The sequence below is a fragment of the Streptomyces sp. NPDC031100 genome (assembly GCF_055570785.1).
Map to the genome: position 1 here is coordinate 167,681 of NZ_JBVIGN010000010.1, position 55,985 is coordinate 223,665.

Below are 55,985 nucleotides of genomic sequence, written 5' to 3' on the forward strand. Positions count from 1 at the left end.
GGCCCGGCGGGCCTCCACGGACGCCTTCCTGGAGAGCGAGGTCCCGGCGGAGACCGGTGAGTCCGGTGACGGCGGGGCGGAGGCGCGCACGCCGACGGGGCGGCGCCGCAGGCGTGCCGCGGCTGCCGTCGAGGCGGCGGCGCCGGAAGCGAACGAGGGCGCGGAGGGCGCGGCCGGCGGGACCGGCGGGACCGGACGGCGGCGCGGACGCCCCGCCGAGACCGAAGCCGGTACCGACGCCGGTGCCGATGCGGGCGTGGCCGAGGGTGCGGTGGTGACCGCGGCCGAGCATGCCGCGGGGACCGCTGCCGCGGGCAACGGGCTCGGCGCCGCGGTGCCGCCGCAGGGCGTGCCCGCGCCTACGGGCCGCCGTGCCCGGCGTGACTCCGGCGCGCCGCAGGCCGCCCTGCCGCCCGCGCTGCCCTCGGGCGGCACGGAGTCGGTCCAGCCTGTTCCGGCCCAGGCCGGTACGGGCCGGCCCGTACCGGCCGAGGGCGAGCAGCCGACCGGGCGGCGCCGGCGTGCACTGGCCGCCGCCGCGGAGCGGGCTGCGGCTCAGGAGGCGGGGGCCCGTACGGTCTTCGCCCTGCCCCCGGCCGAGGCCGACCGCTCACCTGACTCCGCCGACTCAGCCGACGCGGCGACGGGTGTGGGCGTGGCCGCGGCCGTGGCGACGGGTGCGGGTGCGCAGGTCCCCGGTCAGGTGCGGGTGCCCGGTCAGGTGCCCGGGTCCGGCGAGGGGGTTCCCGGCGACACCGGCCGACACGATGCCGTACCGCTCGACCAGGCCGAGGACCACACCCCGCCGCAGCCGCACCCCACCAGCGCACCGACCGGTCGCCGGCGGCGGGCCGTGGCCCAGCCGGGGGAGGCGGCGGAGGCGGCCCAGGCGGCCGCTGCTCCTGGTGCTCCCGGTGCACCCGGTGCACCCAGTGCGTCCGGTACGCCCGCCCAGGCCGTGCCGGCGCTTCCGGCACAGGCGGCTCCGGTGCAGGGTGCCCCCGGGCAGCCCGTCCCCGCGCAAGCCCCCCAGGTCGCCGCGGGTCAGCCGACACCGGCCCAGGGCGTTCCGACCCAGGGGACGGCTGCCGTACCGACAGCGGCGGGTCCTGCGGGCCTGCCGAGCGTCGCCGCTCCGGCCGGTGTCGCGGCTCAGGCCGCCCCCGGTCAGCCTGCTGTCGTGCCCAACGCCGCCGTGCCCGCGCAGGGCACCCCCGGTCAGGGCGTACCGGTACCGCCGGGACAGCCGATTCCGGCACAGGTGGCCCCCGGACAGCCCGTACCCGCGCAGGCCCCCCAGGTCCAGCAGCCGCCCGCGATGCCGGTCCCGGCCGCACAGGCCACCCCGGCCGTCGGCACGCCCGCCGCGCCGCAGCCCGCCCAGCCGCTCCCCGTGGAGGGGGCCTCGGGCCAGGTGCCGGCGGGGCAGGCCGCGCCGACCCCGGCGAACGGCACCCCCGCGGCCGGCGTCCCGCAGCAGTGGCCCGGCACCGACGACACCTCCGGCGTGGGCATCGCCGCTGCCCAGGCCACCCCGGCCCCCGGCACCCAGCTCACCCCGGAGCACACCGGTGCCCAGCCGCCGCGGGCGGCTCAGCCCCTGCCCGCCGAGGCCTCGGGGCCCGCGGTCGACCCGAACTCCACGCAGGGCCGGGCGATCAGCGTGCGCACGCTCGGGCAGGGCGTGCCGTTCTCGCGGCAGGCCGCGCAGGTGCAGCAGCCGACGGCGACCCCGCCCCCGCACGGGCCGGGCGCGTCCGGCCGCCGGCGCAAGCTGGGCACCCCGGCCGAGCGCCCCGAACCGCAGCAGGAGCAGGCGGCCCTGCCGCATCCGCCGGCCGAACAGCCGCCCGCGCAGCCCTCGCTGGCGGGCCAGTCCCGGCTCGCCCCGGTCACCGAGGGTGCCGGACGGTCGTACGCCATAGGCGCCCCGGACGCGAACGCGGCCGAGGGGCCCGAACCGCTGGACGGTCCCGGCGGGGCCGTGGAGGTCGCGGACACCCCGCGGCCGGTGCCGCTGGACGACGAGCTGCCCCCGGAGCCGCTGGACAACCCGCGCCGGCTGCTGGTGTGGCCCGCGCCGGACGTGACGACCCAGCAGGCGCTGAGCGACCGCGGCTACCGGCCGGTCATCGTGCACTCCCGCGAGGAGGTCGACGCGCAGATCGCAGCCTTCCCCGCCGCGCTGTTCGTGGACCCGCTGACCGGGCCGATCACACGGACGGCGCTGCAGTCGCTGCGCCAGGCCGCCGTGGCCGCGGAGGTGCCGGTGCTGGTCACGGCCGGGCTCGGACAGGCGACGCGGGAGGCGGCGTACGGCGCCGATCCCGCCGTACTGCTGAAGGCGCTGGCGCCGCGCGACAGCGAGCAGCATCCGCCGCGGGTGCTGCTCATCGAGGAGCACGCGGAGATCGCGCTGGCGCTGACCGCGACGCTGGAGCGGCGCGGGATGCAGGTGGCGCGGGCCGCGAGCGACAACGACGCGGTGACGCTGGCGGGCCAGCTGCGGCCGAACCTCGTGGTGATGGACCTGATGCAGGTGCACCGGCGACAGGCCGGGTTCACCGGGATCATCGACTGGCTGCGCGCGAACGGGCAGCTCAACCGCACCCCGCTCGTCGTCTACACCGCCGCCGTCGACCAGGCCGACCTGCCGCGGCTGGCCTCGGGCGAGACGGTTCTGTTCCTCGCGGAGCGGTCCACCAGCACCGAGGTGCAGAGCCGGATCGTGGACCTGCTCGCGCGGATCGGGACCAACTAGCCGGCTCTTCGGGCGCCGAGATCAGCGTGCGACCAGCCGCCGGGCCGCCTCTCTGATCGAGCCGCGCAGGCGGTCCCGGTCGGTGTCCTCGGCGCCCACCACGATGCGGCGCATCTGGGGGACGACGGCGGCCCAGTTGGCCAGGGCGATGAGGAGGAAAAGCAGGTCGCGGGCCGGGATCGCGTCGGTGATCACGCCCCGCTCCTGGCCGTCCCGCAGCGCGTCGATCTTCTTGCGGTAGTGCTCCCGGCGCTCGCCCTCGTCGGGCAGTTCGGCGCTCGCGCCGTACTCCAGGCCCTCCCAGAACAGCAGGCGGAGGACCTCGGGATGGGTGGCGTGATAGTCGATCACGCGGTCGACCCAGCCCTCGATGTCATCGGGATCGACGGGGACGGCGACGGCCAGATCGAGCATCGCCTTCTCCAGGACCCGGGCGAACAGCTCCGCCTTGTTGCCGAAATAGGCGTAGATCAGCTGCTTGTTGGCCTTGGCCGCGCTCGCGATGCGGTCGATGCGGGCGCCCGCGATGCCGTGCCGGGCGAACTCGGCGACCGCCGCGTCGAAGATGCGGGCCTTGGTGGCTTCGGGGTCCCTGACTGCTGCCATGCGGTCAGCGTACCGGCCAAGTAACCAACCATTTGGTTGACAGGGAATTCCGCGGAGATGCACGCTGTTGAGGCATCCAACCAACCAGTTAGTTGTGAGAGTTGGCTTCAAGGCCCTGGCTTCAAGGCTCTAAGGAGTGCCTCCGCTCATGCCGTCACCGACCACCGCCCGCCAGACCTCCGGGGTCCGGGTCCCCGACCGGGAACGGCCCGCCGCCTCCGGGCGGCTCTTCCTCCTGCTCATAGCCGTCTGCACCGCCGTCACGGCCGCCAACATCTACCTCGCGGCCCCGCTGCTCCCCCTGATCGCCCACGACTTCGGCACCGCCCCCTCGGCCGTCACCTGGATCGCCTCGGTCGCACAGCTCGGCTACGCGGCCGGCCTGCTCTTCTTCGCCCCGCTCGGCGACCGCGTCAACCGCCGCCCGCTCGTCGCGCTGCTCTCGCTGGCCACGGCGGCCGCACTGGGGCTCGGTGCGGCCGCGCCCGGGACCGCCGCCCTCGCGGCCGCCGTCTTCGCCGCCGCCGCGGCGACCGTGATCCCCCAGCTGCTCGTCCCGCTGGTCGCCGAGCGCGCCCCCGCCCACCGCCGCGCCCGCCATGTCGCAGCCGTCATCGCCGGTCTGTTCACCGGCATCGTCGGAGCCCGGGTGGCCGGCGGACTCGCCGGAGGAGCCTTCGGCTGGCGCTGGGTGTTCGCCGGGTCCGGCGCGCTGACCCTCGTCCTCGGTCTCGCCACGGCGCTGGCCCTGCCGTCGGAGCGGCGCACTCGCGAGGGGGCGCTGTTCTCGGGCCTCGCCGCCCTGCCCGGACTCGTCCGCCGCTCGCCCGACCTGTGGCGGGCCTGCCTGCGGCAGGCCGGAATGTTCGGCGCCTGGAGCGCCCTGTGGACCTCGCTCGCCCTGCTGCTGACCGGCCCGGCCTACGGCCTGTCCACCGCGACCGCCGGTCTGTTCGGCCTCTTCGGCCTCACGGCCACCGCGGTGGCCCCGCTCGCGGGCGGCCTGGTCGACCGTTTCGGCGCCGCGAAGGTCGTACGCTCCGCCTACCTGCTCGCCGCCGCGTCCGTGCCGCTGTTCTGGCTCGGCGGGCACGTGCTGGTCGCGCTGTTCGCGGCCGCCGTCGCCATCCACGCCGCCCTGGTCGCCTCCCACGTCGCCAACCAGACGCTGGCCCTGACGACCACCTCCGCCCCGGCCACCGCCAACACCGCCTACGTCGTCGCGGGCTTCACCGGCGGCGCCCTCGCCTCGATCCTGGCGGGCCTCGCCTTCAGCAACTGGGGCTGGGGCGGGGTCAGCGCGGTGGCGGGGGTGTGGCTGGTGCTGGGGTGGGCGACCACGGCGGTACGGCGCTGAAGCGACCACGGTGGCGCGGCGCTGAAGCGACCGCGGCGGTACGGCGGTTCGGCGCCGGGACCGCCGTGCTTCCGGTACCGGCGCGCGGCCGCCCACCCCTCGGCGCTTCAGATGCTGGTGACGTCCAGCTCCCCCTCCGCGTACCGCCTGCGCAGCACCTTCTTGTCGAACTTGCCAACGCTCGTCTTCGGCACCGACTCGAGGACCGTCCAGCGCTCGGGGAGCTGCCACCTGGCGATCTTGCGCTCCTCGGCGAGGAAGGTGCGCAGGGTCGCGAAGTCGGTGCTCACGCCCTCCCGGAGGACGACCGTGGCCAGCGGGCGCTCGCCCCACTTCTCGTCGGGTACGGCGACCACGGCGGCCTCGGCGACATCCGGGTGGGCCATCAGCGCGTTCTCCAGCTCGACCGAGGAGATCCACTCGCCGCCGGACTTGATGACGTCCTTGGCACGGTCGGTGAGGGTGAGGAAGCCCTCGGGGGAGATGGTGCCGACGTCGCCGGTCTTCAGCCAGCCGTCCTCGCTGAACTTGTCGGCGGGGCGCAGCGGTTCGGCGTCGGGGCCGTTGTAGTAGGCGCCCGCGATCCACGGGCCGCGCACCTCCAGCTCGCCCGCCGACGCGCCGTCCCAGGGCAGGCGCTCGCCACCGGGGCCGGTGAGGCGGGCCTCGACGGCGGCCGGGAAGCGGCCCTGGGTGAGGCGGTAGGCGAACTCCTCGTCCGTGCCGACCGCGTGGGCCGGCGGGCGGGCCACCGTGCCGAGCGGGGAGGTCTCCGTCATGCCCCAGGCGTGACAGACCCGCATGCCGAGCCGGTCGAAGGCCTCCATCAGCGAGGGCGGACAGGCCGAGCCGCCGATGGTGACCTGGGTGAGGGCGGACACGTCCCGGGGGCGGGCGGTGAGTTCGGCGAGCAGGCCCTGCCAGATGGTGGGGACGGCGGCCGCGTGCGTCGGCTTCTCCCGCTCGATCATCTCGGCGAGCGGGGCGGGCTGCAGGAAGCGGTCGGGCATCAGCAGGTTGACGCCGGTCATGAAGGTGGCGTGCGGCAGGCCCCAGGCGTTGACGTGGAACTGGGGGACCACGACCAGCGAGGTGTCCTGGTCGGTCAGGCCCATCGACTGGGCCATGTTGACCTGCATGGAGTGCAGGTAGATCGAACGGTGGCTGTACACCACGCCCTTGGGGTCCCCGGTGGTGCCGGAGGTGTAGCACATCGCGGCGGCCTGGCGTTCGTCCAGCTCGGGCCAGTCGTAGGTGGTGGGCTTGCCCGCGATCAGGTCCTCGTACTCGTGGACCTGGGCGGTGGCACCGGCGAGCAGGGCGCGGTCGCCCGGGCCGGTGACGACGACGTGCTCGACCGTCTTCAGGTGCGGCAGCAGCGGGGCCAGCAGCGGCAGCAGTGAACCGTTGACGATGATCACGCGGTCGGCGGCGTGGTTGACGATCCACACCAGTTGCTCGGCCGGGAGGCGGAGGTTGAGGGTGTGCAGGACCGCGCCCATGGAGGGGATGGCGAAGTAGGCCTCGACGTGCTCGGCGTTGTTCCAGGCGAGCGTCGCGCACCGCTCGTCGTTCCCGACCCCGAGGTCGTCGCGCAGGGCGTGCGCCAGCTGGGCCGCGCGGGCGCCGATCTCGGCGTAGGTACGGCGCTGCGGCTCGCCCTCGCCGGTCCAGGTGGTCACCCGCGATGAGCCATGGACCGTGGACCCGTGGGTCAGGATCCTCGAGATCAGCAGCGGTACGTCCTGCATGGTGCTCAGCACGGCGGTCCTCCCGGGGCGGCGTTGCCTGCGCGGTAGTAAGGGCTGCGCCGATTCTGCTCACATACCGCGCGGTATGTCACTAGGGAGGGGCGAAACCGGGCCCTAACGCACCAGCCCCAGCTCCGGATCCTCGCGCAGCTTGCCCAGGGCCCGCGACACCGCCGACTTCACCGTGCCCACCGAGACCCCGAGCACCTCGGCCGTCTGGGCCTCGCTGAGGTCCTCGTAGTACCGCAGGACGACCATCGCCCGCTGCCGCGCGGGCAGTCTGGCGATCGCGCGCCACATGGCGTCGTGCAGCGCCTGCCGCTCGGCCGGGTCCTCCTCGCCGGGCACCGGGTCCGGCTCGGGCAGCTCGTCGCACGAGAACTCGTCCACTCTGCGCTTGCGCCACTGCGAGGTCCGCGTGTTCAGCAGGGCCCGGCGCACATAGCCGTCGAGCGCCCGGTGGTCCTCGATCCGCTCCCAGGCCACATACGTCTTGGTGAGCGCGGTCTGCAGGAGGTCCTCGGCGTCGCTCGGGTTCGCCGTCAGTGAGCGCGCGGTGCGCAGCAGGACCGGCTGGCGGGCCCTCACGTACGACGAGAACGACGGGTACGAGTACGACGGGTACGGGTCGGTCTGCCGCGCTGGTGCGGCGGCGGCCGAGGCGCTGGTGCAGACGGGTGTGGTCATGGCTCCACGCTAGGAGCGGACCCTGCACCGGCGGATCGGCCCCAGGTCCCGAAGCCGGGTCCCCCTCAGGTTGTAGGGGTGGGGTTGCCTCCACCTCCTGAAGGTGGACTACGGAGTGAGCGCATCTGCGGGTTCGCCCCCGAGGACTCAGCCGTCCGCCGCCAGGACCAGCCCCGACGTCGGCACCCCCGTGCCCGCCGTCACCAGGGTCCGGGCCGCCCCCGGTATCTGGTTCACCGCCGTGCCCCGCAGCTGGCGCACCGCTTCCGCCACCCCGTTCATCCCGTGCAGGTACGCCTCCCCGAGCTGGCCCCCGTGGGTGTTCAGCGGCAGCCGCTCCTCGGCCACGAAGTCCGCCGCCTCCCCCTTCCCGCAGAACCCGAACTCCTCCAGCTGCATCAGCACGAACGGTGTGAAGTGGTCGTACAGGATCCCCACGTCCATGTCGGCCGGGCCCAGCCCCGACGTCCGCCACAGCTGGCGGGCCACCACGCCCATCTCCGGCAGGCCCGTCAGATCGTCCCGGTAGAAGCTGGTCATCTGCTCCTGCGCCCGGCCGGCGCCCTGCGCGGCCGCCACGATCACGGCGGGCGGCTGCGGCAGGTCCCGGGCCCGCTCCAGGGACGTCACCACCAGGGCCTGCCCGCCGTCGGTCTCCTGGCAGCAGTCCAGCAGCCGGAGCGGCTCCACGATCCAACGGGAGCCGGCGTGGTCGTCGAGGGTGATGGGACGGCCGTGGAAGTAGGCCGCAGGGTTCGTCGCCGCCCACTTCCGGTCCGCCACGGCCACGTGCCCGAACGCCTCCGGGGTCAGCCCGTAGGTGTGCAGATACCGCTGGGCCGCCATCGCCACCCAGGAGGCCGGGGTGAGCAGCCCGAACGGCAGCGCCCAGCCGAGCGCCACACCCTCCGCCGACGGCTCCCGCTGCTGCACACCCGCGCCGAATCTGCGGCCCGACCGCTCGTTGAAGGCCCGGTAGCAGACCACCACCTCCGCCACGCCCGTCGCCACCGCGAGCGCCGCCTGCTGGACGGTCGCGCAGGCCGCCCCGCCGCCGTAGTGGACGCGGGAGAAGAAGGACAGCTCGCCCATCCCGCAGGCCTGGGCCACCGTGATCTCCGGGCTGGTGTCCATCGTGAACGTCACCAGACCGTCCACGTCGGCAGGGACGAGCCCCGCGTCGTCCAGCGCGGCCCCCACCGCCTCCACCGCCAGCCGCAGCTCACTGCGCCCGGAGTCCTTGGAGAACTCGGTGGCCCCGATACCGACGATCGCCGCCCGGCCGCCGAGGGAGTCCCGGGTGCGCACGCTCATGACGCGGCCTCCCGACCGGGAAGGGTGACGGTCACCGTGCCGGTCACATGCCTGCCTATGGCGTTGGCCCCGACCACGCGCACCGTCGCCGTGTCGCCGTCGACCTCCTCGATCCTGCCGGTCAGCACCATCGTGTCCCCCGGATAGTTGGGCGCCCCCAGCCGGATGGCGACCTTGCGGAGCACCGCCGCCGGACCGAAGTGGTCCGTGATGTACCTGCCCACCAGCCCGTTCGTGGTCAGGATGTTCATGAAGACATCGGGTGAGCCCTTCTGCCGGGCCAGCTCCGCGTCGTGGTGCACGTCCTGGTAGTCCCGGGAGGCGATCGCCCCGGCCACGATCAGCGTGCGTGTGATCGGGATCTCCAGCGGCGGCAGCTCGGCGCCCGCCACCAGCCTCCCGGCGCGGTTCTCATTCCCCATGCGCGATCAACTCCCCCAGTTCCTGAAGCACTTCGGCCCCGCCGCCCAGATAGGCGTCCAGCTGCCGCCCCCACAGGAAGTGCCGGTGCACCGGATGGTCGAGGTCGGCTCCCGCCCCGCCGTGCAGATGCTGGCCCGTGTGGACGACCCGTTGCCCGGCCTCGGAGGCCCACCAGGCGGCGGTCAGTGCATGCGTGGCGTACGGCAGCCCCGCGTCCCGCCGCCAGGCGGCCTCGTACGCCGTCACCCGTATCGCCTCGGTGTCCATGTGGGCGTCGGCAGCCCGGAGTTGGACGGCCTGCCGGGTGGCCAGCGGGCGCCCGAACTGCTCCCTGGTGTTCGTGTGCGCAACCGCCCGCGCCAGCGATCCGGCGCACACCCCGGCCTGGAGCCCGGCGAAGGCGGTGCGGGCGCCGGCGAGGACATCGGCGTAGGCGCCGGTGCCCGGGCCGCCGAGGGGCTCCGCCGGGGCGCGGTCGAGGGTGAGACGGGCCGCGGACCAGGGGGCCGTCAGCTCCACCGGAGTGCTGCCGGTGCCCTCGCCGAGCGGGGCCAGCCAGAGCCGGCGGTCGGTGTCGGCGACCAGGACGTGGGTGGCGTCCCGGAGCCAGGGCACGACGGGGACGGACCCGGTCAGCTCGCCGCGTGCCGAGGCCCGTACACCCCCCTGCGCCGGAAACGCCCCGGCGACCACCACCGAGCCGTCCTCGATCCCCGGCAGCAGGCGCTCCCGCTGCTCCGGGGTGCCGTGGGAGCCGACCGCCTGGAGGCCGTACACGCAGGTCGCCGCATAGGGCACCTGGGCCGTCGTACGCCCCTGTTCCTCCAGGAGCAGCACGAGTCCGAGCAGGCCCAGCTCCGTCACGGCGCCGACCAGGCCCGCCGTGCACAGGGCCTTGAACAGCTCGGGGTCGCTGCCGCTGCCGGCGGCCTTCAGCCGCTCGTGGGTGGCGAGGTCGCCGAAGATCCGCGCGGCCAGGTCACGGGCCTCCGCCTGGGCCTCGGTGGGCGTGAAGTCCATGTCACCCCTCGCCCTCGACGACCCGGAACACCGGCAGGACCAGTGCGCCCTCCTCGTCCTCGTAGGACCGGAACTCCACCCGGACGGGCAGGCCGATGCGGACCTTGTCGTACGGCACCCCCACCACGTTGCTCACCATCCGTACTCCCTCGGCGAGTTCGATCAGGCCGACCGCGTAGGGACCCGCCGCGTCAGCGGCGTGATCGGATTCCGTGAAGGCGGGGAAGGGCGGGTGGTGCATCACCACGTACGAGTAGACCGTGCCCGCACCGCTCGCCTCGGCCGTGTCCCAGTCCAGGCAGCCGCAGGCGTTGCAGCCGGGCAGCCAGGGGTGGCGCAGGGTGCCGCAGCCCGTGCAGCGCTGGATCAGCAGCCGGTGCTCGGCCACGCCCTCCCAGAAGCCCGCGTTGTCCCGGTTGACCACCGGGCGGGGGCGCCGGGGGCGTTTGGCCGGGGGTGTGCGGCGGGCCGGGGCGTACTTGAGGATGCGGAAGCGGTGCGTGCCCGCCGGCTCGCCGTCCACCCGTACATCCATGCGGGTCGTGACGAAGTACCCCGTGCCCAGCTTCGTCGTCTTGCGGTCGGAGACCGACTCGATCACCGCGTCGAACGTGACCTCGTCCCCCGGGCGCAGGGGCCGTAGATACTCCTGCTCGCAGTCGGTGGCCACCACGGACGTACAGCCCGACTCGTCCAGCAGGCCGAGGAGTTCGTCGTAGGCGTCCGTGCGGCCCTCGTGGCCGGAGAGGCCGCCCATCGTCCACGCCTGAAGCATGGTGGGCGGGGCCACGGCGTCCGGCCCCTCGTACGCCGGGTTGGTGTCGCCCATCGCCTCGCACCAGTGCCGGATCATCGGTGCGTTCACCGGGTCCCTGCCCACCCCGGCGACGGCGGCGGGCCGCCCCTCGTACTCCTTGAGCCGCATCCCCACCTCGTCCACCTGCTCGCTCACCTCCGCCCCCTCGTCATCCCGAGCCGCATCGTCGCGACGATCTCCCGCTGCACCTCGCTCACCCCGCCCCCGAACGTGTTGATCTGCGCCGCCCTGTTCAGCCGCTCCAGCTCGCCGCCCTCGAACGCTCCCGGCGATCCCGAGCGGACCAGTCCCGCCCCGCCGACGATCTCCTGACACATGCGATACGTCGCGACAGTCGATTCCGTTCCCGCGAACTTCACCCCGCTCGCCTCGCCGGGGGCCAGCCGGCCCGCCCCCACGTCCCCCACCAAACGCCAGTTGAGCAGGCGCGTTGCCGCCAGCCGGGCATGCACTTCGGCCAGTCGAAAACACACCCACGACTCGTCAATCCGGCGCCTGCCGGTCACCTGATCGGGGGTGCGGGCGGCGGCGAGCGCCGCCGCGTAGAAGTCCTCGGCCTGCATGCCGATGGCGGCGAGGGCGACCCGCTCGTGGTTGAGCTGGCTGGTGATCAGCGACCAGCCCTCGTTCTCGGCGCCGACCAGGTTCTCGGCGGGGACGCGGACACCGTCGTAGTACGTGGCCGTCGTCGTCTGCCCGCCCACGGTCTCGATCGGCGTCCAGGAGAAGCCGGGAGCGTCGGTGGGGACCAGGAGGAGGGAGATGCCCCGGTGCGGGGGCGCGTCCGGGTCGGTGCGGCAGGCGAGCCAGATCCAGTCGGCGTGCTGGGCGCCCGAGGTGAAGATCTTCTGCCCGTCGATCCGCCAGCCGTCGCCCTCGCGCACGGCCCGGGTCCGCAGCGAGGCGAGGTCGGTGCCGGCGCCGGGCTCGGTGTAGCCGATCGCGAAGACCAGCTCGCCGGCGAGGATCCGAGGCAGGAAGTGGGCCTTCTGGCGCTCGCTGCCGTACTTCATCAGCGTGGGGCCGACCGTGTTGAGCGTGACCATGGAGACCGGGGCACCGGCCCGGTACGCCTCGTCGAAGAACACGAACTGCTCGTCCGCACCCCGCCCCTGACCGCCGTACTCGACCGGCCAGCCGAGTCCCAGCCGGCCGTCCGCACCGATCCGGCGCAACAGGGCACGCCCGTCGACGGGTTCGCCGGACTCGGGCAGCACGGTCCGGAAGTAGGCACGGAGTTCGGCACGCAGTCGCTGCTGGCGCTCGGTGGGGGCGAGGTGCACGGCGGGGGCCTCCCGACCTCGTACGAATGACGATTTCTGACTGTCCGTCAGATACTGTCGGGTGTCAAGGTCGGCACGGAACGCGAAAACACCTGCGCGGCGGCACCGAAGTACCGCCGCGCAGACGCGTTACGACCCCTAAGCACACCCCATGAGGACCCTCAGCGAGAGGGGCCTCGGCCGAGACTCACCACAGCTCGGTGAAGTTGACGGCGACGTTCTTGTTGCCCTGTTCGACGGCCGTGAACGCCGAGCCGTTGACCTGGGCGGTGTTGTTCTGGTTCGAGGCGCCGGCGCCGGTCGCGTTCTGCTGGGTGGTGGACGAGTTTCCCTTGTTGTCGTGACCGACACCGCTGCCGATGATGCTCGCCACGCCGGCGTTCGATCCGTTGTCCGCGATGGCGCCGTTGTCCGCGCCGGCGACACCGGTGAAGAGGGCGGCTGCGAGCGGAAGAGCTGAGACGGCGGCGAGAACGCGGGCGGTACGGATGCTTGCCATGCTGTTCCTCCAGAACCAAGCACTGCGGCCCTGAGGCCGGAAGTACGTGAACTACGGCTTGCACCAAGGCAGTTGGCCGACCGCCTCGGCTGTCGTGAACGACGTCGCGCAACCAGAGTTGCCCACCGAATCCCCCACGAACCACCCTGGAAGCCGTGTTTCGCACGCAAGCGTGATGACAAGTCGATAAACCCTCATCGTCATCTTTGGTCATCTCATGGCACAAGTGAGCACAAAACAGAACTTCACCCCTCAAGCACCACAAGAGCTGAATCGTTCCGGCGCTTTTCCGGCCAACCTCCCCGCCCCCGGCGCGTCGCCGCGGACCCCCCTTTCCTTTTTCGAACGCACGTACGAACATGGAGGCATGGCCACCACCGACCGGCAGGCCACGACGCTGGCCCTCGCACACGCCCTGTCAGCCGCCGAACGCGGACTGGCCGTCATCCCCCTGTCCCGGACGAAACTCCCGGCCCTGCGCTCCCCCCACCGCGACGACCCCGCCCCCGCCCCCTGCCACGGCGAGTGCGGCCGCTTCGGCCATGGCGTGTACGACGCCTCGACCGACCCGGTCCGCATCCGCGAGCTGTTCGCCGCCGCGCCCTGGGCCACCGGCTACGGCATCGCCTGCGGGCTTCCCCCGTACCACCTGATCGGCGTCGACCTGGACACCAAGTCCGGCACCGACTCCTCCGCCGCCCTGCGCGAACTGGCCCTGCGGCACCTGTTCACGATCCCCGAGACGGTCGTCGTCCTCACCCCGAGCGGCGGCCGCCACCTGTGGCTGACCGGCCCGGCGGACGTGGTCGTCCCCAACTCGGCCGGCCGGCTGGCCCCCGGCATCGACATCCGGGGCGCCGGCGGCTACCTGGTGGGCCCCGGCTCCCGCACCGACCACGGCGTGTACGCCACCGCGCCCGGCACGGCCCGGCTGGCCCCCGCCGCCTGTCCGCCGGCCCTGCTACGGCTGCTGCTGCCCCCGCCGCGCACCACGCACCCGGCGCCGCCGCCCGCCGGCGACCACGGCCGCGGCCTGGTCCAGTTCGTGATGACCGCACACGAGGGCCAGCGCAACACCCGCCTGTTCTGGGCGGCCTGCCGCGCCTACGAGAACGGCATCGGACCCGCCCTGCTCCTCCCCCTGATCGAGGCAGCCCTCAACACCGGCCTGTCCGAACGCGAGGCCCGCGCCACGATCGCGTCGGCGGCCCGGATGACGGGGCACCGACCGTGAGAGGTGAGCACCGGAAGACCACCGAATGGGGGGTGACTACGGCGTGTAGACCTGCTCGAGTCGGTCGATGGAACCGTCGCCGCCGACCTCGTACTTGAACACCAGGCCGGAGTCGGGGTGCGCCTTGACCCAGTCGATCAACTCCTGCACGCCGATGCGCTTGTTCGTGCTGCTGGCGATGATGGGGTTGGTGGCGGTGACGTACGCGGCCTGGTCCATGGCCCAGCGGCTGTCCTCGCCGCTGACGACGAACGGCTTGCCGTCGCCGTCCTTACCGGGGCATCCCCAGGCGCCGTGCTGGAAGACGAGGTTCACCTTGCCGGTGCTGCCGTCGAGTTCCTCGATGCGGTAGAGGGCGAGCTCGTCGGGGTCGTAGTGGTCCGGGTCCGGTGCCTTGGTGACACAGTCGGCGGCCGGTGCCGGCGTCTTGGCCGGTGCGGGGACCTTGGCGGGGGGCGTCGACGCAGCGCCCCCCGCGCCGGCCGTGCCCCCACCCTTGCCCTTGCCTGTGCCCGTGTCTGTGCCCTTGCTCTTGCCCTTGTCCGTGCCGCCCGGCTTGCCCGGCGCCGAAGCGGCCGTGGCGCCGGCGCTCGGAGCGCCGTCGCCCCCCGTGGCGGTGTCGTCTCCCTGGCACCCCGTGAGCACGGCGGCCAGCGCGACGGCTGCGCACGCGACAACGACGGGTCTGAGGCGATTGGCATTCATCTGGGACGTCCCCCCTGGTCATGAGCGGCCCGACCGGCCGCATCCGGATCCGGACCGTAGCGCCCTCCCGGCGCCACCGCACCACCGGGACGGCCTGTGTCACGGACTCGGGACAATGCCGTCACGGCGCACGGATCATATGACGTGCACAGGCCAGAACCGGAACGTCTCTCCCCTGGGAACGGCAACGGCCCCGGACCGTACGCCGGTCCGGGGCCGTTCAACTACGCGGTGGGTGTGGGATTTGAACCCACGGTGACTCGCGCCACGACGGTTTTCAAGACCTTTCGGCGGCCGGCTGGGGTTCCGGCTCCCCCGCAGGTCAGACGGGTACGAGCACCCCGGCGGAGCCGTCGTCATCGTCGTCGTGCCCGCTGCGTGCCCCTCGCTCGTGATCGTGCCCGCTGAGCCAGGAGTCCGCCGCCTCCGCCACCTGGTCGTCGCGACCGGCGACCGGCCGGGCGTAGTGCCGGGTGGTGACACTCGCGTTCGAGTGGCCGAGCCGATGCGCGGCGGTCATCACGCCGTACCGGTCGGCGACCCACGTGCCGTGCGAGGCGCGGAGATCGTGCGGGGTGACGTCGGTCAGCCCGGCCGCTGCCACGGCGGGGCCGAAGTACGCCGTGCGCGCTACCCGGGCCCTGATGGCGTGCTGCGTGCCGCTGATCGGACTTTCGCCACCTCGACGGACGCGTCGGCTCATTGAGGAACGCCGCACCACCTTCGTCAAGGTCGGCCGGCACGTCCCTGCGGGTGCCCTCGGCGTACAGCAGGGCTGCTGAGAACCATTAATCGACCCTCAGTCAGACGGGGAAATGAGCGCTTGCTTTAAGTCAGAAGTTGCGCGAGATATGAGAGAGGAACTCGTCAGTTTCCATTTCGTGGGTTGATGCACCAACCCTCACAAAGAACCTGTTTTTGTACGAAATGGGCTTGCCGAGTGATCGAGGTTTCATAATCCAAAGGACTTTTCCGTCACAGACGAGCGGGCTAAAGCTGTGCACAAGGTCGGCCGAGAAATCAGAGTCCACGGGGGCGGACTTAATCTTTGCCTGCCATTTGAGCCACCAGGAGTCGATGTCGTGACCCAAGTGAGCGATCTGCTCTTCGGTACCCACTACGTGCTGCCCGTGAATTTCGACCGGAGTCACGCCGAAGAGTTCTGTCGAGCGATGTGCCGCCGATGGTTTGTCTGCGACCCCAATCAGAATGAGACCAGTTGCGTCGCGGCTCCAGTTTGCCATGCCGACTGCCGTCTGCATCACTTCGTCAAAAAGATCCGCATTCTCGGTGGGCGGGTTAGAGAGTACGCAGAATCCTTGCTTAAGCTCGACGAGGGGATCCTCGTTAACTGGGCCCTGCAGGTAACTTTCGATCAGCAGGCGCGCATTGAGCTGCTTGGAAATGCTTTTGGGTTCGGGCTTGAAGAAAGCCTTCTTGATGCGACGCTTCACTTGCGGATAGAGCTTGGCTTTCTCATCCTTGCCCCATGCGCTCCCGCCCGTTGGAATGGCAATGTCACGCCCCCAGAAGTTATCCAATACGTTGCGAACAGCCTCCATTGAGAGGGGCTGCATCTCATCGAGAAAGATGAGTTCGTAGAGGATAGAAAAGACTGCCTGAAACTGCCGTCGCGTGCCCTTCTCGTAGGTCTCCAGGTGGACCATGTGGCGGCCGAGCGGGCCGTGGTCACGCATGGCTTCATCCAGCATCTCGATAACTGCCACGATGCGTTGCTGCAGGTTTTCGACACCAACAGCTATGATGGCCGCGTTAACTTCATCCGGGGAAGCTGACTTGATTTTCCGTGGCAAGCCGTATGCCACGTCTCGATTCTGCCACCCGCTCGTAGGCCAGGGAGTAAGGACGGCATCGAGAACCAAGTCCAAAACCATTTCCTCGTCACCGGATGAACGAATGTCGTCTGCGCCAATAATGTTGTGTCGCGTCCAGAAGATGCGATCGAGATCTAGGCCGTATTCGAGATCTTTCCGCGAGATGGAGAGCTTTTCCATCTCGCTGAGGGTCAGAGTCTCGGCGAATGTTCCGTCGCCCCGGATGGTGGCGCTAGTGCGTCGCACTACGTCTGACAGCGGCCCCATTACACCTGCCTGCCGAATCTCGTGCAGACTCAAGCGTCTTCCGCCGCTATTGATTCGGCGGAACACCTCGTCGATCGACGAGGTTGCCGCGTCGCGATAAGTCGAGACGGGGATTTGATAGTTGGCGATCTCCAAGGATGTCTCGCGCGACATTACGGGTTCTTTTTGACTAAGCTCTCCCGAGTGGAGCTTGGCCAAGGTGTCGCCCGTTGTGGCCAAATCGAAGTATTCACCTTTATATGGATACTTGTTCTCCATGAAGGAGAAAAATGCCTCGAGGCGCTGGAGTCCATCGATTAGCTCAAGGATTTCCACCCCTCCCTTCCTTCTCTGAGCGAGGAGGATTAGTGGGATCGGTAGCTTGTTAACGGCGGAGTCGATGAGCTTTTCCTTTTCGTCGCGCGTCCAGACGAGCTTTCGCTGATAACGACGGTCGACAAGGAGTTTATTCCTGTAGTACTGATTGTAGAGCTGGTGGAGGTTCTGCCCTTGGACGGATAGCTCTGAACTCTGCATGCGTATCACCGTAGTCGACGTGATTGGGGTTGGTCCCGTGCATCACAGAACTGGGCTAGGTGAAATTGCGGCGGTGCGTGCCTGCGTACTGCCTGCTGACCCCGATCAAGCCCGCACTGGTGGATGCGGCCGTCAGCGCAGGTGAGGGGCACACCAGCTGAAGGCAGAGTCCCCACTCCAGTTGCTTCGGGACGAAAGGGTCGTTGCCTCATGTCTCGCTCCCGTGGTTCCGCCGTCGTAGCTTGCTCTAGCGGACGCCATAGAGAAGCGTGGCTGAGGCCAGCGGGGTTTAGCGAGACACACGCGCGCCTGATCGGTCGACAGCCCCCGCCATCGTGGCTGACTGCCCGTTGGCTGGGGTTCAGGCGTGGGTTCGCCGAACGCCGGTGCAGGCGATCAGCCTGCTGCCGCCTTCGGTGAGGAACAACATGAACGTCCAGGAGTCATCGGCAGCCCTGATCTGCCCCAGGCGAACCGGCCGCTGATGCCGGCCGAGCAGTTCCACGATGCGTGCCAGTTTCATGGTCTCGATGCCCCGGCGGCGCGTGTGCCGCAGTCGACGTCCATAGACAAGGGCGTGAGACTCAGCAGACGTAGTCCCGTCACAGACCACGTGGGAACCGCCGCAGCGGAGCGCGGTCAGAGCGGCCACGGACGCCTCGTCGTTGCCCACCAGGAGTCGTTCGAGTTATTCCCGCTCCATGCTGTCCCCCCCCAACCGGGATCCTGCTCTGTACAGCAGCCGGATACAGCAACCACAGCAACCGGCCCCACCCCCGTAGCGTCCCCCTGAGGCTGAAACGCGACCTGTATGACCGTCAATGCTCGATCTCTACAGAGCTACGGATCAGAAGGGCTGGGGGATCCCGTGGGCTTTGAGTGCTTCGGTGTAGCGCTGGAGCTTCGCCCCCAGGTCGGTGTGGAGGAGGCTCGCCACATGCCGGGCCTCCTCCAGGTCGCGAGTGGCACACAGCTCGACGAGCTCGGCCACGTCCCCCTGGAGGAGGTTGAGGGTGTCCCCTTGGATCAGGACACCATGAACCTTGCGGCCCGGGAGGCGCATCACGGCGTCGTTCCCGCCGTCGGTGAACAGCTCGGCCTCTACTCGTTCCATCGGAGCCCCCGTCTCAGTTTCCGTCTCATTCAGCTCGGTTCGCGGGCAGTTCAGAACAGGCCCAGAGCCGCTACGGGCTGAGCTGCCGACCTCGCGCGAACGCAGGTGAACAGCCTCGTACACGGCGCCGTGCAGCATCAACAGACTTGGAAAGCATGTTGGCCAGGTGATGAGAGGGGTGGGGTCTGAGGCCTGCAACATAGCCCCGTGGTGGCTCCCGGAGACCTTTGTGCCCACCCCCCTTGACCGCGGACCTCGAAGGTTCTCTGACCGGTCTCACTCCACAGGAAAGCTAGCAAGGGGCACTGACAACGGCCTGGCCGCAGGGGAGTTGCGGTACAGCAGCGAAGTACAGCAACCGGCAGCGCCCAGCACCAGCCTTCGCAGGCCTCCCGGCAGCCTGTATGGCCTCCACTGACCGATCTCTGTGGAGCTACGGATCAGAATTTCCCCATGCCACAGCCGTGCCAGACCCGGCGGGGAGCCACGGGGGAAGAAGGCGGTGGTCCCAAGTGCCGTGGCGTCCGGTCCTCGCCCTGCGAAGTGGTACCTGTTCACCTTGCACCTCTACCCTGCCGCCCAGGGGGTGTGCATGAGCGACCGAGACCTATCCGTATGACCTCACCGGCGGCACTCTCGTCGTCCTGCCGGAAGGCGGACCGTTTGCAGGCGCAGGTGTGGTGAACCGGATGGCCGAGATCGGAATCACCGTCAGCCACGCCGTCGAGCAGCCCGAGCCGCGTACCGCCACGGCCGAGGAAGCATCGCTCCTGGGCATCCAGAAGGCCGCGCTGGTTACGCACATCCGGCGGACCTACTACAGCGACCACGGACGGCCGGTCGAAACGGCGGACGTCGTGGTGCCGGCCGCGCTGTGCGAGATCGTCTACGAGATCCCGATCAATCGCTGATCGGTCACCCCCACACGGAACTCGCCCGCAGCACGCATCATGACGTGCGTGGGGATCGATGTGGAACTGCACTCGGCTCGGCCGGCGCGTGACTGGAAGAAGGCGCGCCGGACATTCCTGCGAGGGTGCTACGGCCACGCGGACGCGTTGGCCGATGCACTTGGCTCGCTTCTCCATCTCGGCGTCCGCGGTCGGCTTACCGCCGTCGATCTCTACGGGGACACGGTGATGAACGAGCAGGAAGCCGCGGCAGCCCTCAGCGAGTTGCCCGGCCTGAGAGAGCAGTGCGCGGACGATCGACAACGCGCGGCACTGGATAATCTCGCAGCGGTACTGGAACAGTGCGCCGCCACCCCGGGCAGCCACGTATGGTTCGCGGGCGACTGAGGTGCAGGTGCCAGCGCTTACCGCCATGCCCCCCGCGTGCCCCTTCCGTGCCCGATAGAGCGGGAAACCAAGGGGAACAGTGGTGCCGGACGGGCGACGGACATGGCAACGGCCCCCGACCATACGTACTGGTCAGGGGCCGTTTCACCTGGCGGTGGGTGTGGGATTTGAACCCACGGTGACTCGCGCCACGACGGTTTTCAAGACCGTTCCCTTAGGCCGCTCGGGCAACCCACCTCGCCTCCGCCCGCCGGGGGCGAGGCGGGGTACAGCGTACCGGGAGCGGAGCGGGTCGTGGGGCGTGGGCTGTCAGCTGTCGCCCGTCCTGGAGGCCAGGGTGAGGTTCACCGTGTGCTCCTGGCCGTTGCGCGTGTAGGTGATCTTGACCTGGTCGCCGGGCTTGTGGGTCCAGATCTCGCCGATCAGGGTCGGGCCACTGTCGATCACGTTGTCGTCGAGCTTGGTGATGACGTCGCCGGGCTTGAGGCCGGCCTTGTCGGCCGGGCCGCCCGACTCGACCGCGGCGGCGCCGCCCGCGCCCTGCTCGGTGATCTTCGCGCCGCCCGTGGACTCCTCCAGGGAGACGGACGCGCCGATCTTGGCGTACACCGGCTTGCCGGTCTTGATCAGCTGCTGGGCGACGTACTTGGCCTGGTTGATCGGGATCGCGAAGCCGAGGCCGATCGAACCGGACTGGCCGGAGCCGAATCCGCCGTTGCTGCTGGACTGGATCGCCGAGTTGATGCCGATGACCGCCCCGGAGGCGTCCAGCAGCGGGCCGCCCGAGTTGCCGGGGTTGATCGAGGCGTCGGTCTGCAGGGCGCTCATGTACGACGCCTTGCTGGAGGAGCTGCCGTCGCTGGAGGCCACCGGGCGGTTCTTGGCGCTGATGATGCCCGTGGTGACCGTGTTGGACAGGCCGAAGGGGGCGCCGATGGCGATGGTCTCGTCGCCGACGGCCACCTTGTCGGAGTCGCCGAGGGCGAGTGGCTTGAGGTCGGAGGGGGCGTTCTTGAGCTTGATGACGGCGACGTCGTACCCCTGGGCGTGGCCGACGACCTCTGCGTCGTACTTCTTGCCGTTCGGGAAGGTCGCGGTCAGCTTGCCGCCGTCGACGGCCTCGGCGACCACGTGGTTGTTGGTGACGATGTGGCCCTGTTTGTCGAAGACGAACCCGGTGCCCGTGCCGCCCTCGCCGCTGTTGCTCTCCGCCTCGATGGTGACCGTGCTGGGCAGCGACTTGGACGCCACGTTGGCGATCGTGCCGGGGGCGCGCTTGACCTGCGCGGCGCTGCCGTCGGAGGCGGAGACGGTGGTCGAGCCGTTGCTGTCGTTGTCCTTGGCCAGGGTGTAGCCGAGGCCGCCACCCAGGCCGCCCGCGACGAGCGCGGCCACCAGGACCGCCGCGACCAGGCCGCCGCGCCCGCTGCGGGGCTTGGGGGCGGGCTGCTGGTACGAGGCACCCCAGACGGCGCCACCGGAGCCGCCGTCGCCGTAGGAGGGCGTGGCAGGGGGCGGGGGCGGCCAGGAGCCGTCGGGGGCCGGGCCGCCGTAGGGCGTGTGAGCCTCGGGGGCGGCGGGGGCGCCGTACGGCTGGTGGGCGTCAGGGGCGGGGCCGGAGGCGTGCGCACTCTCGGGGGCCTGCGCAGCGGGTGCCGGGTCCTGCTCCGGGGTGCCGGGGGCAGCCTGGGGAACCGGCGGGAGCGGGGTCGTCGGTGCGCCTCCGTCCGGGGCGGAGCCCTCCGGGGAAGCAGGGGGAGAGGCCACCGGCACGGGAGGTGCGGACGGGGCCGGGGGTACCGCGTTGCCCTCGTTCTCGGTGCTCACAGCTCTTCTCCTCGATCCACGGCAGTTGTTCTAGGTCGCACTCGGTCACACTCGGTCATGCTCGTTCGCGCTTGTCGCGGCGTGCAGGTTGGTCGCCCGTGAAGCGTGGGCCCGGCGCGATGCAGCTGGCATGGTTCTGTGTTCCTGTTTGTATGCAGTCAGCTTTTCCCACGGGCCGTCAGAGCACCATAAGCGGTGGCTGTGGGTCCGGGGCCATTCTTTATATAGGATCTTTATTTCAAAAGGTACATAAACGGGCAGGGTGGATGACCCCGTTCGCCGCACGGACGCACCCTCGCGCCCCCTGTACCCCGTGTCGGTGGCACCATGACGCGGTGACCCACGCACCACAGCATCCCATCCAGGTCGTCGCCCACCGGGGCGCCTCGGAGGACGCACCCGAGCACACCCTGGCCGCTTACAAGAAGGCGATCGAGGACGGGGCGGACGCCCTCGAGTGTGACGTACGACTGACCGCCGACGGCCACCTGGTCTGCGTCCACGACCGGCGGGTGAACCGCACCTCCAACGGCCGCGGGGCCGTCTCCGCCCTGGAGCTGGCCGACCTCGCCGCGCTGGACTTCGGCTCCTGGAAGGCGCGCGACGCCTGGCGCGGGCGCGACGAGGAGCCCGACTGGGAGCACCGGCCGGAGGACCCGGCGGAGACCTCCGTGCTCACCCTGGAGCGACTGCTCGAGCTGGTCTCGGACGCCGGACGCCGGGTGGAACTGGCCATCGAGACCAAGCACCCCACACGCTGGGCCGGGCAGGTCGAGGAACGCCTGCTGCACCTGCTGAAGCGGTTCGGGCTGGATTCGCCGCCCTCGGCCGCCGAGTCGCCGGTACGGGTCATGAGCTTCTCGGCGCGCTCGCTGCACCGCGTGCGTGCCGCGGCGCCGACGCTGCCGACGGTCTACCTGGTCCAGTTCCTCTCGCCCCGGCTGCGCGACGGGCGGCTGCCGGCGGGCGTGGGGATCGCGGGCCCCTCGATCCGCATCGTGCGCAACCACCCGGCCTATGTGGAGCGGCTGAAACGAGCCGGCCACCAGGTCCACGTCTGGACCGTGAACGAGCCCGAGGACGTGGACCTCTGCGTCGACCTGGGCATCGACGCCATCATCACCAACCGCCCGCGCGCGGTGCTGCGGCAGCTGGGCCGCTGAGCGCACGGAAGCGGAGCCCAAGAGCCGGGTAAGGACCGGTCCGCCACCCTTGACCCGGACGCCGGACTCGGCCATCCTCCGTTCTCGGCCACACCGATGAAATCCAGCCACACGATGACAGGCCCGTCACAGGGAGTGCTCCGGCGCATTCGCTCCGTATGCGGTCGTTGCGAATGCGTCACCGGAAGAGGATTGGCCGGTTTCCGGTACAGGCCAATGGGGCATCCACACCGTGGCGTGGGGCAAAGGAGGTCTCGGGGGTGGCGTTGGTGGTGGCACAGGAGGTGCCCACGTCGTCGAGCATGGCCGTACCCCATGGCCCTGCGGGCGTGGGGAAGGCGAGACACCGCATGCGTGCGCAGTTGCGCAGGGGCGGCGTATCGGAATCGGTCATCGACGACGCCGTACTGATTCTTTCCGAACTACTGAGCAATGCCTGCAAACACGGGCGGCCCCTGGGCAACGCGCAGGCCGGGGACGGCGATGTGCGTGCCGCCTGGCGGGTGGATCCGCGCGGGCGGCTCATCGTGGAGGTGACGGACGGCGGCGGCCCGACCCGCCCGGCCCCGGCCACCCCGTCGGTCACGGCGCACGGCGGCCGCGGGCTGAACATCATCACGGCTCTCGCCGACGACTGGGGGGTCCGGGACGACATACAGGGCGAGGTGACGGTCTGGGTCCTGGTCAACGAGGACGTGCATGATCCGGATGCCGGGTGCCGTCGCGGCGGTTTCGCTACGCGCGTCACCCATGGCGCGGTTCCGGCCCTGGCCGAACTGGACTTCGCGGACGCGTTCGACGACTTGGACTGAGCCCGGCGGACGCGTTCGACGACCTGGGCTGAGCCCGGCGGACACATTCGACGACCTGGACTGAGCCCGGCGGGTGCGCGAAGACGTGGCCCGCCTGAGCCACGCAGGGGCCCGGAAGTCGTCCACAGGGTCACCCTGTCGGCGTCGCCCGTGTGTCCGTTGTCCACAGGTTCCCGTCGGCCGTGGCGTGAACGGCTAGGCTCGCGCCCGTACCAGACGAGCCGTAACCGGGAGACCCCACGATGGCCAAGAAGCGACCCCAGACGAAGGCCAAGCCGCAGATCACAGACGGGGAGATCCCGGTCGTCGGTGCCCGCGAGCCCTGCCCCTGCGGCAGCGGCCGGCGCTACAAGGCGTGTCACGGCCGGGCCGCCGCGCACGCGGCGACCGAGCTGGTGCACCGCCCGTTCGAGGGGCTGCCGGGCGAGTGCGACTGGGTGGCACTGCGCGAACTGGTGCCGGCCGCCACGGTGGAGCTGACTCTGAGGGCCGGCCTGCCCGAGGGCGTCCCGTCGGTCACGCTGGCCACGGTGCTGCCGATGGCCTGGCCCGCGATGCGCCGCGACGACGGCTCGGTCCTGCTCGGCCTGCAGAACGACACGCCCTCCGGCGACATCAGCCGCGACCTCGCCGACACCCTCCAGCGCGCGCTGGAGGCCGCGCCCGGCACGCCGGTGGAAGGCCGCCGCGCCCCCGTCGACGGTCCGCGGCTGCAGGACCTGCTCGACCCGGAAGGCGCGTTCGAGCCAGTTGTGCACAGCGGCTTCGAGTTCTGGGTGCCGGACGCGGAGAACGCCACCCCGGACGTGGCCGCCTCCCTGGAGCGGGCCAACGCCGCCGCCATCCCGACCGTGAAGCTGTCCGGCGTGGATGCCGCGTACTGGTGCGAGACCCCGGAGAAGAACCACCTGCGCTGGGTCATGCCGCATCCGGAGGAGCAGCTTCTGGACGCTCTGGCCCGGCTGCACGCGGCGGGCCGCTCCAGCCTCGGCGAGGGCACCCGGCTGGTGGGCTCCTTCCGTGCTCACGGCCTCACGGTGCCGGTCTGGGACCTGCCGAGCGGCGTCACGGCCGAGGATGTGGAGAAGCCGGCCGCCGAGTTCGCCGAGCGGCTCGCCACCGCCCTCGCCGCCACCGAGCCGCTCACGGCCGACGAGCGCCGGGCGCGCGGCGGCCTGACCAACCGGCAGGTCACCCTCAGCTGAGGCACCCGGAGCAAGGGCTCACGGCTGACTGGTCGGTCAGCCGTGAGACGCCACCCGAATCAGGTGACTCCTGTCACAACTCCCCGCCGCGACAGAGAATTCGGTGTCCGAATAGCCGAGATCGAATTTGCTAACCGCCGATCTCTTGTTACCGTTCCAGTAGCCCGGTTGCTGGTGCATCCCCCGTCGCCAGCAACCGGGTCTTTCCATGTCCGCGTCCGGTGTACAGCACCGCGCCGCGCGTCAACTCCCGTTCGAGCCCTCGGAGTTGCTGCCCGAGCGCAGCAGCATCCGCCCCTGCGCCCCGCGTTCGGCGAACTCGGCGACGGCCGAGTAGGCGTCCAGCGAACCCTGCGTGCGCTCACGGGGTGTCTCACAGGTGGCGGGTTCGTCGCCGGTGTCCGTGGCGCAGTGCATCTGCACGGTCCGGCCGCCCGGCCCCATCAGGCTCAGCACGGGGTCCACGGTCTTGCCGGTGGCGTTGCGGTAGTAGGTGCGTGCCCAGGTGTCCTCGCCCTGCGTGAGCACACAGGTCTGCGCCTCGACGCCCTCGGGGGAGGTGAGTTCGGGTCCGCAGCGCGCGGCGGTGGCCAGGCCCAGGCCGAGCAGCAGCGGGGAGCGCGTGGGAGCGACGGAGGGCATCTCCGCGTCGCCGTCCGAGGAGGACGACGTGGACGAGGACGATGACCGAGACGGCTTGGACGTTTTGGTCGACTTGGACGGCTTGGGCGACGGTGCGTGTCCAGCGTGCCGGTCGTCCGCTCCCGGAGGTCCCGCGGAGTCGCCCACCTGCCCCGCGGACGCCACGGCCAGCGGCAGCACGACCGCGGCCACCACGACGCCCATGAGGGCATACAGACGAACCCTTCGGGGGTCCGGCCCGTCGCCGTGTGGCGACCGAATGCCGAAACCCCCACAAATGCGCAGCATGTAGCGGAAGATAACGACCGCGGGCGGGAATCGGGCCCCGCCCGCGCCCGACACCCCTACAACTCGGGTGCGCTCACACCCGTACGAGTGAGGGCGTCGACGACGGCGTCCACCACGGCCTCCACGTCGGGCACCCAGGGCGAGGCCGAGCCGGGCAGCGGGGCGCGCTCCCAGCGGATGGCGCCCTGGCCGGTCTCGGAGGGCGGCAGGGCGAGGTAGCCGCCCTGGCCGTGGAAGCGCAGCGAACCGGGTACGAAGTCCTTGGCGTAGAGCAGCTCGCCGAGCTGCTCCATGGAGTACGGCTTGACGAGCACCGCCCAGCGGGTCGGCGCGGCGATCACCGGACCGAGGCGCATGCCCCGCCGGTCGAGCAGATCGAGGGCGCGGGACGCCGCGAGCGCCGGCAGGCTGACCGCGCAGGGCGCGTTGCCTCCGGTGGCGAGGATGATCGGCGCGGCCGGCCGGTTGGTCCACCACCAGCGCACCATGCGCGCGTCGGTGGTGGCGGCGAGCAGACCGGGGTCGAAGGGGTGCGCACCGGGCACCGTGCACTCCGGGTCGGGGCAGGCGCAGCGGGCCCGGCCCTGCGGGTCCGGGGCCACGCCCGGGAGTACGGGCCACTGCCATTCCGTCGCGAAGGTCAGGGCCGCGCTGATCAGCTCAGGCCTCCCGCCTTTCCGCCTGGACAGGAGCCTGCGTCGCCTTCCGAGGATCTCGCGCATGAGCGCTCGTTCCTTTCCGTTGCACCGCTGGCAACACCGTGGACCACATCACACCATGTGTCGATCACTTCACTGTGCGTACCTGTTGGCGCATCACACCCCTGCGTACGACAAGGGGAACCCCAAGGGGTCGAGCGTTGGCCGCGTCCATAGTGCGTCCATCAAAAGCACGGGTGCGGCATGGGGGTGGCGAAGTCTGGCGTTTTGCCGTCGCGCGTATTTCTCTCCGCCTCCGCCACGGGAGGATGGGGCTCGGCCGTCGGTGGCTATGACGCCCGGGTCCGTCGCCAGGTTCCGGGTGGCCCCCAACCACCCCTGGCCTTCTCCGAGTACGTACCCATCACGACCGCTGTGACGCTCCGTGGAGCAAGCCCAGTCGACCGCAATGAACCGATACCTGAGGCAGTTTTAAGCCAACTTGGCGGTAAGGCAAGGGTTTCGGAAGAAACCCACATCAGACCCATGGACACCAGGAATCCCTGCAGGACAATGCTGGACATCCCCTCACGAGTGCGTGTACATGTGGAGACACTGCTAGCGGCGCAGAATGACATGGGGGTTTGCGATGCTTCTGAGCAATACGCACCGGTCTGAGAGCCGGACGCCATGAACGCCCCGCACCCTCCGAAAGTGGCTGGAATCGATCCAACGGTCCCCACGCCCGCACACACTGTCGCGCCCACATCCCCCGCCCCGGGCGCCGTCCCCTCCCCGGACCCCGCACGCCCCGTCACGAACCCCCCTGCCCCCACCGGCCCCGCCCCCGGCACCCTGCTCCAGGACCGGCTGGCCGGCTGGGTCTCGGACCTCACGACCCTCCACGAACTCACCGAGCGCCTGTCCCGCACGGACGCACTCGAGCCTGCTCTCGACGAGCTGCTGCGCGCCGGATCCGCCCTCGTCGGCGCCCGCCGCGGCCTGGTCGTCCTGGAACCGGGCGACGGACTCGGCCCCCGTACCACCATCGGCCTCGGCCTCGGCCGCGCCGACCTCGGCCACATGGAGACCGTGCCGCGCGGCTCCCTGCCCTACGGCACCCTCCTCGACAAAGGCAGCGGCGCCGGCGCCGAGATCGTGCACGCCGACCTGCTCGCCGAGGACGGCCTCGACCCCCGCCACCGCGAGGTGGCCGCCCGCCTCGGCTACGCCGCCAGCTACGCCCTCCCCCTGACCACCGAGTCCGCAGGCCGCCTCGGCGCCGCCGTGTGGCTGTACGACGAGCCGGCCGAACCGGACAAGCACCGCCGCCACCTCGTCGGCCTGTACGTCCGCCACGCCGCCGAACACCTCGCACGGCTGGTGGAAGTCGAGCGCACGCGCGCGTGCGTGGCGACGATCACCGAGGAACTGCTCCCCTCCCGGCTGCCGCGGGTGGCCGGCGTCCAGCTCGCCGCCCGGCACCGCACCGGCCCGCGCGGCGGCGGCGACTGGTACGACGCGCTGCCGCTGCCCGACGCCGCCCTCGGCCTCTCCGTCGGCTCGGTCACCGGCTCCGGGCCCAGCGCGGTGGCCGCCATGGGCCGGCTGCGCGCCTCCCTGAGGGCCTACGCCGTGATGGAGGGCGAGGACCCGGTCGCCGTCCTGTCCGACCTGGAGCTGCTGCTGCGCCTGACCGAGCCCGCCCGCTCGGCCACCGCCCTGTTCGCCTACTGCGAACCGGCCCTGCGCAAGATCACCCTGGCCGGCGCCGGGCACAGCCCGCCCCTGCTGATCGGCGAGCGGCGCACCGAGTTCGCCGAGACCTCCGTCTCCGCGCCGCTCGGCATGCTCGCCTGCTGGGAGGCGCCGAGCGTGGAGATCCAGGCGGAGGCCGGGGAGACCGTCCTGCTCTACACCGACGGGCTGCTGCACCGTACCGGCGACCCCATGGACCGCGCCTTCGCCCGGCTGCACACGGCCGCCGGGAGCATCCCGCGCACCCTGCGCCGCGACCCCGGGGCCATCGCCGACCACGTACTGCGCACCGTCCTGCCGGACGGCCTGGACACGGCGGACAGCCGGGAGGACGTGGTCCTGCTCGCGGTCCACTTCGACTGAGAGCGCTTTCACACCGCCTGGCATGGGCGGTCATATCAGGTCTTCCAGCCCTGGTTCGCTTCCCGCACGACCGTACGATGATGGAGGTCCCCCCGCTCGGCCACAAGCGTGAGCGTCGCGGGCCCCGGGGGAGATCACATGCCGTACGGAGGAGGATCACGTGTCCGACGAGCTCAACCCGGCTCTGTCCGAAGCCGCCGCTACCGCGGCGGGCCCGGAAGCCGAGTCCGAGGAGCCCATCAAGCAGCGGAAGAACGGCCTGTACCCGGGCGTCTCCGACGAGCTTGCCGAGAACATGAAGTCCGGATGGGCCGACACCGAGCTGCGTGACCTGGAGCCGATCCCGCAGGCCGCCGAGACCGCCCGCCGCCGCGCCGCGCTCTCCGCGCGCTTCCCGGGCGAGCGCCTCGTCGTCCCCGCGGGCAACCTGAAGACCCGCTCGAACGACACCGAGTACCCCTTCCGCGCCTCGGTCGAGTACGCCTACCTCACCGGCAACCAGACCGAGGACGGCGTCCTGGTCCTGGAGCCCGTCGCCGAGGGCCACAAGGAGACGATCTACCTCCTGCCCCGCTCCGACCGCGAGAACGGCGAGTTCTGGCTCTCCGGCCACGGCGAGCTGTGGGTGGGCCGCCGCCACTCCCTGACCGAGTCCGAGGCGCTGTACGGCATCCCGGCCGCCGACGTGCGCGAGCTGGCCGACAAACTGCGCGAGGCCACCGGCCCGGTGCGCGTCGTGCGCGGCTACGACGCCGGCATCGAGGCCGCCCTGACCGACAAGGTCACCGGCGAGCGCGACGAGGAGCTGCGGGTCTTCCTCTCCGAGATGCGGCTGGTCAAGGACGCGTTCGAGATCGGCGAGCTGCAGAAGGCCTGCGACTCGACGGCGCGCGGCTTCGAGGACGTCGTCAAGGTCCTCGACAAGGCCGAGGCGACCAGCGAGCGCTACATCGAGGGCACGTTCTTCCTCCGCGCGCGCGTGGAGGGCAACGACGTCGGCTACGGCTCCATCTGCGCGGCCGGCCCGCATGCCTGCACGCTGCACTGGGTGCGCAACGACGGCCCGGTCCGCTCCGGCGACCTGCTCCTGCTGGACGCGGGCGTCGAGACGCACACCCTGTACACCGCCGACGTCACGCGCACGCTGCCGATCAACGGCACGTACAGCGAGATCCAGAAGAAGATCTACGACGCCGTGTACGAGGCCCAGGAGGCCGGCATCGCGGCCGTGAAGCCGGGCGCCAAGTACCGCGACTTCCACGACGCCGCCCAGCGCGTGCTGACCGAGAAGCTCGTCGAGTGGGGCCTGGTCGAAGGCCCGGTCGAGCGCGTCCTGGAGCTGGGCCTGCAGCGCCGCTGGACCCTGCACGGCACCGGCCACATGCTCGGCATGGACGTCCACGACTGCGCGGCCGCGCGCACCGAGACGTACGTCGACGGCACGCTGGAGCCGGGCATGGTGCTCACCGTCGAGCCGGGCCTGTACTTCCAGGCCGACGACGTGACGGTCCCCGAGGAGTACCGGGGCATCGGCGTCCGCATCGAGGACGACATCCTCGTCACCGAGGACGGCAACGAGAACCTCTCGGCGAGTCTGCCGCGCCGCTCCGACGAGGTCGAGGCCTGGATGGCGTCCCTGAAGGGCTGATAAGACAGTGATGGCCGGGCACCCGAACGGTGCCCGGCCATCGGCGTGTCCGTACGCGAATGCAGGCTTCACGTGCCTAGGGGGAAGGTTTCCGTGGACGACTTCTGGTCCGGTGTGGGGGTGGACCTGCATCTCGAACCCGACGCGGCGGACGGCCGCCGTGTCGGTCTGGAGCGGGCGCTCAGGGACGCCGTACGCGACGGGCGGCTCACACCCGGCACCCGGCTGCCGGCCACCCGGCGGCTCGCGGCGGAACTCGGCATCTCGCGCGGCACCGCGAAGTCGGCGTACGACCAGCTCGTCGCCGAGGGCTACCTGACGGCCCGGCAGGGGTCCGGCACCCGGGTCGCCGAACTGCCCGCCGTACGGGAGGAGGAGCCGGGAACGGCGGCACACGCGCGTGCGCCGCGTTTCGACCTGCGGCCGGGCAGTCCCGACGTGGGCGCGTTCCCGGCCGCGGCCTGGCTGCGGGCGCTGCGCCGCGCCATCGCGACGGCGCCCTCCCTGGCGTACGACTACGGCGACCCGCGCGGCCGGATCGAACTGCGCACCGCACTGTCCGGCTACCTGGGGCGGGCGCGCGGGGTGCTCGCGCCGCCAGAGCGGATCGTGATCACCTCCGGGTACGTCCAGGGGCTCGCGCTCCTCACCCGCGTGCTGGACGGCGCCTCGGTCGCGATGGAGGACCCGGGGCTGCCCTTCCACCGGGAGGTGGTGCGGCGCAACGGCGGGACCGTACTGCCGGTGCGCGTGGACGAGCGCGGGCTCCGGCCCGCCGAGCTGGGCGAGGCGGCCGCCGTGGTGGTCACCCCGGCCCACCAGTACCCGACCGGTGTGACCCTGCACCCCGAGCGGCGCCGCGCGCTCACCGACTGGGCACGCGCGCGTGGCGGGCTCATCGTCGAGGACGACTACGACGGCGAGTTCCGCTACGACCGCCAGCCGGTGGGCGCGCTGCAGGGCATGGCCCCGGGCCAGGTCGTCTACCTGGGCACCGCCTCCAAGACCCTCGGCCCCGCGCTGCGGCTCGGCTGGATGGTGCTGCCGCCGCAGCTGGTCGACGCGGTCGCCGACGCCAAGCTGCACAGCGACCACCACACCGAGACCATCGGCCAGCTGGCGCTCGCCGAACTCATCGACAGCCACGCCTACGACCGCCACGTGCGCGCGTGCCGGCTGCGCTACCGGCGCCGCCGGGACCAGCTGCTGGACCGGCTGGGGGCGCGGCGGAGCGTGCGCGGCATCGCGGCCGGGCTGCACGCGCTGATCGACGTGCCCGACGAGGCCGAGGTGCTGGCCCGCGCCGAGGCGGAGGGGCTCGCCGTCGGCCATCTGGGCAGCCATTGGCAGACGCCCGGCGGGGGACGGCCGCAGGGGCTGGTCGTCGGTTACGGCACACCGCGGGAGCGGGCGTATCCGGAGGCGTTGGAGGTGCTGGCGAAGGTTCTCGACGCCTGAAGTGGGTCATGTATGCGGGGGCTCCACGCGCGCGTGTGCAGGTCGGCGCCGAGCGCGGCCAGGGCCTCGGCGCCGGGTGATCGAGGTGTTTCTGTGGTTTCCCGTCATGGCCGAGGAAGCCAGGCGCCGAAAACACACCCTCACAGAACCGGGGCGTGGTCGTGCAGCACACGCTGGAAGAGTCGGCAGTCCCGCCATTTGCCGTTGATGTGCAGGTAATGGGGGGCGAGGCCGATCGCCTCGAATCCGCATTTCGCCAGCACCCGCTGCGAACCGGTGTTGTCGGTCAGCGTGGACGCCTCGATCCGGTGCAGTCCGACCGTGTCCCGGGCGATACGGCAGACCTGCTCCACGGCGGCGCTGGCCAGCCCCTTGTTCTGCTGGTCGGCGGCCACCCAGTACCCGAGGTGGGAGCTGCAGAAGGGGCCGCGGGAAATTCCGGACAGGGTGATCGCGCCGACGATCCGGCCGTTCGGAGCCTCGAACACCCACGGCACCACGGCGCCTTCGGCGAACTGCCGCAGCAGCCCGTCGATGCGCTCCGCCTGCCCCTGGGCGGTGAAGAAGGATTCCGGTCTGACCGGCTCCCACGGTGCGAGGTGTTTGCGGTTCTCCGTATAGGCGGAGGCGAGTTGGGGGGCGTCGGCCGCGGAGAGGGGGCGCAGAAGCACGCCACCCGCTATTTCCTCGTTCTCCAATTCCCTGTGCATGGTCTGCATGCGCGCACCCTAGCCGCGCCGGCTCGAGGAAGAGCTCGTCATGCCGTAAGCAGGGAAGGATCTTTCTTCCACTTGAGGATCTTGTCGAAGCTCACCACCGTCCCGCCCCGGCCCGGCTTCGCGCCGATGTGCACGTGATCGGCGAGTTCCCGGATCAGACACAGCCCGCGGCCGTTCTCGTCGTCGATGCGGGCGGGCCGGATGTCCTGGGTACGGGTGAACCCTGGTCCGGAATCGGCCACCTCGATCCGGCACGTCTCGCCGTCGAGGTAGGCGGTCACCCGGTAGGCCTCCGACCTGCCGCCGCGGGTCGTGTCCCCGCCGTGCTCGACCGCGTTCGCGCAGGCCTCGGTGAGGGCGACCGACAGGTCGTAGGAGACGTCCGGGTCGACGCCCGCGGTCTCCATCGTGCCGATCAGCAGGCGCCGGGCGAGCGGCACGCTGGCGGCCTCGCGCCGCAAATGGAGTGACCACCAGATGCTCATGCTCCAGCCTCCTGGCCGCGGCTCGACATACCGATACGTATTGCCGCCCGTACCCGCCCGTAAGCACACCGTTGACGTGACTCCGCCCATACGGTCGATGCGCCCCGGGAGGAATCGGTGTATGAGGGCATGACTTCGGGCGGACGATGATCTTCCACTCATCACGGCGGTCCTCCCGCCGTGACGGAATCCCACGACCTGGCGTGGGGCCCGGGTGAGGCCAGTGCGATGATGAGGCCGCCATGTCTGCCCCCCACCCGCGCACGGCGCGCCCCGGAGCCGGGCTCCGGATGCTGCGGGCCGCGGTGTTCGCCGCGGTCTGCGTCGTGCTGGCCGCGGCCGGGCACACACTGGCCTCCTGCGCGCGCGTGCCCCTGTGGACGCTCGGCGCGGGATTCCTGGGCTCCCTGCTGCTGGTGGCCCCGCTCGCCGGACGGCAACGCTCGCTGCCGGGCATCGCCGCCCTCCTCGCGCTGGGCCAGACCGTGCTGCACACGCTGTTCGGGCTGGGTCAGGGCGGGGCCGCGATGCCGATGGACCCGACGGACGGGTCGCCGAGCCAGGCCGCGCTCGTCGAGCGGGCCGCACGGCTCCTGTGCGGGTCCAGCCCCTCGGCGCTCACCCCCGGGCACGCCTACCGGCTCCTGCTCGACGCACACCTCATCGACTCCTCGGGCCGGGCCACGGCCACCACGCCGGCCATGCACCACATGACCGACGCCACCGGCTCCTCGGCGCAGCTGCTGCCCTCCCTGCCGATGCTGCTCGGCCACGTGCTCGCGGCCCTCGCCGCCGGCTGGCTGCTGCGCCGCGGCGACCTGGCCCTGCTGCGGCTGATCGAGCTGTCGGCGCACGGGGTCACGGAGGGGGCGCTCGTACGATCCCTGCGCGCGGCGCTCGCGCTGGCGCACGCCCTGTGCGCCGGGCTGCTGCCCGCGGCCGGACCCGGCCCGCGTGCCCGTCGTACCGCCCGGGACGAGGTGCGCGCCCCGCACACCACCGCACTCCAGCACACGGTGATCCGGCGCGGCCCGCCCGCCGCCGCGTTCCTCCTCGCCGCCTGACGCGACGCGACCACCACTCCAGCGGAACCGGAAACGGAGAGCCGGACGGGAGGGCCGCCGTCGTGCGGCACGCGCGCGTGCGGACATCGACCGAGGCCACACCAGTGGTACCGGCACGCGCACGCGTACTCCTGATCACAACGGAACTCACTCGGAGTGGAGTGCTCCCTGCCATGAAGGCTTCTCGTATCGCCGCCGCCACCGCCGTCGCGGGCACGGCCGTCCTCGCCCTGACCGCCCTTTCGACGCCTGCCTTCGCGCACGTGAGCGTGCAGCCCGAGGGCTCCGCGGCCAAGGGCGGCTTCGCGGTCGTCGACTTCAAGGTCCCCAACGAGCGCGACGACGCCTCGACCACCAAGCTCGAGGTGAACTTCCCCGCCGACCACCCGCTGGCCTCGGTGATGCCCCAGCCGATGCAGGGCTGGAAGATCGACGTCACCAAGTCCAAGCTGGACAAGCCGCTCACGATGCACGGCGAGAAGATCGACGAGGCCGTCACCAAGGTCACCTGGACCGCCGACGGCGACGGCATCAAGCCCGGCTACTTCCAGAAGTTCCCGCTCTCCGTGGGCGCCCTGCCCGAGGACACCGACCAGCTGGCGTTCAAGGCGATCCAGACGTACTCGAACAAGGAGGTCGTGCGCTGGATCGAGGTCCCGCAGGAGGGCCGGGCCGAGCCCGAGAACCCGGCCCCGGTGTTGGAGCTGTCCGCCGCCACCGACGACCACCACGGCGGCTCGACCGCCGAGGACGCCTCCGACACGTCCGATGACAAGACCGACGGCAAGAGCGAGCAGACGGCCGCCGCCGACGACGGCTCGAAGGGCGGCAGCGACACCACCGCCCGCGTGCTCGGCGTGATCGGCATCGTCGTCGGCGTCGCGGGTGTCGGCTACGGCGTCCTCGCGGGCCGCCGCCGCACCGCCTGACCCACCGTTCCGCACGCGCACCGGGGCCGGCCGGCCCCGTCGTACGGCCCCGGTGCGCGCCGGAGTTCTCACATCTGGGACATTTTTCTATGCGTAAGAAGACGTTCGCCGCGGCCGCGCTGCTCGCCGCCGCCGCCCTGACCCTCTCCGCCTGTGGCAGCGGCGACGACGGCAAGTCGCCCATCGCCGTGGTCTCCGAGGAGACCGACTCGGGCGAGGCCGCGACCATCCTCGACCAGCCCTTCGAGAAGCCCGACCTGGTCCTCACCGACACGCACGGCAAGAAGTACGACCTGCGCGCCGAGACCAAGGGCCACCCGACCCTGGTCTACTTCGGCTACACGCACTGCCCCGACATCTGCCCGGCGACGATGAGCAACATCGCCGTCGCCAAGAAGGCACTGCCCAAGGCCGAGCAGAACGACCTCAGGGTCGTGTTCGTCACCACCGACCCCGGCCGCGACACCCCGGCCGAACTGGGCAAGTGGCTCAAGGGCATCGACCCGCAGTTCACCGGCCTGACCGGCGACTTCGCCACCATCCAGGCCGGCGCCCGCTCCCTCGGCATCTCCATCGAGCCGACGAAGAAGGACAAGAACGGCAAGCTCGTCTCGGTGCACAGCACCCAGGTCCTCGCCTTCTCGCCGAAGACCGACGCGGGTTACGTCGTCTACGGCGAGGACGCCACGGTCGACGACTACACCAAGGACCTGCCCAAGCTCGTCAAGGGAGCGAAGCCGTGAGGCGTGCACTCCTGGCCGCGGCCGCGCTCGCCGCCGCCCTGGCCCTCACGAGCTGCGGCTCCGGCTCGGACTCCGACTCCGGTTCCTCGAAGGCCGAGCTGTCCGTGAGCGCCTCGTACATGCCCCAGCCGGTCTCCGCCGACATGGCCGCCGGATTCCTGACGATCACCAACAAGGGCGGCACGAAGGACGAGCTGACCTCGGTCACCAGCGAGGTCGCCGGCCAGGTCACCATGCACAGCACCGTCGGCGGGGCCATGGAGGAGAAGACCTCCTTCGCCGTCCCGGCGCATGGTCAACTCGTGTTCAAAAGCGGTGGCAACCATCTGATGTTCGAGAAGCTGAAGCGCAAGCCGGCGCAGGGCCAGCAGGTGACCCTGAAGCTCACCTTCGCCAAGTCCGGGCCCCTCACCGTCGAGATGCCGGTGCGGTCCGCCACGTACAACCCGTCGACCGGCCACTGAGGGAGGGACCACCGTGACCCGGACCATCACCCCCCGCCTGCGGACCCTGGTGCTGCTGCTCCTCGCCGTCACCGGCGCGCTGCTCGCGGGCGCCGGACCGGCCGCTGCGCATGCCGCGCTGACCGGCAGCGACCCCGCCCAGGGGGTGGTGGTCGACAAGGCGCCCACCCAGGTGTCGCTCACCTTCTCCGAGAAGGTGGCGATGAGAGACGACTCGCTGCAGGTCCTCGACCCCAAGGGCAAGAACGTCGAGGTGGGCGCGCCCGCCGACGTGAGCGGGACGACGTATGCCGTGAAGCTCAGGAGCGGCCTGGCCAAGGGCACCTACACGGTCGCCTACCAGGTCGTCTCGGCGGACAGCCATCCCGTCTCCGGCGCGTACACCTTCTCCATCGGGGCGCCCTCGCAGACCGTCGTCTCCGGCGTCGGGACCGCGGCCGGCGGCGGAGTCGTCGGCTGGCTCTACGGGTTCGGGCGGTACGTCTCCTACGCCGGCTTCATCGTGCTCGTGGGCGGCGCCGCGTTCGTGCTGGGCTGCTGGCAGCGCGGCGCGGGCGTACGGGCCGTGCAGCGGCTCGTGGTCGGCGGCTGGCTCGCGCTCACCGCGGCCACCCTGTGGCTGCTGCTCCTGCGCGGTTCCTACACCTCCTCGGGGAAGTTCGCCGACGTCTTCGACCTGGATCTGCTCGGCCAGGTGCTGCAGACCAAGACCGGCGCCGCGCTGGTCTCCCGGCTGCTGCTGCTCGCCGCCGCCGCGCTGTTCATCGCCGTCCTCTTCGGCGCCTACGCCCGCCCCTCACCCACCACCTCCCTGAACGACGGCGCTACGCGCCGACTGACGGACTCCGGCGAGGAGGACAAGGAGAAGCGCGACCTGACCTTCGGGCTCGCGATCGGCGGGGTGGTCGTGGCCGCCGGGCTGGCGGCGAGCTGGGCCATGGCGGAGCACGCCTCCACCGGGCTGCAGCCGGGCATCGCCATGCCCGTCGACGTCCTCCATCTGCTGGCCGTCGCCGCCTGGCTGGGCGGCCTCGCCACCCTGCTCGTGGCCCTGTACCGGGCACCGGCGGACACTCCGGTCGAGGCCGCCGCCGTCCACCGGTTCTCCCGGGTCGCCTTCGGCTCCGTCCTCGCTCTGGTCGCCACCGGCACCTACCAGTCCTGGCGGCAGCTCGGCTCCTGGTCGGCGTTCACCGAGACCCGGTACGGGCAGCTGCTGCTGGTCAAGATCGGGCTGGTGACGCTGCTCGTGGGGATCGCGTGGATCTCGCGGCGGTGGACGGGACGGCTTGCGGACACGGTCACCGCCGCCGACAAGAAGGCGAGGCAGCCCGAGAAGGAGCACGTCTCCGCATCGAAGTCCGCCGGCAAGGGTGCCGCCTCCGGTGACGGCAAGCGCGCCGCCCAGCTCGCTCGCCAGCGGGCCGCGGCGGACGCCGCCCGGCAGAAGCGGCTGCGGGACGCCGACCCGAACCGCTTCGGCCTGCGCCGCTCGGTGTTCGCCGAGGCGGGCGTCGCCGTCGTGCTGCTCGCCGTCACCACCTGGCTGACCCAGACCGAGCCGGGCCGCACCGAGCTGGACGCCAAGGCGGCCACGTCGTCCTCCTCGTCCTCGTCCTCGTCGTCGAGTCCCTCCGGCACGCTGACCCTGGACATGCCCTTCGACACCGGCGGCACCGACGGCAAGGGCCTCGTGCGGGTCGACCTCGACCCCGCGCGCGTGGGCGGCAACGAGATGCACGTCTACGTGCAGCGGCCCAACGGGCGCGCCTTCGACATCCCCGAGGTGAAGGTCGCCTTCACCCTCACGGCGAAGAAGATCGGGCCGCTTCCGGTGACCCCCGACCACATCGCCACCGGCCACTGGTCGGCGACCGGAGTGCAGATCCCCATGGCGGGCGACTGGAAGATCGCCGTGACCGTGCGGACCTCCGACATCGACCAGGTGACCGTCTCCAAGAACGCGCAGATCGGCTGAACCCCACCATGCCCGACCAGTCCCTTCCCCAGGCCCGTACGCCCGAGTCCGCGGTGCGGGAGCCCGCCGGCGACGGTGGCCACGGCATCTCCCGCCGTGCCCTGCTCGGCACCGCCGGAGCCACCGGGCTCGTGCTCGGCGCGGCCGGCGGAGCCGTGGGATACGCGGCCGCGCCCGCCCCGGCCGCTCCGCTGATCTCGGTGGGCTCCGACCGGGCGATGTTTCACGGGAAACATCAGCCCGGCATCACCCAGGGACTGCAGGCCCGCGGTCATCTCGTCGCCTTCGACCTGGCGGCGGGCGCGGGCCGCACGGAGGCGGCGGCCCTGCTGCGCCGCTGGTCGGCGACGGCCGAGCGGCTGATGGCGGGCGAGGCGGCTCCCCATGACGACACCGACGTGGCCCGGGACGCGGGCCCGTCCGCGCTGACGATCACCTTCGGCTTCGGCCACAGCTTCTTCGGCCGGACCGGTCTGGAGAAGCAGCGGCCGGGCGCCCTCGACCCGCTGCCCGACTTCTCCTCCGACCAGCTCGACAAGAAGCGCAGCGACGGCGACCTGTGGGTGCAGATCGGCGCCAACGACGCCCTGGTCGCCTTCCACGCGCTGCGCGCGATCCAGAAGGACGCCGGCGGCGCGGCCCGGGTCCGCTGGCAGATGAACGGCTTCAACCGCACCCCGGGCGCCACCGCCCACCCCATGACGGCCCGCAACCTCATGGGCCAGCTCGACGGCACCCGCAACCCGAAGCCGGCCGACGCCGACTTCGACCAGCGAATCTTCGTGCCCGCCTCGGGGGAGCCGGCCTGGATGGCGAACGGCTCCTACGCCGTCGTACGCCGGATCCGCATGCTCCTGGACGACTGGGAGAAGCTGTCGCTCGCGGCCCAGGAGGCGGTCATCGGGCGCCGGAAGGCCGACGGGGCGCCGCTGTCCGGGGGCGGCGAGACGACCCCGATGGACCTGGAGAAGACCAGCGCCAAGGGCGAGTACGTCGTCCCCGTCAACGCGCACGCCCGGATCACCCGGCCCGACCGGAACGGCGGCGCGGCCATGCTGCGGCGCCCGTTCTCCTACCACGACGGCATCGACGCGGACGGAACGCCGGACGCCGGGCTGCTGTTCGTCTGCTGGCAGGCGGACCCGCTGCGCGGCTTCGTACCTGTGCAGCGCAAGCTCGACCGCGGGGACGCGCTGTCGCAGTTCATCCGGCACGAGGCGAGCGGTCTGTACGCCGTGCCGGGGGGTGCGGCCGAGGGAGAGTACGTGGGACAGCGGCTGTTGGAGGGGTGATTCCGGGTCTTAAACCACTCGGTCGGGTGGCGTCCGTGAGACACGGGCGACGGGTCCCGGCGCGGCCATTAGGGTGAGGGACATGCCAGCGAGCTATGCGTATCTCGGTCCCGAAGGCACCTTCACCGAAGTCGCCCTGCGCACGCTTCCGGAGGCGGCCACCCGGGAGCTGATCCCCTACGTGTCGGTGCAGTCCGCACTGGACGCGGTGCGGGCCGGCGAGGCCGAGGCCGCTTTCGTGCCGATCGAGAACTCCGTCGAGGGCGGCATCACCACCACCCTGGACGAGCTGGTCGCGGGCGAGCCGCTGATGATCTACCGCGAGGTGCTGCTGTCGATCACCTTCGCGCTGCTGGTCCGGCCGGGCACGAAGCTCGCGGACATCAAGACGGTCTCCGCGCATCCGGCCGCCCAGCCGCAGGTCCGCAACTGGCTCAGGAAGAACCTCCCGGACGTCCACTGGGAGTCGGCCGCCTCGAACGCGGACGCCGCACGGCTGGTCCAGGAGGGCCAGTACGACGCCGCCTTCGCGGGCGAGTTCGCCGCCGCCCGGTACGGCCTTCAGGCGCTGGAGACCGGGATCCACGACGCGGAGAACGCGCAGACCCGGTTCGTGCTGGTCGGCCGCCCGGCCCGGCCCGCCGCACCGACCGGTGCCGACAAGACCTCGGTGGTGCTGTGGCAGCGCGACGACCACCCGGGTGCCCTGCGCGACCTGCTGGGCGAGTTCGCCACCCGGGGCATCAACCTCATGCTGCTGCAGTCCCGGCCCACCGGCGCCGGTATCGGCAACTACTGCTTCTGCATCGACGCCGAGGGCCACATCTCCGACCGGCGGGTGGCCGAGGCGTTGATGGGGCTGAAGCGGATCTGTCTACAGGTACGTTTCCTCGGCTCCTATCCGCGCGCGGACATCCAGCCGGGCGAGGCCCGGTCCACGCTGCCGGGGACCTCGGACAAGGAGTTCGTGACCGCGGCGGACTGGGTGGCGCGCTGCCAGGACGGCCGGTTCTAGCCAGTCGTACCTGCATATCTTCGTTATCCACAGAAGTTATCCACAGGTCCGCTTCTCGACCTGGGGACAAGTCGACAAGGGAGTGCCACCCGGTCGACAAATCGCCCCGGGTGTCCCAGATGCGGCCACCGCCCGTCAGGTCACCCTTCGTCCACCCGTTTCCTTTGGTTCATCTTTTGGAGCGACGCCTTTCCACCCGAAAGTAGGTGTCACCCCAGTTTGAACCGGGAATTCTTCCCTCCGGTCAGAACTTCCGGAGTGATCAATTCCGAAGTCCACAGACTTTCCGCACAGCCTGTGGATAACTCTTCCCGGCGCGTGGATTCCTGTGGACAACGGGGTCACCAAGTGCCGCTCTCCGCAAGGGAATCCGGTCAACCGGAGATCCACTGAGTGCCTCGTTCCAGGGAATGAGACGGCTTTTATTGACACGTACCGACACTCTTCGCAATTGACCCATAACGGCATGTAAGGGGCGAGTCGCAATAGGGAGTCGTGACCTGTGAGCCGACACCGGTAGCCTTGGCCACGTGATTGACCTTCGCCTGCTCCGTGAGGACCCCGACCGTGTGCGCGCGTCCCAGCGCGCCCGTGGAGAGGACGTCGCGCTCGTCGACTCCCTCCTGTCTGCCGACGAGCGGCGCAGGTCCTCCGGCGTCCGCTTCGACGAGCTGCGTGCCGAGCAGAAGCAACTCGGCAAGCTGATCCCCAAGGCCTCCGGCGACGAGAAGGCCGAGCTGCTGGGGCGCGCCGAGCAGCTGAAGGCCGACGTCAAGGCCGCCGACGCCGAGCGCGACGCGGCCGACGCCGAGACCCAGGAGCTGCTGCTCCGGCTCGGCAACCTCGTCCACCCCGACGTGCCCGTCGGCGGCGAGGAGGACTTCGTCACGCTGGAGACGCACGGCACCATCCGCGACTTCGGTGCCGAGGGCTTCGAGCCCAAGGACCACCTGGAGCTGGGCCAGCTGCTCGGCGCGATCGACGTCGAGCGCGGCGCCAAGGTCTCCGGCTCCCGCTTCTACTTCCTCACCGGCGTCGGCGCCCTGCTGGAGCTGGCCCTGGTGAACGCGGCGCTCGCCCAGGCCACCGCGGCCGGCTTCACGCCGATGCTGACCCCGGCGCTGGTGCGCCCGCAGTCCATGGCCGGCACCGGCTTCCTCGGCCAGGCGGCAGGGGACGTCTACCACCTCGACAAGGACGACCTGTACCTGGTCGGCACCTCCGAGGTCCCGCTGGCGGCGTACCACATGGACGAGATCATCGACGCCGACAAGCTGCCGCTGCGCTACGCGGGCTTCTCCCCGTGCTTCCGCCGCGAGGCCGGCTCGCACGGCAAGGACACGCGGGGCATCTTCCGCGTGCACCAGTTCGACAAGGTCGAGATGTTCTCGTACGTCGCTCCCGAGGACTCGCAGGAGGAGCACAAGCGCCTGCTGGAGTGGGAGAAGGAGTGGCTGACCTCGCTGGAGCTGCCGTTCCGGGTCATCGACGTCGCCTCCGCCGACCTCGGCGCCTCGGCCTCGCGTAAGTACGACTGCGAGGCGTGGATCCCGACCCAGGGCAAGTACCGCGAGCTGACCTCGACCTCGGACTGCACCGAGTTCCAGTCCCGCCGCCTGTCGATCCGCGTCCGTGACGGCAAGCAGGTCAAGCCGCTGGCCACGCTCAACGGCACCCTGTGCGCCGTACCGCGCACGATCGTGGCGATCCTGGAGAACCACCAGCAGGCCGACGGCTCGGTCTGGGTCCCGCCGGTGCTGCGTCCGTACCTGGGCGGTCGGGAGGTCCTGGAGCCGGTCGCCAAGTGAGCTCCGGCTTCCCGTACAAACTGATCGCCACCGACCTCGACGGAACGCTCCTGCGCTCCGACGAGTCGGTCTCACCGCGCACCCGTGAAGCGCTCGCCGCAGCCACCGCGGCGGGCGCCGCGCACATCGTCGTCACCGGCCGCGCGGTCCCCTGGACCCGGCACATCCTCGACGACCTCGGCTACGACGGCCTCGCCGTCTGCGGCCAGGGCGCACAGGTGTACGACGCCGGGGCGCACCGGCTGCTGACGTCCGTGACCCTGGACCGGCAGCTGGCGGGCGTGGCCCTGGCGAAGATCGAGTCCGAGGTGGGACCGCTGCACCTGGCGGCGAGCCGGGACGGCCTGGACGGCGACGTGCTGGTCGGGCCGGGCTACGCGGTGACGGGCGCCCTCCCCGCCATCCCTCTCACGGACGCGTCCGACCTCTGGGCCGCCCCGCTGAACAAGATCTACATCCAGCATCCGACGCTGAGCGACGACGAGCTGGCCGAGGCGGCCCGCGAGGCGGCCGGCGGCTTCGTCACCGTCGCCATGGCGGGCGAAGGCATCGTGGAGCTGCTGCCCCTCGGCCTCTCCAAGGCCACGGGCCTGTCCCTAGCGGCCCGCCGCCTGGGCCTGAAGGCCACCGACACGATCGCCTTCGGCGACATGCCCAACGACATCCCGATGTTCGCCTGGGCCTCCCGCGGGGTGGCCATGGCCAACGCCCACGAGGAGCTGCGGGTGATCGCGGACGAGGTGACGACCTCCAACGAGGAGGACGGCATCGCGGCGGTGCTGGAGCGGTTGCTGGCCTGAGGACGCCTGGGCGGCCCGGGGTGTGCTGCTACATGTCCTGCTACATTCGGCGGCCATGCGATCACGCGAGTACGACCTCGACTTCCGCGACCGCGCCGCCCGGATACGCGCCTGGGGCATCGGCCTGCTGTCGGTCGCAGGCCTGCTCTGGACCTGGTGTGCCGTACTGCTGCTCACTCCGTACGAGGTCGACCGGAAGCCCGGCGACCAGTACCCCGCGGAGTGCGAGGCTCGCCTGCTGACGGACCGCGGCACGGCCAACGAGGGCATCTACAAGGGCGACTACTGCGCGAACGAACGGGACTGGCCCGAGGCGCTCGCCGTGCTCGGTCTGTCGATCCCGGTGTCGGTCGTAGGCGTCGCGCTGTTCACGACGGGCACGGTGAGCAGGCGGATGAGCGCCCACGCCGAAGCGATGCGGGAATTGGACAGGATTGCAGACGAACGGGGCGTCTGAGCAGCCGCCTCCGGCCCCGACGACCGAATGCCAACCAGTGACAACGTTTCGCGGAGGATGCACGAATCGAACGTGCGCGGGGTCGCCCCCGACCATGACTCGCTCTTAATTGAACACAGCGCAAGCCAGTGCCTTACCACTCGGCCAATCCTCCGGGTGGGCGGCCCACGCGAGAGACACATCGCGTGCTCGAAGCGGCCGCCCCGGGCAGCTCCCATGAGCTCTACGGAGGGGTAGCGATCACTCCGGAGCCCGGCTCAGGCTGCCCTGACGGGAGCTGGACGTACTGCCGTGCATGGACATCGCCCAACTCCTCTCCCAGATCGTGACGCCGGGGATACTCCCGGCGGATGGGGCACAACCACTGTGCCCCACCGCCGAGTTGGGCGCCACCGAATTAGCCGGTGACCGTGACTACCGGCGCCGCCATCTGCGCCGGCGCCCCTTGCTGAAGAACCAGCCCGTCGGCGGCTCGTCGGACCGCCAGGGCTGCGGCTCCGGTTCCTCGGCGCGCCAGCGGGCGGCGAGCATCCGGGCCCGGGCGGACGGCTCGGAGGTCTCGGCGGACCGCACGAAGGCCTCGTCCAGGACCAGCTCGTCCCAGACGTCAGCGTCGGCCCGCGCGGGGCCACCGTGCTGCGGGGTCTCCTCTGCCATCTGCGGCCTCCTAGCCGTCATCCGCTTTGCCCAGTGTGCCCGGACCGAGGTGAAGCCCCCGTCAAGACCGGGACCTGTCACTCCTCGCCGGCGAGCGTCAGCGTCCGCAGCTTCTGGCCGGCGTACCAGGTGGCCAGCACGGTGACCACGACCAGCAGCACCGTCGCCGTGGTCAGTCCGACGTCCGAGGTCACCAGGTCCCCGCCGGCCACCTTGTGGGCGACGGCGAGCGACCACTGCTGGACGCTCAGAGTGCGCGCACCGGACACCAGGGAGCCGAACAGGGCCTCCCAGACGAGGGCGTAGACGAGACCGAACACCACCGCGTGCCGGGACACCGTGCCGAGCAGCAGGAACATCGCCGCGTAGGCGATCGACGCGACCAGTGCGGCCACCGTGTAGGCGACGGCGATCTGCTGCCCGTTGCCGTTGAGGATGAAGCCCGCGATGAGCGTCGGCAGGGCCGAGAACACCATCGTCACGGCGATCGCCACGATCAACTTGGTGAAGATGATCGTCGGGCGCTTCACCGGCTTGGCCAGCAGATAGACGACGGAGCCGTCGTCGATCTCCGGGCCGATCGCGCCCGTACCCGCGATGACGCCGATGATCGGCACCATCGTGGCGAGCGCGAGCCCGCCCAGCAGGTCGGCGGCCGTCTGGTCGTCGGCGCCCGCGAGGCCGCGGACGACGACGGAGATCGCGATCAGCAGAAGGGGCAGGGCACCCAGGATGAGGGCCCGGCGGCGGCCGAGCAGGGCCCGGTAGGTGAGCCGGGCGACTGTGGGGTCGTACATCTTCGGCCTCCTACGCCGCGACAAGGTACGAGAAGACGGACTCGAGGGACTCGTCGGACGGCGAGACCGTCAGCAGCCGGATGCCGTGGTCGCGGGCGACCTTGGGCAGCAGGGCGGTGAAGCGGCCGACGTCGACGGCCTGGATGCGCAGCGCTCCCTCGGCGTGGTCGACCTCGATGCCGGACGTCGACGGGTCGGCGATCAGCGCGGCCGCGAGCGCGCGGTCGTCGCTGGAGCGCACCAGGTAGCGGTGCGGGCGGTCGGTCATCAGGCGGCGGATCTTGCGGAAGTCGCCGCTGGCCGCGTGCCGCCCGGCGACGACGACCTCGATGTGCCAGGCGAGCTGTTCGACCTCTTCGAGGATGTGGGACGAGAACAGCACCGTGCGGCCCTCGTCGCCCATGCGCCGCAGCAGCTCCATGAGCTGCATGCGCTGGCGCGGGTCCATGCCGTTGAACGGCTCGTCCAGCAGGAGCAGCGACGGGTCGTGCACCAGGGCGCTCGCCATCTTCACGCGCTGGCGCATGCCCTTGGAGTACGTCGAGATCTTGCGGTCCTGCGCGTACTCCATCTCGACCGTCGCGAGCGCCCGCTGGGCCGCCTTCGCGCCCAAGCCGTGCAGCTCGGCGTTGGCGACGACGAACTCCCGGCCGGTGAGGAAGTCGTACATCGCCTCCCGCTCGGGGACGATGCCGATGTGCTGGTAGATGGCCTCGTTGCGCCACACCGGCTGCCCGTCGAGCGTGACCGAGCCGGTGGAGGGGGCCAGGAAGCCGCCCATCATGTTGATGAGGGTGGACTTCCCGGCGCCGTTGGGGCCGAGCAGGCCCGTGACGCCAGGGCCGATGGTCATGGTGATGTCGTTGACGGCGACCACGTTGCCGAACCAGCGGGAGACGTGGTCGATCTGGAGCGTGGTCACAGGCCCACCTTCTTGTAGCGGCGCGTCAGGAGGCCGTAGCTCGCGGCGATGAGGCCCAGGACGACGAGGACGTAGACCACACCCTCCCCCTTCGTGGGACCGATCCCGCCGGGGTACGCCGAGGTCGCGCCGAGGAACGCGGACTGGAGTCCGTCGATCAGCGTGACGGGCGAGAAGAGGCCGATCCAGGGGATGGCGTTCGTGCTGTTCTGCGTCTCGGCGATGGCCTGGAGGGTGGAGACCGCTCCGTAGGAGATCGTCATGACCGCGATGACGGCAGCGATGCCGAACCCGCGCCGCGGGGTGACCGAGGCGATGACCAGGCCGATACCGGCGAAGAGCAGCGAGAGCAGTGCCACGGATACCAGTCCCTGTGCGAATCCCTTGGTCTGGTCGGCGAAGTCGAGCTTGGCCAGCAGCGCGCCGATGTAGAGCACGAGCAGCGGGGCCGCGGTGAGGACGAACAGCGCGGAGGCCAGCGCCGCGTACTTCGCCCGCACGTAGTCGGCGGTCTCGATCGGCCGGGAGAAGTACAGCGGCACGGTCTTGAAACGCAGGTCGCGCGAGACGGACTGCGGGGCCTGCGAGGCGACGTACAGGCTGATGACGGCCTGCATGATGATCGCGTAGCGCGTGTAGTCGACGGGCAGGTCCTTGGCCTTCGTGGCGACCGCGACGGCGACCATGATGGCCGCGGGCACGCACATCACCACGAACAGCAGCATCGGCAGCACCTTGGACTTGACCGAGCGGCCGAGGCCGTAGGCGCCGCGCAGGGACTGCGAGTAGAGGGAGCGGGTGGCGTAGGAGCGGCCGAGGCGGGGGCCGTCGTAGGTGCGGTAGCCGATGTTGTGGATACGGGTCTGGTCACCCGACGGTGCGGCTACAGGGTGCTCAACTGCCATGGACGGCCGCCTCCTTCCGCTGCTCTTCCTCGCTCGTGAAGACCTCCGAGATGTGGTGCTGGCGCTGCTCCATGCGCACCAGGCCGAGACCCAGGTCGGCGACGACGTCGCGCACCAGGTCGTACGTCTCTTCGCCCTGCGCGGTCAGCAGCAGGATGTGGCCCGCGCCCGGCAGGCCGCTGCCGGCCTCGACGATCACCCCGCGCGCGTGGAGCGCCTCGCGCATCGCGCGCGTGCCGTCCGGGTGCTCGTCGCTGTCGGTGACCTCGATGGCGAGAGTGGTCGTGGTCTGGGTGAAGTCGGTGGTGGAGCTGGAGCGCAGCAACTTGCCGCCGTCGATGACGACGACGTGGTCGCAGGTGCGCTCCAGCTCGCCCAGCAGGTGGGAGGTGACCAGGACCGAGATGCCGAAGTCGGTGTGGATGCGGCGGATCAGGCCGAGCATCTCGTCGCGGCCGACCGGGTCGAGGCCGTTGGTCGGCTCGTCCAGGAAGACCAGCTGCGGGTCGTGCACCAGCGCCTGGGCGAGCTTCACGCGCTGCTTCATGCCGGTGGAGTAGCCGCCGATGGGGCGGTAGCGCTCCTCGTAGAGGCCGACATGGCGCAGGGTGTCCGCGGTGCGCTCGCGCGCGGCGGTGGGCGGCAGGCCGGACATGCGCGCCATGTGGACGACGAACTCGGTGGCCGATACGTCGGGCGGCAGGCAGTCGTGCTCCGGCATGTAGCCCACGCGCTCACGGATGGCGGCGCCCTTGGTGGTGACGTCGAGGCCGAGCACCTCGGCGCGGCCCTCCGTGGCGGGGGACAGACCCAGCAGGATCTTGATGAGCGTGGACTTGCCGGCGCCGTTGGCTCCGACGAGTCCGGTCACACCGGGTCCGATGTCCACGGACAGCCGGTCGAGCGCGGTCACCCGGGGGAACCGCTTGCTCAGGCTTTCGGTCGCGATCACAGTCACGCCTTCGACGGTAGTGATCCGGGCCATGCCGGTCGTCAGACCTCAGAGCCGTCTTCGCGTCAGACTCGAGTAGTACGGGGCCCTAAGGGATCCCCTGCCTGAGAGTTATCCACAGTCGCTCACGGAGCGTTGTCCACAGGCCTTGATCCCGCCTATTGACGCCGCCTCTAACAACTGTCACATTCACCAGTGTCAAGTTACGGACGCGTACCGCAGCCGATGGGACGACGGGACGGGGCGGCATGACGACGGCAGTGAGCAGCGAACTCTCCGTGGAGCTGGAGGGGTTCAGGCGGGTGCAGCGCCTCGCCTACGAGTGCGCGGAGGCGGTCGCGGCACGCCTCGAACCGGGCGTGACCGAGCGCGAGGCGGCCCGGATGCAGCGCGAGTGGCTGCGCGAGCGGGGGGTGCGGGACTGGTTCCACCTGCCCTTCGCCTGGTTCGGCGACCGCACGGCGTTCGTCAACTTCCGCATCCCGCTGCAGTTCTTCCCGACCGACCGCGCCCTGGAGCCCGGGATGCCGTTCATCCTGGACATGGCCCCGGTGTACGAGGGTTACACGGCCGACATCGGCTATTCGGGCTCCCTCGGCGTCAACCCGGTGCAGGACCGGCTGCTGGCCGACCTGGAGGCGCACCGGGAGCTGATCCTGCGCGAGGTGCGCGAGCGGCGGCCGCTGCGCGAGATCTACGAGAACGTGGACCGCCTCATGGTCCGCCAGGGTTACGCCAACCGGCACCGGGCGTATCCCTTCGGCGTGATCGCCCACAAGGTGGACCGGGTGAAACAGCGCCGCTGGTCCCCGCACCTGTTCGGGTTCGGCACCCAGTCGCTCAAGGGCCTGGCCGCCGACGCCCTGCACGGCCACCGCGAGGGCTGGTCGCCCCTGTGGTCGCCGTACCGCTTCTCCGACCACCCGCCGCAGCCGGGCCTGTGGGCGGTCGAACCCCACCTCGGCTTCCGGGGTACGGGCGCGAAGTTCGAGGAGATCCTGGTGGTCACCGACTCCCGGGACCCCGAGCAGAGCGCGTTCTGGCTGGACGACGATCTGCCGCACGTGCGGCGCTGGGCGGAGGCGAAGTGACGACACCTTCGATGCTGAAGGGTGCGCGTGAGCGCCGGGTGCACACCGGCGGGGTCGAGCTGTGCGTGGCCGAGCTGGGGGACCCGGAGCAGCCGACGGTGGTGCTGGTGCACGGCTACCCGGACAGCAAGGAGGTCTGGTCGGAGGTCGCCGTCCGCCTCGCCGACCGCTGCGGATTTCATGTCGTCCTGTACGACGTCCGCGGCCACGGCAGCTCCACGGCACCGCAGCCGCTGCGCGGCGGCTTCACCCTGGCCAAGCTCACGGACGACTTCCTGGCGGTCGTGGACGCGGTGAGCCCGGACCGCCCGGTGCACCTGGTCGGCCACGACTGGGGCTCGGTGCAGTCCTGGGAGTTCGTCACCGTGGGCCGCACGGAGGGCCGTATCGCCTCCTTCACCTCGATGTCCGGCCCGTCCCTCGACCACTTCGGGCACTGGATCAACGCCCGGATGAAGCGCCCCACGCCCCGCCGGGTGGGCCAGCTCCTCGGCCAGGGCGCCAAGTCCTGGTACGTCTACCTGCTGCACACCCCCGCCCTGCCGGAGCTGGCCTGGCGCGGCCCGCTCGGCAAGCGCTGGCCGAAGATCCTCCAGCGGGTCGAGAAGGTCCCCGGTGACGGCTACCCGACCTCGTCCCTGCCCTCGGACGCGGCCCACGGCGCCTGGCTGTACCGGGACAACGTCCGCGCCCGGCTGCGCAGGCCGCGCCCCGACGCGTACGCGCACGCGCCCGTGCAGCTCATCACGCCCCAGGGGGACGCGTTCCTTTCGGAGCGCCTGTACGACGACCTCGACCGGTGGGTGCCCCAGCTGACCCGCCGCACGCTCCCGGCCAAGCACTGGATCCCGCGCACGCGTCCCGACCAGGTGGCTGCCTGGATCGAGGAGTTCGTGACGTCCGTGGAGGGCGGCCGTCCCGAGCCGACCGCCACCGGCCGCCACGGCGACCGGTTCGGCGGGCAGCTGGTCCTGGTCACCGGTGCCGGCAGCGGCATCGGCCGGGCCACGGCGTTCGCGTTCGCGGAGGCCGGCGCGCGCGTGGTGGCCGTCGACCGCGACGCCGAGGCAGCCGCCCGCACCGCCGAGCTGTCCCGGCTGATCGGCGCGCCCGAGGCCTGGGCGGAGACGGCAGACGTCTCCGACGAGCAGGCCATGGAGAAGCTCGCCGAGAAGGTGCACCGCGCGTACGGCGTGCTGGACGTGCTGGTCAACAACGCGGGGATCGGCCTGTCGGGCTCGTTCTTCACCACGACCACCGACGACTGGCGCAGGGTCCTGGACGTCAACCTCTGGGGCGTGATCCACGGCTGCCGCCTCTTCGGGGCGCGCATGGCCGAACGCGGCCAGGGCGGCCACATCGTCAACATCGCCTCGGCGGCCGCCTACCAGCCCTCCCGGGCGCTGCCCGCCTACAGCACGTCCAAGGCGGCGGTCCTGATGCTCTCCGAGTGCCTGCGCGCCGAACTGGCCTCCCAGGACATCGGAGTCACGGCGATCTGCCCCGGCTTCGTCAATACCAACATCACCTCCACGGCCCGCTTCACGGGCGTCGACGAGGCCGAGGAACGCCGCCGCCAGAAACACTCGGCCCGCCTGTACGGCCTGCGCAACTACCCACCGGAGAAGGTCGCCAAGGCCGTCCTGGACGCGGTGACCCACAACAAGGCGGTGGTACCGGTGACACCGGAGGCCCGAGGCGCGCATCTGCTGTCGCGGTTCATGCCGGGGGTGTTGAGGGGGATCGCGAGGGTGGAGCCGAGGCTGTAGACGGCTGGGCGGCGCAGCGGCAACCCCGTCGCCGTAGCTGCGAGCAGTCGTGCCGCTCGGGGCGGGCGAGCGAAACCCACCCCCGCCCAGCCCCACCCCGGTCACCAGCCAAGGAACCCCCACATGACCGACCCCCCGCCCCACAAGACGTACCGCATCGAAGACCTGGCCCACCACACCCACACCACCGTAAGAACGATCCGCGCCTACCAGGACAAAGGCCTCCTCCCCCGCCCGGAACGCCGCGGCCGCGCCAACCTCTACTCCGACATCCACCTCACCCGCCTCCACCAGATCACCCACCTCCTCGACCGCGGCTACACCCTCGCCTCGATCAAGGACCTCCTGGACGCCTGGGACACCGGCCGCGGCCTCGGCGGCATCCTCGGCCTGGTCACCGAGGTGGAGGGCCCCTGGACCGACGAGGAACCGGCCCGCATCACCCGCCCCGAACTGGACGCCCGCTTCGGCGGCGCCCCCGACGAGGACGCCGTGGCCGATGCGGTCGAACTCGGCGTACTGGAAGCGATCGACGGCGCCCCCGACACCTTCCTCGTACCGAGCCCCCAAGAGCTGTCCGTGGCAGCCGAGTTGCACGCGGCCGGAGTACCGCTGTCCGCGATCTCGGGCCACCTGCGGGAGTTGAGGGGCCAGGTGGAGCACATAGCCGCCCGTTTCCTGGAGTTCACCACCGAGTACGTCTTCGCCCGCTACCTGGACGATCCCACCCACCGCACCGACGCCCACGCGGCAGAAGCAGCCTCACTGGTACGCCGGCTCCGGCCCCTGGCCCAGCATGCGGTGGATGCCGAACTGGCCCGTGCGATGCGCGTCTTCGCGATCCAGCACCTGCGCGATCACCTCGGCCCCGAGAAGACCACGGAGCCGAGCACCAGGACCCGCTCCATCGACCTGCCCGCAGAGACGATCAGCGCTGTAGAACGCCTCGTTGGCCACGACCAAACGGCCACATTCATCGCACTGGCAGCGGAACGGGAGGTCAACACAAGATCGTTGGACGACCTCGCCCCACCGAGGCATCCCCACACCGACGTTGGCGAATCATCCTGAACGGCCCATCAGTTGTCCACACTTTCTCCAATTCCCCTGTGGATAACTGCACTTGGCTGTGGACCAAACCCGGGGCGGAAAACAACCTGCGTGATCCTCGTCTCTCCCGCACCCTGGAGACATGGACGAAAGACGCACCGTGAAGGTGTCGAAGTACCTCTCGAAACACCTCCGCCACCAGCCCGAACGCATCGGCCTCACGCTCGACCCGGCCGGCTGGGTGGAGATCGACACGCTGATCGCCGCGGCCGCCGCACACGGCTTCCGGTTCACCCGCGAGGAACTCGACCACGTGGTGGCCGCCAACGACAAGCAGCGCTTCGCGATCGAGGGCACGAGGATCCGCGCCAGCCAGGGCCACAGCATCGAGGTCGACCTCGGCCTGCCCCCGGCGACCCCGCCGCCGTACCTCTACCACGGCACCGTGGCCCGCAACCTGGACGCGATCCGGATCGAGGGCCTCAGGCCCATGAACAGGCACGACGTCCACCTCTCGGCCGACCGCGAGACCGCGACCCGAGTCGGCGCCCGCCGCGGCCGCCCCGTCGTGCTCACCGTGGACGCCGGTGCCATGCATCGCGACGGCCACGTCTTCCACATCAGCGCGAACGGAGTCTGGCTCACCAGCGTGGTGCCACCCCGCTACCTGCGGTTTTCCGAGCCGCACTGACGTGGGGGCCGGGCATCCTTCATGATCAGTGGTATGGACCACTCGCCGGAACACCTGCCCACCACCGAAGCCGCCGTCACCGCCCTGCGTGCCCTCGCCGCCGAGTACGCGCGCGAGATCGAGGTGACCCACGACATCGGCGCCGACCAGACCTCGCGCCGCAGCGCTGCGGGCGTCGGCGTCACCACCGACCCGGACGGCTCCCTTCCGCACGAGGCGTACGTGGAGTTCGGCGGCCTGCCCCGGGTCAGCGTGCGGCTCTACCCCGAGGACGACGCGCGGATCACCGTCGAGGGCGTCCAGTGCGACGACATCGCACGCGACGACGTCCCCGCCTTCCTCCGCTCCGTCTTCGGCGGCCTCGCGCACGTCAGGGTCCGGCGCTTTCCGCCTGGCTACCGCCTCGTCGTACCGCTGCCCGGTGACCGGACGTACACGGAGTACATCCCGATGGTCCTGCTCAGCCCGTGGCTCAGCAGGCACGTACGGTGACCGATTTCGGGCATCGTCACAGGAGCCCCGTACTCTCGGACGCATGAGTCTGCGTCTGAGCACCGTGATCCTGCCGTACCGCCGCTGGAGCGAGGGCGGCCGTTCGGCCTGGGTGCGGGCCGAGCAGCTCGGCTTCCACACCGCGTACACCTACGACCACCTGTCCTGGCGCAGCTTCCGCGACGGCCCGTGGTTCGGTGCCATACCGACGCTGACCGCCGCCGCGGCCGCCACCGAGCGGCTCCGCCTCGGCACGCTGGTCACCTCCCCCAACTTCCGGCACCCGGTGACCCTCGCCAAGGAACTGATCTCCCTGGACGACATCTCCGGCGGCCGCGTCACCCTGGGCATCGGCGCGGGCGGCACCGGCTTCGACGCGACCGCCCTCGGCCAGGAGCCGTGGACGCCGCGCGAGCGCGCCGACCGGTTCGCCGAGTTCGTGCCGCTGCTCGACCGGCTGCTCACCGAGGACGCGGTGACGCACGAGGGCCGGTTCTACTCGGCGCACGAGGCGCGCAACATCCCCGGCTGCGTCCAGCGCCCCCGGCTGCCCTTCGCGGTGGCGGCCACCGGCCCGCGCGGCCTGAAGCTCGTCGCGCGCCACGGACAGGCCTGGGTGACCACGGGCGACCCGAAGCTGTACGAGAACGGCACCCCGGAGCAGTCGGTAGAGGCGCTGCGCGGCCAGATGGCGAAGCTGTCCGAGGCGTGCGCGGCGGCCGACCGGGACGTGTCCGAGCTGGACAAGGTCCTGCTCACCGGCTTCACCCCGGACCGCGGCCGACCGCTCGCGTCCCTGGACGCCTTCGTGGACTTCGCCGGCCGCCACCAGGAGCTGGGCTTCACCGAGATCGTGATCCACTGGCCCATCCCGGACTCGGACTTCGCCGCGGACGAGAAGGTCTTCGAGCAGATCGCCATGGAGGCGCCCGCCCAGCTGGCGTGACCCGGTGACAGCCGTCGCCCGTCGGCGTCTGTGATGTGCCCGTCGGCGTCCGCGATGTGGCGGTGGACTCATCTGTGCGAACTCCCGCACGTCCGTGTTGGCATATGCGCGAGAATGGCGCGGTGACCTCAGCGACCAGACAGCCCGGGACCCCGGCCGCGGCCCTGCCGCCGCGGCTGATCGCCACCGACCTCGACGGCACTCTGCTGCGCGACGACAAGTCGGTCTCCCCGAGGACGGTCGCCGCGCTGGCCGCCGCCGAGGCGGCGGGCATCGAGGTCTTCTTCGTCACCGGCCGCCCGGCCCGCTGGATGGACGTCGTCAGCGACCACGTCCACGGCCACGGCCTGGCGATCTGCGGCAACGGCGCCGCCGTGGTCGACCTGCACGGCGGCCCCGGCGCCCACCGTTTCGTGAAGGTGCGCGAACTGGCCCGGGAGAACGCGCTGGACGCCGTACGGCTGCTGCGCGGCGCGGCGCCCGGGACGGTGTTCGCGATCGAGCAGACGTACGGCTTCCACCAGGAGCCGGCCTATCCCAAGCTGCACATGGAGATACCGGACAACCTCCTGCCCGCCGAGGACCTCCTCGCGGCCGACGGTCCGGACGCCGACCAGCCCGTACTCAAGATCCTCGCCTACCACCCCGACCTCGACCCGGACGCCTTCCTCGCCCTCGCCCGCCTCGCGATCGGCGACCGCGCCAACGTCACCCGCTCCAGCCCCAGCGCCCTGCTGGAACTCAGCGGCCCGGGGGTCTCCAAGGCCAGCACGCTCGCCCTGTGCTGCGCCGAGCGCGGCATCTCGCCCGCGGAGGTCGTCGCCTTCGGGGACATGCCCAACGACGTCGAGATGCTGACCTGGGCCGGTCAGTCGTACGCGATGGGCAACGCCCACCCGGACGTCGTCACCGCCGCCTCGGGCCGCACGGTCGCCAACAACGAGGACGGCGTGGCGGTCGTGATCGAGCGGATGATCACCGAACGCTTCTGACCCCGCTGCGCCGGCACGGGGCTTGCGCAGGGGCGCTGGGGCCTGTCCGGCGGATCAGGCCCTAGTACCGGGGCCTCCCACACCACCGTCGTCCCGCCGCCGACGGACTCGGCGTGGCGCTTGAGGTTCCTCTGGAGTGAGGCACCGGTGCCACCGTCACCGCGCTCCCGTCACGGCCCCCACCAGGGACTCCGCCGCCGCCTCCCGCCGCGCCATGGCCCGCAGCGGCCCGTCCACGGCGGCCAGTTGCGCGTACGTCCCGCGCTGCACGACCCGGCCGGCATCGAGCACGACCACCTCGTCCACCGCGTCGAGCCCCGCCAGCCGATGAGTGATCAGCAGCGTCGTACGTCCCTCGGTGGCGGCCAGCAGATCCGCGGTGACCGCGTCCGCCGTCGGCAGGTCCAGGTGCTCGGCGGGCTCGTCCAGGACCAGGACAGGGAAGTCGGCGAGCAGCGCACGGGCCAGTGCGAGGCGCTGGCGCTGCCCGCCGGACAGCCGTGCCCCGTGCTCGCCGACGAGCGTGTCCAGTCCGTCGGGCAGCCCCTCCACCCAGTCCAGCAGCCGGGCCCGGGCCAGCGCGTCGCGCAGGTCGGCCTCGGTGGCGTCCTTCCGGGCGAGCAGCAGGTTCTCGCGCACGCTGCTGTCGAAGAGGTGCGCGTCCTGGGCACACAGCCCGACGAACCGTCGTACGTCGTCGCCGTCGAGCGCGTACGCGTCCACACCGGCGAGCGTGTACGAGCCCGCCCCCGGGTCGAGGAACCGCAGCAGCACCTGGGCGAGGGTCGTCTTGCCGGAGCCGGAGGAGCCGACCACGGCGATCCGGCGGCCCTGCTCCAGCGTGAGGTCGAACCCGGCGAGCGCGTCCACCTGCTGCCCGGCGTGCCGGGCGGCCAGGCCCCTGACCACGACCGGGAAGGGCGAGGCGGGCGCCTGCCGGGGCCGCTCCGGCTCCTGTACGGGCTCCGGCGCGTCCAGCACCTCGTACACGCGCTCGGCGCTCCGGCGCACCCGCTGCCGGTAGCGCACGGCGAGCGGCAGCCCCAGTACGGCCTCGAAGGCGGCCAGCGGGGTGAGGACGACCACGGCCATCGCCACCCCGCCGAGCCGGCCCGCAGCCACCGCCTGGGCGCCGAGCAGCGCACTGGCCGTGACGGTCAGTCCGGAGATCAGCGCGGTGAGCCCGTCCCCGAGCGCGGTGACGGCGGCGGCACGCGAGGCGATCCGGGTGAGCGTGCCGTCGGCCTGCCGGGCCGCGTTCGTCCGGGCCGGCAGCGCGCCGGCGACGGTCAGTTCGGCGGTGCCGGTCAGCAGGTCGGTCACCCGCGACGCGAGCACTCCTCGGGCGGGTGCCAGCCGTCGCTCGGCCCGCCGGGCCGCGGCCGCGGTGACCAGGGGAACGCCGGCACCGGCCGCGAGCAGGCCCGCCGCGAGTGCGGCGCCTGCCTCGGGCAGGAGCCAGGCCGTGAAGGCGACCGAGGCGGTGGAGACGGCAACGGCGACGCCTGCGGGCAGCAGCCACCGCAGCCAGTAGTCCTGGAGCGCGTCCACATCGGCCACCAGGCGCGTGAGCAGGTCACCGCGCCGGGCCGTCCGCAGCCCCGCGGGCGCCAGCCGCTCCAGCCGCCGGTAGACGGCGACCCGGGTGTCGGCCAGCATCCGCAGCACGGCGTCGTGC

General features: G+C 71.2%; 51 protein-coding genes, 2 tRNA genes and 2 pseudogenes (2 of these 55 running past the window's edge). 28 read left to right on the forward strand and 27 right to left on the reverse strand.

The features are described from left to right. Positions 1-2,761: the 3' portion of a hybrid sensor histidine kinase/response regulator gene (locus tag ACZ5DS_RS27290; RefSeq protein WP_468243338.1), read on the forward strand. 1,754 nt of this gene lie to the left of the window's left edge; only the last 2,761 of its 4,515 coding nucleotides appear in the window; its start codon lies off the left edge, out of view; the stop codon is at positions 2,759-2,761. A gap of 21 nt (positions 2,762-2,782) precedes the next feature. Here the strand turns inward: ACZ5DS_RS27290 and ACZ5DS_RS27295 are convergent, their stop codons facing one another. Continuing rightward, entirely contained in the window at positions 2,783-3,367 is a 585-nt protein-coding gene (locus ACZ5DS_RS27295; RefSeq protein WP_468243341.1) for a TetR/AcrR family transcriptional regulator, read from the reverse strand. Between the two features lie 148 nt (positions 3,368-3,515). Here ACZ5DS_RS27295 and ACZ5DS_RS27300 point away from each other — a divergent pair, with 148 nt between their 5' ends. Continuing rightward, positions 3,516-4,724 (forward strand): MFS transporter, encoded by a 1,209-nt coding sequence (locus tag ACZ5DS_RS27300; protein WP_468243344.1) that lies wholly within the window; start codon positions 3,516-3,518, stop codon positions 4,722-4,724. Positions 4,725-4,831: 107 nt separating this feature from the next. Here ACZ5DS_RS27300 and ACZ5DS_RS27305 read toward each other — a convergent pair whose 3' ends face one another. The 8 genes from ACZ5DS_RS27305 to ACZ5DS_RS27340 form a co-directional block, all read right to left on the reverse strand. Continuing rightward, positions 4,832-6,487 carry a long-chain fatty acid--CoA ligase gene (locus tag ACZ5DS_RS27305; protein ID WP_468243346.1) on the reverse strand — a complete coding sequence of 552 codons (1,656 nt, stop codon included), beginning with the start codon at positions 6,485-6,487 and terminating at the stop codon, positions 4,832-4,834. A gap of 102 nt (positions 6,488-6,589) precedes the next feature. After that, on the reverse strand, positions 6,590-7,162 hold the full coding sequence (locus ACZ5DS_RS27310; RefSeq protein WP_468243348.1) for a SigE family RNA polymerase sigma factor: 573 nt from the start codon (positions 7,160-7,162) through the stop codon (positions 6,590-6,592). Between the two features lie 147 nt (positions 7,163-7,309). Continuing rightward, positions 7,310-8,476: a lipid-transfer protein gene (locus ACZ5DS_RS27315; RefSeq protein ID WP_468243351.1), complete on the reverse strand. Its 1,167-nt coding sequence runs from the start codon at positions 8,474-8,476 to the stop codon at positions 7,310-7,312. Further along, on the reverse strand, positions 8,473-8,898 hold the full coding sequence (locus ACZ5DS_RS27320; RefSeq protein WP_468243353.1) for a MaoC family dehydratase: 426 nt from the start codon (positions 8,896-8,898) through the stop codon (positions 8,473-8,475). The genes ACZ5DS_RS27315 and ACZ5DS_RS27320 overlap by 4 nt, the downstream gene beginning before the upstream one ends. Further along, complete coding sequence (locus ACZ5DS_RS27325; RefSeq protein ID WP_468243355.1) at positions 8,888-9,919, reverse strand: acyl-CoA dehydrogenase family protein; 1,032 nt, start codon at positions 9,917-9,919, stop codon at positions 8,888-8,890. The genes ACZ5DS_RS27320 and ACZ5DS_RS27325 overlap by 11 nt, the downstream gene beginning before the upstream one ends. A gap of 1 nt (position 9,920) precedes the next feature. Continuing rightward, positions 9,921-10,844: a bifunctional MaoC family dehydratase N-terminal/OB-fold nucleic acid binding domain-containing protein gene (locus ACZ5DS_RS27330; protein ID WP_468243797.1), complete on the reverse strand. Its 924-nt coding sequence runs from the start codon at positions 10,842-10,844 to the stop codon at positions 9,921-9,923. Between the two features lie 23 nt (positions 10,845-10,867). Continuing rightward, positions 10,868-12,019: an acyl-CoA dehydrogenase family protein gene (locus ACZ5DS_RS27335; RefSeq protein WP_468243358.1), complete on the reverse strand. Its 1,152-nt coding sequence runs from the start codon at positions 12,017-12,019 to the stop codon at positions 10,868-10,870. Positions 12,020-12,206: 187 nt separating this feature from the next. Then, positions 12,207-12,518, reverse strand: coding sequence for a hypothetical protein (locus tag ACZ5DS_RS27340; RefSeq protein ID WP_468243360.1), 312 nt, complete (start codon positions 12,516-12,518; stop codon positions 12,207-12,209). 367 nt (positions 12,519-12,885) lie between these two features. Here ACZ5DS_RS27340 and ACZ5DS_RS27345 point away from each other — a divergent pair, with 367 nt between their 5' ends. Beyond that, positions 12,886-13,752 carry a bifunctional DNA primase/polymerase gene (locus tag ACZ5DS_RS27345; protein WP_468243362.1) on the forward strand — a complete coding sequence of 289 codons (867 nt, stop codon included), beginning with the start codon at positions 12,886-12,888 and terminating at the stop codon, positions 13,750-13,752. A 36-nt stretch (positions 13,753-13,788) separates the two neighbouring features. On the opposite strand, the gene ACZ5DS_RS27350 is transcribed toward ACZ5DS_RS27345, so the two are convergent. The 5 genes and pseudogenes from ACZ5DS_RS27350 to ACZ5DS_RS27370 form a co-directional block, all read right to left on the reverse strand. Beyond that, the gene (locus ACZ5DS_RS27350; protein ID WP_468243364.1) at positions 13,789-14,457 is read right to left on the reverse strand and encodes a hypothetical protein; all 669 of its coding nucleotides are present in this window, start codon (positions 14,455-14,457) and stop codon (positions 13,789-13,791) included. Between the two features lie 322 nt (positions 14,458-14,779). After that, positions 14,780-15,085 (reverse strand): annotated as a pseudogene (locus tag ACZ5DS_RS27355) (tyrosine-type recombinase/integrase); the annotation flags it as partial. 205 nt (positions 15,086-15,290) lie between these two features. Beyond that, a complete protein-coding gene (locus ACZ5DS_RS27360) occupies positions 15,291-17,075 on the reverse strand; it encodes a GmrSD restriction endonuclease domain-containing protein (protein ID WP_468243366.1) in 1,785 nt (594 codons plus the stop codon). Between the two features lie 361 nt (positions 17,076-17,436). Next, on the reverse strand, positions 17,437-17,598 hold the full coding sequence (locus ACZ5DS_RS27365) for a hypothetical protein (protein ID WP_468243368.1): 162 nt from the start codon (positions 17,596-17,598) through the stop codon (positions 17,437-17,439). A gap of 324 nt (positions 17,599-17,922) precedes the next feature. Then, complete coding sequence (locus ACZ5DS_RS27370; RefSeq protein ID WP_468243370.1) at positions 17,923-18,189, reverse strand: DUF6959 family protein; 267 nt, start codon at positions 18,187-18,189, stop codon at positions 17,923-17,925. Positions 18,190-18,785: 596 nt separating this feature from the next. Here ACZ5DS_RS27370 and ACZ5DS_RS27375 point away from each other — a divergent pair. Both ACZ5DS_RS27375 and ACZ5DS_RS27380 read left to right on the forward strand, forming a co-directional pair. Continuing rightward, positions 18,786-19,100, forward strand: a pseudogene (locus tag ACZ5DS_RS27375) (UTRA domain-containing protein); the annotation flags it as partial. A gap of 39 nt (positions 19,101-19,139) precedes the next feature. Then, complete coding sequence (locus tag ACZ5DS_RS27380) at positions 19,140-19,487, forward strand: hypothetical protein (protein ID WP_468243372.1); 348 nt, start codon at positions 19,140-19,142, stop codon at positions 19,485-19,487. 149 nt (positions 19,488-19,636) lie between these two features. Here the strand turns inward: ACZ5DS_RS27380 and ACZ5DS_RS27385 are convergent. Together ACZ5DS_RS27385 and ACZ5DS_RS27390 are read right to left on the reverse strand one after the other, a co-directional pair. Continuing rightward, a tRNA-Ser gene (locus ACZ5DS_RS27385) sits at positions 19,637-19,724 on the reverse strand. 72 nt (positions 19,725-19,796) lie between these two features. Then, positions 19,797-21,314, reverse strand: coding sequence for a S1C family serine protease (locus tag ACZ5DS_RS27390; RefSeq protein WP_468243375.1), 1,518 nt, complete (start codon positions 21,312-21,314; stop codon positions 19,797-19,799). A gap of 335 nt (positions 21,315-21,649) precedes the next feature. Here ACZ5DS_RS27390 and ACZ5DS_RS27395 point away from each other — a divergent pair, with 335 nt between their 5' ends. The 3 genes from ACZ5DS_RS27395 (at position 21,650) to ACZ5DS_RS27405 (ending at position 24,494) form a co-directional block, all read left to right on the forward strand. Then, positions 21,650-22,477, forward strand: a complete 828-nt coding sequence (locus ACZ5DS_RS27395; protein WP_468243377.1) for a glycerophosphodiester phosphodiesterase — start codon at positions 21,650-21,652, stop codon at positions 22,475-22,477. A gap of 173 nt (positions 22,478-22,650) precedes the next feature. After that, positions 22,651-23,289, forward strand: coding sequence for an ATP-binding protein (locus tag ACZ5DS_RS27400; protein WP_468243379.1), 639 nt, complete (start codon positions 22,651-22,653; stop codon positions 23,287-23,289). Positions 23,290-23,531: 242 nt separating this feature from the next. Next, positions 23,532-24,494 carry a DUF5926 family protein gene (locus ACZ5DS_RS27405; protein WP_468243382.1) on the forward strand — a complete coding sequence of 321 codons (963 nt, stop codon included), beginning with the start codon at positions 23,532-23,534 and terminating at the stop codon, positions 24,492-24,494. 243 nt (positions 24,495-24,737) lie between these two features. Here ACZ5DS_RS27405 and ACZ5DS_RS27410 read toward each other — a convergent pair whose 3' ends face one another. Further along, entirely contained in the window at positions 24,738-25,340 is a 603-nt protein-coding gene (locus ACZ5DS_RS27410; RefSeq protein ID WP_468243384.1) for a hypothetical protein, read from the reverse strand. A gap of 140 nt (positions 25,341-25,480) precedes the next feature. After that, positions 25,481-26,146 (reverse strand): bifunctional DNA primase/polymerase, encoded by a 666-nt coding sequence (locus ACZ5DS_RS27415; RefSeq protein WP_468243386.1) that lies wholly within the window; start codon positions 26,144-26,146, stop codon positions 25,481-25,483. Positions 26,147-26,752: 606 nt separating this feature from the next. Between ACZ5DS_RS27415 and ACZ5DS_RS27420 the strand changes: the two genes are divergently transcribed. From ACZ5DS_RS27420 to pdxR, 3 genes are all read left to right on the forward strand, one after another. After that, positions 26,753-28,183: a PP2C family protein-serine/threonine phosphatase gene (locus tag ACZ5DS_RS27420; protein ID WP_468243389.1), complete on the forward strand. Its 1,431-nt coding sequence runs from the start codon at positions 26,753-26,755 to the stop codon at positions 28,181-28,183. 160 nt (positions 28,184-28,343) lie between these two features. After that, entirely contained in the window at positions 28,344-29,831 is a 1,488-nt protein-coding gene (locus ACZ5DS_RS27425) for an aminopeptidase P family protein (protein ID WP_468243391.1), read from the forward strand. Positions 29,832-29,924: 93 nt separating this feature from the next. Beyond that, complete coding sequence (gene pdxR / locus ACZ5DS_RS27430; RefSeq protein ID WP_468243393.1) at positions 29,925-31,289, forward strand: MocR-like pyridoxine biosynthesis transcription factor PdxR; 1,365 nt, start codon at positions 29,925-29,927, stop codon at positions 31,287-31,289. Positions 31,290-31,429: 140 nt separating this feature from the next. On the opposite strand, the gene ACZ5DS_RS27435 is transcribed toward pdxR, so the two are convergent. Next, positions 31,430-32,008 (reverse strand): GNAT family N-acetyltransferase, encoded by a 579-nt coding sequence (locus ACZ5DS_RS27435; RefSeq protein ID WP_468243396.1) that lies wholly within the window; start codon positions 32,006-32,008, stop codon positions 31,430-31,432. 38 nt (positions 32,009-32,046) lie between these two features. Next, positions 32,047-32,493 carry an ATP-binding protein gene (locus tag ACZ5DS_RS27440; protein ID WP_468243398.1) on the reverse strand — a complete coding sequence of 149 codons (447 nt, stop codon included), beginning with the start codon at positions 32,491-32,493 and terminating at the stop codon, positions 32,047-32,049. Positions 32,494-32,735: 242 nt separating this feature from the next. Between ACZ5DS_RS27440 and ACZ5DS_RS27445 the strand changes: the two genes are divergently transcribed. The 10 genes from ACZ5DS_RS27445 to ACZ5DS_RS27490 all read left to right on the forward strand — a co-directional run bounded on the left by ACZ5DS_RS27445 (position 32,736) and on the right by ACZ5DS_RS27490 (position 43,043). Next, complete coding sequence (locus ACZ5DS_RS27445; protein ID WP_468243400.1) at positions 32,736-33,557, forward strand: hypothetical protein; 822 nt, start codon at positions 32,736-32,738, stop codon at positions 33,555-33,557. Positions 33,558-33,730: 173 nt separating this feature from the next. Beyond that, positions 33,731-34,486, forward strand: a complete 756-nt coding sequence (locus ACZ5DS_RS27450) for a YcnI family copper-binding membrane protein (RefSeq protein WP_468243402.1) — start codon at positions 33,731-33,733, stop codon at positions 34,484-34,486. An 89-nt stretch (positions 34,487-34,575) separates the two neighbouring features. Beyond that, the gene (locus ACZ5DS_RS27455) at positions 34,576-35,229 is read left to right on the forward strand and encodes an SCO family protein (protein WP_468243405.1); all 654 of its coding nucleotides are present in this window, start codon (positions 34,576-34,578) and stop codon (positions 35,227-35,229) included. Further along, entirely contained in the window at positions 35,226-35,693 is a 468-nt protein-coding gene (locus tag ACZ5DS_RS27460; RefSeq protein WP_468243407.1) for a copper chaperone PCu(A)C, read from the forward strand. Before ACZ5DS_RS27455 ends, ACZ5DS_RS27460 begins: the two co-directional genes overlap by 4 nt. A 13-nt stretch (positions 35,694-35,706) precedes the next feature. Further along, positions 35,707-37,671, forward strand: a complete 1,965-nt coding sequence (locus ACZ5DS_RS27465) for a copper resistance CopC/CopD family protein (protein ID WP_468243409.1) — start codon at positions 35,707-35,709, stop codon at positions 37,669-37,671. An 8-nt stretch (positions 37,672-37,679) separates the two neighbouring features. Continuing rightward, on the forward strand, positions 37,680-38,963 hold the full coding sequence (gene efeB, locus ACZ5DS_RS27470) for an iron uptake transporter deferrochelatase/peroxidase subunit (RefSeq protein WP_468243412.1): 1,284 nt from the start codon (positions 37,680-37,682) through the stop codon (positions 38,961-38,963). An 82-nt stretch (positions 38,964-39,045) separates the two neighbouring features. Beyond that, entirely contained in the window at positions 39,046-39,978 is a 933-nt protein-coding gene (gene pheA / locus ACZ5DS_RS27475) for a prephenate dehydratase (RefSeq protein WP_468243414.1), read from the forward strand. A gap of 530 nt (positions 39,979-40,508) precedes the next feature. After that, the gene (gene serS / locus ACZ5DS_RS27480) at positions 40,509-41,786 is read left to right on the forward strand and encodes a serine--tRNA ligase (protein WP_468243416.1); all 1,278 of its coding nucleotides are present in this window, start codon (positions 40,509-40,511) and stop codon (positions 41,784-41,786) included. Then, positions 41,783-42,586, forward strand: coding sequence for an HAD family hydrolase (locus ACZ5DS_RS27485; protein ID WP_468243419.1), 804 nt, complete (start codon positions 41,783-41,785; stop codon positions 42,584-42,586). The genes serS and ACZ5DS_RS27485 overlap by 4 nt, the downstream gene beginning before the upstream one ends. A 55-nt stretch (positions 42,587-42,641) precedes the next feature. Then, on the forward strand, positions 42,642-43,043 hold the full coding sequence (locus ACZ5DS_RS27490; RefSeq protein ID WP_468243421.1) for a hypothetical protein: 402 nt from the start codon (positions 42,642-42,644) through the stop codon (positions 43,041-43,043). A 51-nt stretch (positions 43,044-43,094) separates the two neighbouring features. On the opposite strand, the gene ACZ5DS_RS27495 is transcribed toward ACZ5DS_RS27490, so the two are convergent. The 6 genes from ACZ5DS_RS27495 to ACZ5DS_RS27520 form a co-directional block, all read right to left on the reverse strand. Continuing rightward, positions 43,095-43,197 (reverse strand) — tRNA-OTHER (locus tag ACZ5DS_RS27495). A gap of 260 nt (positions 43,198-43,457) precedes the next feature. Continuing rightward, complete coding sequence (locus ACZ5DS_RS27500; RefSeq protein ID WP_468243423.1) at positions 43,458-43,700, reverse strand: SGM_3592 family protein; 243 nt, start codon at positions 43,698-43,700, stop codon at positions 43,458-43,460. A gap of 77 nt (positions 43,701-43,777) precedes the next feature. After that, on the reverse strand, positions 43,778-44,497 hold the full coding sequence (locus ACZ5DS_RS27505) for an ABC transporter permease subunit (RefSeq protein WP_468243425.1): 720 nt from the start codon (positions 44,495-44,497) through the stop codon (positions 43,778-43,780). A gap of 10 nt (positions 44,498-44,507) precedes the next feature. Beyond that, positions 44,508-45,419: an ABC transporter ATP-binding protein gene (locus ACZ5DS_RS27510; protein ID WP_468243428.1), complete on the reverse strand. Its 912-nt coding sequence runs from the start codon at positions 45,417-45,419 to the stop codon at positions 44,508-44,510. Continuing rightward, positions 45,416-46,324, reverse strand: coding sequence for an ABC transporter permease (locus tag ACZ5DS_RS27515; protein ID WP_468243430.1), 909 nt, complete (start codon positions 46,322-46,324; stop codon positions 45,416-45,418). The genes ACZ5DS_RS27510 and ACZ5DS_RS27515 overlap by 4 nt, the downstream gene beginning before the upstream one ends. Next, positions 46,314-47,276: an ABC transporter ATP-binding protein gene (locus ACZ5DS_RS27520; protein WP_468243799.1), complete on the reverse strand. Its 963-nt coding sequence runs from the start codon at positions 47,274-47,276 to the stop codon at positions 46,314-46,316. Before ACZ5DS_RS27520 ends, ACZ5DS_RS27515 begins: the two co-directional genes overlap by 11 nt. Positions 47,277-47,524: 248 nt before the next feature. Between ACZ5DS_RS27520 and ACZ5DS_RS27525 the strand changes: the two genes are divergently transcribed. The 7 genes from ACZ5DS_RS27525 (at position 47,525) to ACZ5DS_RS27555 (ending at position 54,307) form a co-directional block, all read left to right on the forward strand. Continuing rightward, on the forward strand, positions 47,525-48,367 hold the full coding sequence (locus ACZ5DS_RS27525) for a M24 family metallopeptidase (protein ID WP_468243432.1): 843 nt from the start codon (positions 47,525-47,527) through the stop codon (positions 48,365-48,367). A gap of 11 nt (positions 48,368-48,378) precedes the next feature. Then, positions 48,379-50,136: an SDR family oxidoreductase gene (locus tag ACZ5DS_RS27530; RefSeq protein ID WP_468243802.1), complete on the forward strand. Its 1,758-nt coding sequence runs from the start codon at positions 48,379-48,381 to the stop codon at positions 50,134-50,136. A 123-nt stretch (positions 50,137-50,259) separates the two neighbouring features. Further along, entirely contained in the window at positions 50,260-51,207 is a 948-nt protein-coding gene (locus tag ACZ5DS_RS27535; RefSeq protein ID WP_468243435.1) for a MerR family transcriptional regulator, read from the forward strand. Positions 51,208-51,328: 121 nt separating this feature from the next. Further along, positions 51,329-51,877: an RNA 2'-phosphotransferase gene (locus tag ACZ5DS_RS27540; RefSeq protein ID WP_468243437.1), complete on the forward strand. Its 549-nt coding sequence runs from the start codon at positions 51,329-51,331 to the stop codon at positions 51,875-51,877. Positions 51,878-51,898: 21 nt separating this feature from the next. After that, the gene (locus ACZ5DS_RS27545) at positions 51,899-52,369 is read left to right on the forward strand and encodes a hypothetical protein (protein ID WP_468243439.1); all 471 of its coding nucleotides are present in this window, start codon (positions 51,899-51,901) and stop codon (positions 52,367-52,369) included. A gap of 43 nt (positions 52,370-52,412) precedes the next feature. Next, on the forward strand, positions 52,413-53,315 hold the full coding sequence (locus ACZ5DS_RS27550) for an LLM class flavin-dependent oxidoreductase (RefSeq protein WP_468243442.1): 903 nt from the start codon (positions 52,413-52,415) through the stop codon (positions 53,313-53,315). 104 nt (positions 53,316-53,419) lie between these two features. Next, positions 53,420-54,307, forward strand: a complete 888-nt coding sequence (locus tag ACZ5DS_RS27555) for an HAD-IIB family hydrolase (RefSeq protein WP_468243444.1) — start codon at positions 53,420-53,422, stop codon at positions 54,305-54,307. A 156-nt stretch (positions 54,308-54,463) separates the two neighbouring features. Here ACZ5DS_RS27555 and cydD read toward each other — a convergent pair whose 3' ends face one another. Then, positions 54,464-55,985 carry the final stretch of a thiol reductant ABC exporter subunit CydD gene (gene cydD, locus ACZ5DS_RS27560; RefSeq protein WP_468243447.1) on the reverse strand. 1,985 nt of this gene lie beyond the right edge of the window, so only the last 1,522 of its 3,507 coding nucleotides appear in the window; the start codon falls outside the window, past its right edge — the gene reads right to left on this strand; it ends in the stop codon at positions 54,464-54,466.

What these genes read in the sequence shown, in the direction of transcription:
- ACZ5DS_RS27295 (WP_468243341.1), bottom strand. Translation starts at nt 3,367, where the DNA reads ATGGCAGCAGTCAGGGACCCCGAAGCCACCAAGGCCCGCATCTTCGAC.
- ACZ5DS_RS27300 (WP_468243344.1), top strand. Translation starts at nt 3,516, where the DNA reads ATGCCGTCACCGACCACCGCCCGCCAGACCTCCGGGGTCCGGGTCCCC.
- ACZ5DS_RS27310 (WP_468243348.1), bottom strand. Translation starts at nt 7,162, where the DNA reads ATGACCACACCCGTCTGCACCAGCGCCTCGGCCGCCGCCGCACCAGCG.
- ACZ5DS_RS27315 (WP_468243351.1), bottom strand. Translation starts at nt 8,476, where the DNA reads ATGAGCGTGCGCACCCGGGACTCCCTCGGCGGCCGGGCGGCGATCGTC.
- ACZ5DS_RS27320 (WP_468243353.1), bottom strand. Translation starts at nt 8,898, where the DNA reads ATGGGGAATGAGAACCGCGCCGGGAGGCTGGTGGCGGGCGCCGAGCTG.
- ACZ5DS_RS27325 (WP_468243355.1), bottom strand. Translation starts at nt 9,919, where the DNA reads ATGGACTTCACGCCCACCGAGGCCCAGGCGGAGGCCCGTGACCTGGCC.
- ACZ5DS_RS27330 (WP_468243797.1), bottom strand. Translation starts at nt 10,844, where the DNA reads ATGCGGCTCAAGGAGTACGAGGGGCGGCCCGCCGCCGTCGCCGGGGTG.
- ACZ5DS_RS27340 (WP_468243360.1), bottom strand. Translation starts at nt 12,518, where the DNA reads ATGGCAAGCATCCGTACCGCCCGCGTTCTCGCCGCCGTCTCAGCTCTT.
- ACZ5DS_RS27345 (WP_468243362.1), top strand. Translation starts at nt 12,886, where the DNA reads ATGGCCACCACCGACCGGCAGGCCACGACGCTGGCCCTCGCACACGCC.
- ACZ5DS_RS27350 (WP_468243364.1), bottom strand. Translation starts at nt 14,457, where the DNA reads ATGAATGCCAATCGCCTCAGACCCGTCGTTGTCGCGTGCGCAGCCGTC.
- ACZ5DS_RS27360 (WP_468243366.1), bottom strand. Translation starts at nt 17,075, where the DNA reads ATGCAGAGTTCAGAGCTATCCGTCCAAGGGCAGAACCTCCACCAGCTC.
- ACZ5DS_RS27365 (WP_468243368.1), bottom strand. Translation starts at nt 17,598, where the DNA reads ATGAAACTGGCACGCATCGTGGAACTGCTCGGCCGGCATCAGCGGCCG.
- ACZ5DS_RS27370 (WP_468243370.1), bottom strand. Translation starts at nt 18,189, where the DNA reads ATGGAACGAGTAGAGGCCGAGCTGTTCACCGACGGCGGGAACGACGCC.
- ACZ5DS_RS27380 (WP_468243372.1), top strand. Translation starts at nt 19,140, where the DNA reads ATGACGTGCGTGGGGATCGATGTGGAACTGCACTCGGCTCGGCCGGCG.
- ACZ5DS_RS27400 (WP_468243379.1), top strand. Translation starts at nt 22,651, where the DNA reads ATGCGTCACCGGAAGAGGATTGGCCGGTTTCCGGTACAGGCCAATGGG.
- ACZ5DS_RS27405 (WP_468243382.1), top strand. Translation starts at nt 23,532, where the DNA reads ATGGCCAAGAAGCGACCCCAGACGAAGGCCAAGCCGCAGATCACAGAC.
- ACZ5DS_RS27410 (WP_468243384.1), bottom strand. Translation starts at nt 25,340, where the DNA reads ATGGGCGTCGTGGTGGCCGCGGTCGTGCTGCCGCTGGCCGTGGCGTCC.
- ACZ5DS_RS27415 (WP_468243386.1), bottom strand. Translation starts at nt 26,146, where the DNA reads ATGCGCGAGATCCTCGGAAGGCGACGCAGGCTCCTGTCCAGGCGGAAA.
- ACZ5DS_RS27420 (WP_468243389.1), top strand. Translation starts at nt 26,753, where the DNA reads ATGAACGCCCCGCACCCTCCGAAAGTGGCTGGAATCGATCCAACGGTC.
- ACZ5DS_RS27435 (WP_468243396.1), bottom strand. Translation starts at nt 32,008, where the DNA reads ATGCAGACCATGCACAGGGAATTGGAGAACGAGGAAATAGCGGGTGGC.
- ACZ5DS_RS27440 (WP_468243398.1), bottom strand. Translation starts at nt 32,493, where the DNA reads ATGAGCATCTGGTGGTCACTCCATTTGCGGCGCGAGGCCGCCAGCGTG.
- ACZ5DS_RS27445 (WP_468243400.1), top strand. Translation starts at nt 32,736, where the DNA reads ATGTCTGCCCCCCACCCGCGCACGGCGCGCCCCGGAGCCGGGCTCCGG.
- ACZ5DS_RS27450 (WP_468243402.1), top strand. Translation starts at nt 33,731, where the DNA reads ATGAAGGCTTCTCGTATCGCCGCCGCCACCGCCGTCGCGGGCACGGCC.
- ACZ5DS_RS27455 (WP_468243405.1), top strand. Translation starts at nt 34,576, where the DNA reads ATGCGTAAGAAGACGTTCGCCGCGGCCGCGCTGCTCGCCGCCGCCGCC.
- efeB (WP_468243412.1), top strand. Translation starts at nt 37,680, where the DNA reads ATGCCCGACCAGTCCCTTCCCCAGGCCCGTACGCCCGAGTCCGCGGTG.
- pheA (WP_468243414.1), top strand. Translation starts at nt 39,046, where the DNA reads ATGCCAGCGAGCTATGCGTATCTCGGTCCCGAAGGCACCTTCACCGAA.
- ACZ5DS_RS27490 (WP_468243421.1), top strand. Translation starts at nt 42,642, where the DNA reads ATGCGATCACGCGAGTACGACCTCGACTTCCGCGACCGCGCCGCCCGG.
- ACZ5DS_RS27500 (WP_468243423.1), bottom strand. Translation starts at nt 43,700, where the DNA reads ATGGCAGAGGAGACCCCGCAGCACGGTGGCCCCGCGCGGGCCGACGCT.
- ACZ5DS_RS27505 (WP_468243425.1), bottom strand. Translation starts at nt 44,497, where the DNA reads ATGTACGACCCCACAGTCGCCCGGCTCACCTACCGGGCCCTGCTCGGC.
- ACZ5DS_RS27515 (WP_468243430.1), bottom strand. Translation starts at nt 46,324, where the DNA reads ATGGCAGTTGAGCACCCTGTAGCCGCACCGTCGGGTGACCAGACCCGT.
- ACZ5DS_RS27525 (WP_468243432.1), top strand. Translation starts at nt 47,525, where the DNA reads ATGACGACGGCAGTGAGCAGCGAACTCTCCGTGGAGCTGGAGGGGTTC.
- ACZ5DS_RS27530 (WP_468243802.1), top strand. Translation starts at nt 48,379, where the DNA reads ATGCTGAAGGGTGCGCGTGAGCGCCGGGTGCACACCGGCGGGGTCGAG.
- ACZ5DS_RS27535 (WP_468243435.1), top strand. Translation starts at nt 50,260, where the DNA reads ATGACCGACCCCCCGCCCCACAAGACGTACCGCATCGAAGACCTGGCC.
- ACZ5DS_RS27540 (WP_468243437.1), top strand. Translation starts at nt 51,329, where the DNA reads ATGGACGAAAGACGCACCGTGAAGGTGTCGAAGTACCTCTCGAAACAC.
- ACZ5DS_RS27545 (WP_468243439.1), top strand. Translation starts at nt 51,899, where the DNA reads ATGATCAGTGGTATGGACCACTCGCCGGAACACCTGCCCACCACCGAA.
- ACZ5DS_RS27550 (WP_468243442.1), top strand. Translation starts at nt 52,413, where the DNA reads ATGAGTCTGCGTCTGAGCACCGTGATCCTGCCGTACCGCCGCTGGAGC.
- ACZ5DS_RS27555 (WP_468243444.1), top strand. Translation starts at nt 53,420, where the DNA reads ATGCGCGAGAATGGCGCGGTGACCTCAGCGACCAGACAGCCCGGGACC.